Raw genomic sequence first — 55,790 nt, 5'->3', positions numbered from 1 at the left:
CTTGCTTTGAGCATTCATAAGAGCCTTTAGTTCTGATTCACTCTCTTTAATGTGTAAGTCTATTTGTTTTGCCATAAGGCAATTTACAAATAATTGAGTAAATTAACAAGAGAAATGGTATTAGTTCGTGCTAAACTAAAACTAATATTTTGCTTTTTGGGTACGAAAAACCGCAATATTTCATCAATAAAACCGCAATATTTTACGGTCTTTACCGTAATTGGGTTGCGGTTTAGACCGTAAGTAAGATTATATGGTTCTCGATACACCACGCAAAAAAAGCGTGGCACTCGAACTGACAGAGTCCTTATTCCAAATCAGGCTTCTGCCTGTTGGCTTTCTTTTCGGCTCGTTTCTTTTTAGTTTTTAACCGTCTTCTAATCGCCGCTTTTGAAGGTTTTGTAGCTTTTCTGGGTTTTGGTTTTTTAAGCCCGTTTTTTATGATTTCTAAAAAACGATTAATGGCAATTTCTTTATTTTTATGTTGACTACGACTTTCATCACAAAAGAGTATCAACACATTTTCTTTGGTCAGTTTAGTTTCTAACTTACTTTTTAACACTTGTTTTTGCTCATCGGAAAGTTCGTCAGAATTTGCTAAGTCAAAAGTTAATTCGATTTTGGAGGAAACTTTATTTACGTGCTGCCCGCCTGCTCCGCCGCTTCTAACTGCTTTGAATGAGAGTTCTTTTATCAGGTTTTCGGTATTCATCTTTTTTTAAGTATCCTCCAAGGTCTTTTTTTTACATTGTATGTATTATTTCGACTTGACTTAATTATAGACCTACATGGTTTTTGAAACCTTGCAGGTTGTATGTCAATTCAATAGCCACTATTGCTATCGTAATTTTGAGTTTCTGTATTCTGATGTAAAAAGTGCATATCTAAATCCTCTAAATTTTTTGAAAAACTGTCTAAATTGGTACGTTCGGCTAAAATTGCTTCAATTGCTTTTGTAGCGGTTTTAAGTCTTGTTCGTTTATCGCCTTTTAGCAAAATATAAGGTCTGTTATACTTTTTCAACGCATTTTCAAAAGCATTAAACATTTCTAATCGTAAATCGGGTTTATCACGCAAATCATCAGCTTCCCAAGGTGTATCAATATAGGTTAATAAATATAAATCGTAGCTGTTTTCAATAGCCGCTTCATCTAAAAGTGGATTTACAAACCCTCCATAATATTCTTCGGAATATACTTTAGTTTCGAGCAGATCGGTATCGCAAATCAATACTTTATCCGCTTTTTTAGCCAATTTATTTTCAAGTTTCATTTGACCTTCAGCAATAGGTAATAAATCGGAATTTTCACAAGTTTTACGGTAATTGTTCCATTTATCTTGTAAATATTCACGTGCATATTCAGGCACCCAAACTGTGTTATAATAGCGAGCCAATTGTTCAGAAAGCGTTGTTTTGCCTGTTGATTCAGGACCGAACAAAACTACTTTTACAATGTTTGCATCTTTGTTTTGTCTAAGCTTTTTTTCCATAAGGCATATCCTTGAAAGGCTAAAATTAAGAAAAATGTGTATTGTATGCCTGTAAATCCATAGCCTTTTACAAAATAAAGTGGAATAGAAACAATATCACCAACTATCCAAAATATCCAACTCTCTACTTTTTTATTAGCCATCAACCACATAGCCGCAAAGAAAATACCTGTTGTAAATGTGTCTAAAAACGGTGTGATTTTTCTAAAATCTTCCAAACTTCCGGAAGTCATATTGGTTATAGCATAATTGATACTATCGGCAAACCCCAACGAATTGGGCATAACATCATAGTAACGGTAAACTACAACAACAAAAATAGATGTAAATAAAAATATGCCGATTGTTTTCAGCTTATCTTTTTTCTTGGTTCTGGTAATGGGAAGTGTATCTTCGGTACTCGTAATTCTCGACCACATTAGCCAACCATAAACACTCATTAACGTATAATAAACATTGATTATCAGATCTCCATAAAGATTCCATTGCGATAATAAATACACGTAAATTCCTGTACTTATAATTCCAGTAGGAAAAACCAGTATATTTTCCCGCTTGGCATAGATAACACTAATTACACCTAAAAGAGCAGCAACAAACTCCAAGATTATATTTAAGATCGTAGCTTCTTGATATGGTTCTAGAAAAAAATGATAAAGTGTATCCATAGCTTAAATAGTATTGAACCATAAATTGTCCTCCTCAAAAGCATTACCTACAACCACTAAATCAGCACCTGCATTATAAGCATTATTCAATTGCAGTTTGGTTCTTATTCCACCACCCACAATAAGTGGAATGTTCAATGCTGTCTTTACCGATTTTATAATTTCCTCAGACACGCTCTCTTTCGCTCCTGAACCTGCTTCCAGATAAATCAATTTTTTACCAGCATATTGTCCTGCGAGAGCTGTATTCACAACTAATTCAACATTCTTTTGCGAAATTGGTTTAGTGTTGCTCACTTTTTGAACTGAAGTTTCTACACCGCCATCAATTAAAATATAACCTGTAGGTATTATTTCCAACGATGAATTTTTTAGTTTGGGAATTGATTTAACCTGTTGATGAATTAAATATTCGGGATTATCGCCCGAAAGTAATGATAAAAACAACAGAGCATCTGCTTTATAGGTAATCTGAGTATAATCGCCTGGAAAAAGAATAATTGGTAATTGCGTTTCTTTTTTTAATGCTTCAACCAATTTTTCGGTCAATCCGTTTTGGACGGTACTTCCCCCTACAAAAATTAAATCAGCTCTTTTATTGAATTTTTTTGAAAGTGTAGATATGTTTTGCAGTTGCACTTTATCGGGATCCAATAAAATAGCTAACAGTTTTTTGCCTTTCTGGATATCATCGTTTATGTATTGGTAAATGTTCAAGTGATATTTTATAAAAAGCCAAATATACGGATTGAAATTTAGCTGTTAGTTGATAACCTCATCTAAAGCATAAGTACACATAAATCCTTCAAACTCTAGAAAATAAATACGATAGGTGCTTTTCTTCTTTTTATAAGTAATGGTGGCGGTTGTTTCAGTATCTTCAAGAGTAAAGTCATCTACATAAATATGCTGTAAAAAACTCAATCCTTCTTGCTCATAAATTTTGTAAAGCGACTCCTTAGCTCCCCAAACTATGGTCAATTTTCTTACCAGCTCATGTTCGTTTTCAATATTTTTATAATCATCAACAGTAGTAAATTTATGAGCAATTCTTACAATTTTATCACGCTGTTTTTCAATATCAATACCTACTAGTTTGGACTTACTAATAATTATTCCAGTAAAAGTAAAAGAGTGTGTAATTGAAATATAATTGCCATCTTTTAAGTGAGGTTTTCCCAATTCATCATAATAAAGGTCAGAATCCACATAACCTGCTTCAGCCAACAAATGTCTAATACTCATAAATCCTCGTTTGTGCAACTCAGATTTCATCCCATCTACTCGATTCTGACAGTTTTCAGTAAGTTCAATTCCTTCGTTTAGTATTTCAATAGATTCTTCAATTTTCCAAATCAATACCTTCGTGGTTTCATTGACTTTTAGAGTTTTATAAAGCGGCATAGATTTATAAAGTTATTTTGTAACTTTGCAGTCGAATTTTAATTGTAAAAAATAAACTGAATATATGAGTACCAAAACAGCAACATACACACCATACAAAGTTAAGGATATTTCTTTAGCGGATTGGGGCAGAAAAGAAATTGAATTGGCAGAGGCAGAAATGCCTGGATTAATGAGCTTGCGTGAAGAATATAAAGACGAACAACCCTTAAAAGGTGCTCGAATTGCGGGCTGTTTGCATATGACAATTCAAACCGCTGTGCTTATTGAAACATTAACTGCCTTAGGTGCAGAAGTTACTTGGAGCTCGTGTAACATTTTTTCTACACAAGATCAAGCTGCGGCTGCAATTGCGGCAACTGGAGTACAGGTTTATGCTTGGAAAGGTATGACAGAAGAAGAGTTTAACTGGTGTATTGAGCAAACCTTATTTTTTGGTGAAGATAAAAAACCATTGAACATGATTTTGGATGATGGTGGAGATCTTACAAATATGGTTTTGGACGAGCATCCTGAATTGGTTGGAGAAATCAAAGGACTATCAGAAGAAACCACAACTGGCGTGCACAGATTATATGATAGAATGAAAGAAGGTACGTTAACAATGCCTGCTATAAATGTAAACGATTCCGTTACCAAATCTAAATTTGACAACAAATACGGTTGTAGAGAAAGTGCTGTAGATGCAATTAGAAGAGCAACAGATGTTATGCTTGCAGGAAAAAGAGTTGTAGTTTGTGGTTATGGCGACGTTGGTAAAGGTTCGGCTGCATCTTTTAAAGGAGCTGGTTCTATTGTTACCATTACAGAAATTGATCCTATTTGTGCTTTACAAGCTGCAATGGACGGTTTTGAAGTTAAAAAACTGGAAAACGTTGTAGAAAAAGCAGATATTGTTATTACCACTACGGGCAACAAGGATATCGTAACTGGAAAGCATTTCAAAAAAATGAAAGATAAAACGATAGTTTGTAATATCGGTCATTTTGATAATGAAATTGCTGTAGAATGGTTAAACACTAATTATGGCGATACTAAAGTGGAAATCAAACCTCAAGTTGATAAATATACAATTGACGGCAAAGATATTATCTTATTGGCCGAAGGACGCTTGGTAAACCTAGGTTGTGCTACAGGACACCCAAGTTTTGTGATGAGCAATTCTTTTACCAACCAAACTTTGGCTCAAATAGAATTGTGGAAAAACCACGACAAATATGAAAACAAAGTATATATGCTACCTAAGTATTTAGACGAAAAAGTAGCACGTTTACACCTAGAAAAAATTGGTGTTGAACTGGAAACTTTAAATGAAGACCAAGCAAAATACATAGGTGTCGAGGTAGAAGGCCCATATAAACCAGATTATTACAGGTATTAAATATTGTAAACAATAATTTTGAGTGCTTATTTTAAGGGAAGTTCTTTTAATTATCTTTGCAAAAAATAAACTATTATGAATACAATTTTAGTTCCCGTTGGCTCTCCTAGAAAGGCTTTGAATACATTACAGTATGCCATTGATCTAGTTCAAGGAACGAATGTAAAAATATATTTGGTTAAAGCTTATGGTGTAACCAAAGTTGCGGGTAGTTTAAAGAACATGGATGACTTTTTAGAAGCCGAAGCCAATCGCGATTTAGAGAATGTTGTTGCCCATGTTGATAAAAAAGGTGTTGAAATTATTTCTAAATCTATTAGTGGAGACGCAAAAGAAATTATTAAGCGTATAGCTAAGCAGTTAGAAATTGATTTAATTATAGCAGGATCTAAAAGTGATAAAAAAATATTTATTGGGAAAACACCTGGATATTTGATTAAAAATACGGACTTACCAGTTTTGTTTGTTCCTAGAAATTATCAATTTAAAAAGATTAATACTATTTTAATGGCCATAAAATCTGGTGTTATTTCCCGTAGGGATTTAATGTCACCATTAAAAGATATTTTGAACTTATATAAAAGTAAGTTAGAATTATTGAGAGTAATAACGGCTGACAGTACAGAGGAAGATGCAATTTTGGATAGCGAGTTAAGTAAGTTAAAATCAAATTACTTCACGTCTGAAAACGAAACCATTTACGAAGGTCTTAAAGAAAATATTGATAAAGTTTCGCCCGATTTAATTTGTGTAATCAGACGTAAACGCGGTTTTTTCAAACGTCTTTGGGAAAATGATAAAATTTATAAAAAAGACTTTGAGAGTAAATTACCTTTGTTGGTTTTAAAAGGGTCAGAGTAAAAAATTTGGGGCATTAGCTCAGTTGGCTAGAGCACTACGCTGGCAGCGTAGGGGTCATCGGTTCGAATCCGATATGCTCCACAAATAAAACCTTAAAAAAGTAAACTTTATGAAGTGAGAAAATAACAAGCTCGCTTGATTATTTTTGAACGAACAAAGTTTTTTAAGGTTTTTCAGAATGGGATTTTGAGGAAAACTTCAGTAGTCCGATATGCTCCACCTTCGCCCTCCGAAGCTGTTTCGTCAGAAACCATGAAGGAGGGCTTTTTACTTTTAACTATACATTAAATTTATTCATCCATTTGAAGGGCTTCGGTGGATAAGATCCACAAATTAATTCATTATCTAAATTAAGATTTTGGAAGGAATAAAAAAAGGCGACACCACAGGGTGTTGTGTTTTATATTTGCAGAATGGGATTTTATTCGGATTAACGAAGTTAATTCATTTTGTCCAAAAATTTATTTCAAAATAGCAATTATAAATTATAAACAATAGCTATTTTTTGCTTTTCCCCTCAATCTTCCCTATATTTAATATTGACATATATAAAAAAGACAAATGAACAATCTAAAAAACAAAGTAGTTTATATAACAGGAGGTACAAAAGGGATTGGGTTAGGTGTTGCTAAATGCTTAATTAATGTAGGAATGCGTGTTGCCATTAGTGGTAGAAATATTGAGACTGTAAAAAGAACAGCTGCAGAACTAGGTAATGAAAATCAAGTTTTAGCAATAGCATCTGATGTTTCTAAATTAGAAAATGATGCCATAGCAGAAATATTGACAAAATGGGGGCAATTGGATGTGGTATTAGCCAATGCTGGTGTTGGAAAATTTGCACCAATCGATGAGCTTTCAGAATCCGATTGGGACGCTATGATAAATACCAACCTAACAGGGGTATTTCACACCTTGAAAGCATCCGTAGAGGAATTAAAAAAATCAAAAGGATATTTTATAACGCTGGCCAGTTTAGCAGGTACAAATTTCTTTGCTCAAGGTGCCGGATATAATGCCTCAAAATTTGGGTTAGTAGGCTTTACACAAGCGGCAATGCTAGATTTACGTCCTTACGACATTAAAGTTTCAACCATTATGCCAGGTTCTGTAGCCACTTATTTCAACGATAATATACCTGACGAGGGTGATGCTTGGAAAATTCAACCCGAAGATATTGGTAAACTGGTACTGGATTTATTGACCATGCACCCACGTACATTGCCAAGTAAAATTGAAGTCAGGCCTTCAAGACCAGATTTGAAGTAGAATAAAAAAGAGGACTCATTACAAGTCCTCTTTTTCTTGTGGGTAATTTTCTAATGATTGATTTGGAGTTTTAACGCGGTAATTTTATTCAGAAACAAGGCGTCGAAAACGGAGTTTAGCATGGCTAAATGAGTATTTTGACAACGCAGTAGCTGGAAAAAAGAACAAGCTAAAGAACAAATCGAATTGTTAGAAAGTACCCCTAATTAAAATAACGGAAAATATTAAACGTGTTCACCCAATTTATGATGTTCATCAATTAACGGTCCGCCTTCAATAATTTGCTCTGAGGCTTCATTCGCAAATTTTTCAAAATTCAGATGGAACGAGTGTGCTAATTGTATAGCTTTACTGATATATACCCCTTTTTGTAACCAAGTGTTCATTGGGTCTAACAATTCAGTTGGTACATTTGGGCAATATTTAGGCATATATAGACCAAAAATTGGATGTTGCTCTAGTTCCACATTATCCAATTCCCCTTTTAATATTGCGGTAATCATAGCTCTTGTATATTTTAATTTTATACGTGAACCAACACCGTAAGGACCACCTGACCATCCTGTATTAATCAGCCAAACATTTACGCCGGCATCTTGCATTTTTTTACTTAACATTTCTGCATACACTGTTGGATGCAATGGCATAAACGGAGCTCCAAAACAAGCAGAAAATGAAGGCACTGGTTCTGTAATTCCTGCTTCTGTACCTGCTACTTTAGCGGTATAACCAGAAATAAAGTGATATGCCGCTTGACCGGGCGTTAACTTGGAAACAGGAGGCAATACACCAAAAGCATCCGCTGTTAAAAAGAAAATATTTTTGGGATTATCTGCATAACTTGGTTCTTGAATATTATCAATATGGTAAATAGGATAACTTACACGTGTGTTTTGTGTAATTGAGCTATTCATAAAATCAACTTGTTTTGTACCTTCTTTAAAAACTACATTTTCTAAAATGGCACCAGGCTTAATAGCTCTAAAAATATCAGGTTCCTTTTCTTCGGTTAAATCAATAGCCTTTGCATAACACCCACCTTCAAAATTAAAAATGGTGTCTTCAGCAGTCCAACCATGTTCATCATCGCCAATTAATTTTCTGTCTGGATCTGCAGAAAGTGTTGTTTTACCAGTACCAGACAAGCCAAAGAAAATTGCAGTATCGCCATCTTCTCCTACGTTAGCCGAACAGTGCATTGGCAAAACATTTTTATCAGTAGGTAAAATCATATTCAACGCAGAGAAAATACCTTTCTTAATTTCGCCCGTATAAGCCGATCCGCCTACCAAAGCAACTTTTTTCATAAAGTTTAAGATTGAAAAATTACCTTGACGGATACCGTATTCAGCTGGATTTGGACATACATAACCAGGTGCACAAAGTACCAACCATTCTTCTTCAAAGTTTTCTAATTCTTCTGCATCTAAACGTAAGAACATATTATAAACAAACATATTTGACCATGGATATTCTGTTACTGTCCTTACATTCATTTTATATTTTGGATCTGCACAAACTGCGGCATCTCTAATATATAACTCTTTACCGGACATATAACTTGAAACTTCTTCGTATAAACGGTCAAAATTTTCAGGCGAAATGGGTTTGTTTATTTTGCCCCACCAAACACGGTGTTTTGTGTAATCATCCTTCACCAAAAAACGATCTTGAGGCGATCTCCCAGTAAATTTACCAGTATTAACCGCTAACGTTCCGTTCTCTGTCTCAACTCCCATTCCTTTTTCTACGGTAATTTTCTGTAATTCTTCCGGACTGAGATTGTAATGCGGTTTAACATCCTTTAAACCATACTTTTCTAAGTTTAAATCTTTTTTGATTGTTGTTGAATTTTCCATATTATTTTAATTTAAAGTTCTGTATTTAATGTTATTTTAAAAGGGCCATATTATTGGCACCATAATTAATGTTATTATAAAAAATAGTAATAGTAATGGTGTCCCCACTTTTAGGTAGTCCATAAATTTATATCCACCTGCTGTCATAACCATTGCATTGGTAGTTGTACCTACGGGCGTTAAAAATGCGGTAGAGGCACTTATTGCCACGGCTATCATAAAAGGTTCTGGAGATATTTGTAAGGAAGTGGCCGCCAAAATAGCGATGGGTGCCATTAAAACGGCAGTGGCACTATTGTTAATTACTTGGCTAAATGTGGTTGTTAATAAAAAGATTCCTCCCAGTAAAAGTATTGGATGAACTGAACCCAAATATGTCACTAAATTATTGGCTATGAGTTGTGCAGTACCCGTTTTTTGCAAAGCAACCCCCATAGGTATCATGGCAGCAATCATTACTACACTTGTCCAACTTATACCCTTGTAAGCCTTGGAAACTGGCACACAACCCGTTAGCATTACCACGCCCGCACTTATCAACGCAGCAATTGAACCTGGTAAAATATCAAAAACCAATAATATTACCATTAAAACAAGAGCCGCCAAAGCTACATATGATTTGAAAGTTAAATTAACTATGTTCTTCGCCATTCCTTCTGGGCTACCGCAGATAACAATGTTTTCGTGCTGTTCCTTCAATGCTTCAATGTCTTTCCATGCACCTCTAATTAAGAAGGCATCACCCGCTTTTACAACAATTTCTTTTTCCAAAAGCGGTTTGCTATTACGGGAACCCGCTAGCAATTGGATTCCAAATCGTTGAAAATATTCACCTAACTTGTATTTTCTTCCTACTAAGAACGATTGCGGTGTAACGATAATTTCGGTCATTCCAACCTCCTGATTCAACAGATTATTTTTTAATTCATCATTAATTGGTTCTAATGGTAATAATCCTAATCTGAATTTAATCATTAACCTATTGATAGCTTGGGTATCTCCTTTTACAGTAAGGATATCGTGATATTTCATTTCCGTGCCAGAAGTAGGAAACTCTATAAAAGGCTCTACTCTTTTCAAAACGCTAGGATGGCGTCTTTTTAAACGAATAATTGAAACATTAAAATCTTTTTCAAAATTCCATTCCTCTATTTTTGTATTGATTAATGGTGATACGGAACGTACACGTAGTCGGTAGTACCCCTCCTCGATTTTGTACGATTCTATCCACTTATGTAAGGTTGATTCAATATTAACAGGTTTATTGTTCGTCTTATTTTTTGGTAATAATTTGAAACCTACATATCTAAAATAAACAATGGCAATTATCAGTAAAGGCAAACCAATTAAGCCAAACTCAAAAAAGGAAAATCCATTGTATCCCGCTTCAAGCAAAGCGTTACTGGCAATAATGTTTGGAGGTGTACCTGTTAGAGTTAATAAACCTCCTGTATTAGAACCAAAAGCAACGGGCATTAATATTTTTGAAGGCATGGTACCAATACTCCAAGCCGAGGAGATTGTCATTGGCATTAAAGTTGCCACTGTACCCGTGTTGCTTACAAAGCCCGACAACACGCCAGACCCTAATGTAATTATTACAAGTAGCTTTGGTATGCTTTTACCTGCCCAATTCACAAATTTTTGACCCGCCAGTGCCGTCCACCCTGTTTGAGAAAGTCCTTCACCTATTATAAAAAGAGCTGCAATCATTATAACGGTAGGATTGCTAAATCCGCTCAAGGTTTCGGTAGCATCTAAAATTCCCGTTAGAAAAAGGCTAATCATTGAAATTAATGCTACTATATCTGGTGGAAATTTGCCCCAAATAAATAAAGCAATGGTAACCGCTAAGATGGAAAGCATTAAATAAATCATAACTCTAGTTGTAGTTGAGAAACTCTTATTAATGGTTTTTAATTAAACCTTTAATATCTACAACAAATTTATGATGATAGCTCTTAAAAAAGTATGATATATATCATGGGGCAGGAACTATTTTTATGCTAACTTTTTACGAAAACGTTTGATCTTTCAACTATTTCAAAAAGATGGTGCGGTAGTTTATTTTCTTCCCAAGGGTGTTTGCCCCCAAAAGTATGATTGGCATTTTCTACAACATGTAGTTGGCTGGTTTTACACCATGAATGTAAGTTTTTGGCTTCATTTAATAATACGGTTTCATCATCCGTACCATGAATTATTAAATAGGGAATTTTTAAGTTTTTTACTGCGGTTTTAATATACAATCTGTCCTTATTTGCTACAAAATTTTCATAGAACTGATAATAATGTGGCATTTGCTGCTTGGTTCTCGAATTTTCAATATAAGAAACACCATGCTTTTTCCAAAGATCTAAAATTTCACCTTTAGGAAATCTAGCTCCATAATCAGAGACCCCTGCCCAAGTAATTACTTTGCTGATCCGCGTATCTTCACTAGCTTTGATGGTAACTATGCCTCCACCTCTAGAATGGCCAATTAAGGTAATATTTGAAATATCAACTTCATTTTTATAGTAGTTATCCGCCAAAACCCAATCTATTACCGACGCTAAATCATCCAGCTCTTTTATAAAATTATTTTGTCCAAAAGCTTCCAAATCGGGAAAATCAATAGGTTGATTTACCGTACCTCCGTTATGCGAAAAGTTGAATTTGATAAAGAAAATTCCATTGTTGGCAAAGTGCTCTGCAACCAAATCCCAACAGCCCCAATCTTTAAACCCTTTATAGCCATGTGCAAAAATAACAATGGGCTTAGGTTGGTTATTTTCAATATAAAATAGATCTGTTAAAATGGGTTTTTGATGCTTGCCACTCAGTTGTATATTTCGTTTAATTATCATGCTGTAAATGGTGATTCTTTTTCCAAAATAGGAATGTTAATGTCAAATATTTCTAAAAACAGTTGCTTCAATTCAACTTTAAAAAGCTCAATACTTTCTTGTGTAACTAAGCCTTTATTTATTTTTAAAAAACCTGCTTTTAAATTTTTGAAAGAAATAATTCCACTTTCTAAAGGTTTCTTCTCTAAATTTTGACCTATCGATTCAGAAAATAGTAAGGCATAAAAAAGTACTTGAAATGCTTTGTTGTGTTTTTTATAATCTTTAGTTAATAATGACCAGTCTTTAATATTCAAATCGGTCTGGGTTACTTTTCCTGTTTTATAATCTATAATTCTCGTTATTCCGTTGAGTTCATCAATTCTATCTGCTTCACCAACGAGTTGAATAGGGAAATCTATCCCCTCAATTTCTATTTTTAAATTTAACTTTTGCTCTAGAGCTAAAATTTTTATCTTATTGCCCTGTTTAATCTGTTCTAATTCCTGATTTAAAAAATTCCTCACGAACTGTTGAGCCACATTATAGACCAATAAATTCTTACCCGTTGAAATATTACCGTTACGATACACTTCCTTAAACCATTTCTGGACTTCTGAGGCAACGTTTGCTTTCATTTCAGTAATTGCCTCAACAGATAAATTTTTGCCGACGTAAGGCTCGTAAAACGCCTCTAACGTTTTATGGATAATCGTCCCTAAAGTATTCATCGCAATTGTTTCTTCAACCTCATCTATTTCTTTTATCTTAAGTATTTTCTGATTGTAAAATTCCAAGGGATTTAAAATATAATTGGTTAAGGTAGAAGCTGAAAATCCTTTTTCCGCCAAATCTTTTAATTCTTTATGGACAAACTCATTTTTTGGAATAACCTTAAACTCATTAGTTGTTTTTACCGTTTCTGGGCTAACCACAAATTTTTCCACCTCGTTCTTTTTGAAAATTTCCAATTGGGTTAAGAAACGGCTTAGCTCACCAGAGCCATAACTGTCTGCTTCGGTATTATAAAGGGCATAAACGTTTTCTGCACGTTGCAACAACCTAAAAAAGTGATAGGCGAAAATGGCGTCTTTTTCTTTATAAGTAGGCAAACCTACTTCCCTTTTTACATCAAAAGGAATAAATGAATTGTCCGATTTGCCCGCGGGTAAAATGCCTTCGTTCACTGAGGTAATAATGATATTTTTAAAATCGAGCACACGGGTTTCCAATACTCCCATAATTTGCAAACCCGATAAAGGTTCACCTTGAAAGGATAGCTTTTCAGTTTTGAGCATCTGGTTATAAAACATGTTCAACGTTTTAATATCAGTTATATGCCCAAATTTTTGATTAAGATTTGACAATTTCTGAAAAATAGTATAAAAACGGAACAAATACTCCTTTTCCAGTTTCTCTAAGTTGGCGTTTTCCTTTGAAAGTTCAATAAAACGAATACAATTTTTTATGGCTGTATCGGCCTTATTTTCCCAATTATCGAATAAAAAAGAAAGTTGAACAAACTCTGAGTCGTTGCCTGATAATTTTAATAAGCTCGATTTGCCAAGGTAAGTAAAGTTGTTTTTGGCAATGCTGTTCAGCAAACTGTCAATGACAACCGGGTCATTAAAAAATGATTTTATTTGAGGATGGTTTAACAACGCCAACAATTCCTTGTAATAAAAAGCTCCGTTTTTATGATGGGCTTGTAGTTTAAACAAATAATCAAAAACGTTACCTAACGGGATATTTTTGAGTTCATAGCCCATAGTAATATTTACATTTTCAACTTCTTTGGGCAATGAATTCAGTGACGCCGACAATAATGATTCTTCTGCCAACACCAAGGCTGTATCTGTTAAGTTATCTGCTTCAGCCGCTAAGTCTTTTAAAAGTTCACCCGCATATTTTATTTGTGAAATATCTTTGGGCGTACCTATTATCTTAATGTTCTTTTTATCTGAAAAATTATCTGAAGTCCAATTAAAAGGGTTTGTATTAAAATAGTTCCATTCGGTTTTATACTTATGTATAAAAGTTGCTACCTGTGGGTTGTGTTGCTCAAAATACGTGTCAATATCCCAATAAATAGTCGCTAAATCGTTGTCCAATAAATTTTTGAAGATGTTCTCTTCTGCTGTATTAAGGGCATTAAAACCAACTAAAACAATTTTATCGGATGTGTTGTTGACATACCATTGAATATTTGCCTCGGCTTCCCTATACTGCATCCCTTGATAACCTATTTTGTTATCTAACAGATGAGCGTAAAGTTCATTATAATAATTTTCAAAGTTTGCATAAAACTGGACTTGTTTGGATATTAAATCGGTTATTTCTTCCCCTTTGAGTAAAGTTTCTAATCTCTTAATATCCGTAAGGTAAGAGAACAGATGTTTTGTATCAATTAAATTTCTGTCTATCTCGTTAAAGTCTTGCAGTAAAAGTGGAGCCCATTTGGTGAAATTTTCGAAGCTTTCTAAAGTATTCTCTGGGGTTAAGCGTTTGTAAATGGTGTAGAATTCAAATAGTATTGAAGTATTATCAATGGCACTGATGTTGGATAGCTTTTCAATAAATTCTTCAATACTAATTATTTTAGGAAGAATTAAAGTTCCTGACAGTTGTTCTTTTATACTGTTTTTTAAAAATGTTCCAGCTCGTTTACTGGGCAATACAAAGGTAAGCTCGCTTATATTTTCATTTTTAGTGAATATGTCTTTTACAACATCATTTAAAAAGCTCTGCATATACCATTGTTTACAGCAAAGTTACAAAGAACTGCCTTAAACCTTTTGTATTTAGGTAAAAATAATATCATAAAAAAAGCCACCCCTAAATGGGATGGCTTTTCTATCTATTAATTTAAGTTAACTTAGTTAGATAAGTTAATTTCAACTCTTCTGTTTTCGGCTCTACCTCTTCTTGTATTGTTATTAGAAATTGGTTTTGTTTCACCGTAACCTTTAGAAGTTAATCTATCAGAAGCAATACCTTTTTCAAGTAAGTAATCTAAAACAGATTTTGCTCTTGACTCAGATAATTTTTGGTTCAATGAATCAGAACCAGAACTATCAGTATGACCTTCAATATGGAAATTAGAATCTTTAAATTCTTTCATAATATCAGCAATTAGGTCTAATTTCTCAGCAACACCTGGTTGGAAAGAAGATTTACCTGTGTTAAAGTAGATAGCTTTTGCAAACTCATCTAATTTAGCTTTAGCCTCTACAGTAATTACTTTTTCAGGACAACCTTGGTTAGAAGCAGGACCTGCTTCGTTAGGACAGTTATCATCTTTATCGAATACACCGTCGTTATCAGCATCTGGCCAAGGACAACCGTTGTTCTCTTTAGGACCAGCTACATCTTTACACTCATCGTCTTTGTCATATACTCCGTCACCGTCAGCATCAGGACAACCATTATTTGCAGCTGTACCAGCTTCATTTGGACATTGATCGTCTTTATCAGCAACACCGTCACCGTCAGCATCAGGACAACCGTTTAAAGCAGCTAAACCAGCAACTTCTGGACAAGCATCGTCAGAATCTTTTATACCATCACCGTCTGTATCAGGACAACCGTTGAAAGCTTCAAGACCAAAAACTTCTGGACACTCATCATCTTTGTCATAAACTCCATCACTATCAGTATCTTTTCCACCAAATCTGATTGTTAAACCAGCAGCATGTTGGAAATGAGGCATTACATTATCTTCATCAAACGAATGTTTGTAAGCAGTTTGAACATTAAGACCGATAAAGTCGTTAAACCAAAAGTTAACACCGAGGCCACCATTTGCAGTACCTGCACTGTTATCATCAATAAATTGGTAACCACCACCGATGTGAACATAAGGCTCAAACCATTTACCACTAGTAAATGCATACCTAATGTCTAAATCTGCACCAATGTAAGATAAATCGTTAGCGGACATATCTCCTATTTTTTCAATTTTATTTAGAGAACCAGCTAAACCTAAAGAAAAACCGCTTCCTAAATATCTACCCACTCTAAGTCTAGAGATAGAAGGAATAATATTGTAATGGTCGTCAATGTTTACAAACTCGTCAAACCATCCTCCCATTCCGGCTTGATTTGTAGGATAAAAATCTACTGCGTTAGCACCAAAGTCTATAGACCAAGGGTTGTTTTCGTCTTGTGCATTCATGCTAAAACCAACAAAAAGTGCAACTACGAATAAAACTTTTCTTAAGTGTTTCATTTTAATTAATTTAAATTATAGTTTCTGTTTTTAAATTTGTTGCAAATATACGAAATATAGTATATATGCAACTTTTAATTGTTATTTTTTTAATAATAGAGATAACTAACGTTAAATGTTTAATAATATTACAATATCTAATAAAACGTTGCCCTATTGTCTTCTATATCAGCAAATTTCTTTAAAGCACTATACACTTTAGCCCCCTTAGCCTTGTTAGCATTTTTTACCGCAGTAATTGAGCTAGCATAGTTTTCTAATGGCTGTGGACTATCTTTTTTAGTGATTTTAGCCGCAAAAACACCATTTTTAGTGTCAATATCGGTATAAAGTACATTTTCTTTTAGAACCACTAACGTAGAAACAATCTCTTCTGCCCTTCCGATTCCAGGTAAAGTAGGACTTCCCAAAGAAACCGCCTTAGAGGATTGTACATTGGTGTTGAACGATTTTGCAATATCTTGCAAATTATCGCCTTTCATTTGCTCTTTTATTTTATCCGCCTTCTTTTCATTCAGTAATTTAGTTCTAAGAGTGGCTTTGGCAGCACCAATATTTAATCCTTTTTTGTGCTTTGCCGTTAGTTTTGCAACTACATAACCACCATCAACATCAAAACGTTTAATATTATTAACTTCAGTCTCTGGATCAAAAGCCCAAGTAATAATTTGTCTTTGGTTGTTTAAATTAGACACTCTTTCGTCCATGGCTTTTAAACCAACGGCAGGTTGTACCGTTAAACCTTGCTCTTTAGCCAATTCCTCAATATCTTTTTCATCGGTTATTTCTGAAGCAAAGGTTTCCGCCTTTTGATAGGCAGCACTTTCGGTTTCATCAGATGCTACGATTTCTCTAGCAAACGTTGCCAATTTTACATTTTTTTGAAGATTTTTTTGTTCTTGGATATCAATAATATGGAATCCAAATTGTGATTTTACCACACCCATATCACCTGTTTTGTTTTCAAAAGTAAAATCTCTAAACTCGGGCACCATGGTTTGATATACAAACCAATCTAAATCGCCTCCTTTTGCTCCACTTACTTTGTCAGAAGATAATTTCTTGGCCAAATCAGCAAATTGAGACTTGTCTTTTTTTACAACAGTTAAAAGGCTATCAGCCGTTGCTTTGGCCTGAGCTTCTGTTTGTGTTATCGAAGGATCGTTTGTCGCACCCAAAAAAGGAATTAAAATATGACGGGCCTTAACCGAATCTGGCATTTGCTTTACCGCCACTAATTTTGTTACCTTAAAATAATTACCTTCTTTATAAGGCCCGTAAACATCGCCAACGTTTAATTTAAAAACTGTGTCTTTAATAATTGGGCTTAATTTATCTTTTGTGTAAAAATTATTATCTAAAGGTAAGTCGGATGGATTGTTTCTAAAAAAGTCTTCAATGTTCTCGGCACTTGATAAGCCTTTAACATTTACATTTCCTTTAGCCGCTGAGCTGTATTCTTCTCTATCATTTATTATTTTTTCAACTTCCGCTTTAATCGCAGCTTCGTCTTCTGGTGATGCTTTAATATCGAATTTTACAAAACTAATATCGCGAGAAGCTTCTGCTTTATAATCGTTAGGATGGTCTTTTACGTACTGCTCAATTTCACCGTCCGTTAAGGTGACCAAACTATCCGCTATATAGGTATATGGTACGTACACATATTCTAAATCTAGTTTTGTGTTGTCAGCCATATAATGACGTTCGCCTTCTTTAAAAGTAGCACCTAAACCCGATGAAACAAGGTTGTTGTAAGTTCTTAGCTCTAAATTGTTTTTAATGTTTCTTTCATAATCCAACCAGCTTAACCAAGCCTGTCTATCTTGTTCGGAATCGTCTTTTGCATCTTGTAACGTGGCAATGTATTCTTTAAATTTATCCTCATCAAAAAGTCCAGCCTCATTTTTAAATTGTGGACCGTTTTGCACAAATGGTTGCTTTAAAATTTCGTCCCAAACATCTTTTTCACCAACGGTAACACCAGATTTTTCCAATTGGTGTTTATAAACTTTCTCTCGCACCAAATTTTCCCAGGCCATATTTACATATTGCATATTGCTGCCCCTACCGCCTGACATTGCTTTTTGCTGCTCTACCATTTGTGCAAATTCTTCGCGACTTATGTTCTCGCCATTAATTTCTCCAATTGAGTTTGATTGACCTCCAAAACCACCTCTGGTAAAAACATCACCAATTACAAAAGAAAATAATGCCAATGCAATTATGATGATTAAAAATAATGAACGTTCTCTAATTTTAGATAAAATTGCCATTTTAATTATGTATATATCCTGTTTATGATTTTTATTATTTAAAGTCCTGAATTTAAAAGAACAAGCCTTAGTTTAAATTCAGTCCGCGAAAATACAAAAAAAATGAAAGATTGGGGAAGTAAAAAGTGAATTTATTTGATAACAATAAGATGCCTAATCTTCTTTAAACAGTACTTTAAGGTAAACCTGCTCTATTTTAGACGAAGAAACTTCAAGAATTGTAAATTGAAAACTATCAATTTCTATAATTTCCTCCTTTTGCGGAATGTTTTCGGTAACATCAACAATTAAACCGCCAAGTGTTTCATAGGCATCGCTTTCCGGCAGGGTTAAGTTATACGTTTCATTAATATAATCCACCTCCAAACGGGCAGAAAACTCAAACTCCCTATCGTTGATCTTTTTTTCTAACAGTTCTATGGTATCATGTTCATCTTCAATATCACCAAACAATTCTTCAATAATATCTTCTATGGTTATTAAGCCCGAGGTACCGCCATATTCATCAATTACCACAGCTACGCTTTTCTGTTTTTTAGTAAGATCGTTCAAAATATTGTTTATCATCATCGTTTCAGGTACGGTTTCTATGGGCAACAACAAGGAACGTATCGTTTTAGGATTTTTAAACAGTTCAAACGCATGTATGTAACCAATAACATCGTCTAAAGAGTCTTTGTAAACAATTATTTTTGACAATCCCGTTTCAACAAATAAATTTTTTAAGTTTTTTACGGAATCTGTTACATCAATGGCAACAATGTCCGTTCTGGGTATCATAGCGTCTCTTGCACGTACATTGTGAAAGTCTAGGGCATTTTGAAAAATCTGGATTTCTGAATCCACTTCATCATCAGAAATTTCTAACTGTTCATTGATATAATCTCCTAATTCTGCTTTTGTAAATGCCAGTTGCACATCGTCTTCTCTAGTATTGAAAAATACACGCAGCACAAAGTCGGAAATAACCATGATAAAACTTGAAATAAAATAAAACAGTAAAAAGAAAATATAGGCTGGTATGGCAAATATTTTAAGCGTCTCATTGGCGTACACCCTAAAAATTGCTTTGGGCAAAAACTCTGCGGTTACTAAAATTATTAATGTGGAAATTAGGGTCTGAACCAATAAAATAACAAAATCGTTATATAAGTAAGGGGCTAAGTAAGGCATTAATAGTTCGCCCATAAAGTAACCATAAACTACCAGGGCAATATTATTACCAACCAGCATAGTTGTGATAAATTTTGATGGATTGTTAGTTAATTTTGTCAATATTCTTGCGAGGAAAGTGTCTTTTTTCTTTTCTAGCTCAATGTGCATTTTATTGGCGGAAACAAAGGCAATTTCCATCCCCGAAAAGAAAGCGGATAATAAAATTGAAATAATAATTATGATAATTTGTGATTCCAAATTTTAATTAATTAGCATTGATAACGTGAATATTTTCTTGTCTGTTGTCTATATACCTAAATCCGCCTTTACCAAAAAATCCAGGTTCTTCTAGCATAATTCTTATGTCTCTATCCCACTCCTTAATATGCACCGTAGTATTTAATTCTATGGCATAAGCGGTATTTTTGTATAACGGATAATCACCTCTTACGGGTACACCTTCTTGAGCGTCCCACATACCGATAGTTGGCCCTGCCGAATGCCCATAAGTTCCCAACGGATGCGTGTAAATTGAAGGTTTCAACCCCATTTCTTTTGCCTCTTTTAAGGATTTTAATAAAATTTCGTTGCCCGTTTTACCAGCTACAAAATTATTGGTAAAAATATCTTGCAATTGATTTCCTTCTTTAAAAGCTTCAACTAAAAATATAGGCACTTCAGTTTCTCTGTCATTTAAAACATAGGCGTGTTGCTGGCAATCGGTATTGAGCCTTAAGTAAGTAATGCCAAAATCACAATGCAATAAATCGCTTTTTTGGATGATATTTTCTGGTGGACGCTTAGAAAAAGAAGTAATATGACTGCCCAATTTTTCGTTATTGCGTTGAATATCTACGGTGGGATGAAACCATGTCTTTAACCCTAAATCATTTACTTTTTGACGTAAAAACCATACCACATCATCAGTTGTGGTCTTGCCAGGAGTTATTACTTTTGTGGAAAACGCTTCGGCAATAACATCATGCGTTAATTTAGATAGAAACTCAAAAACTTCCATTTCTTTTTCGGTACGTGTTTCTATCCAAGCAATGGCCAATTTTTCTGCCGATACAATTTTTTTATTGTAAGTCTCGGGCAACGCGGTCGTAAACCAATCGTAATCCGATTTTACCAAGCCATCGGCAATTGCAAAATGGGATGACATGTTCAACCCAATTTTAGTTGGGTTTCTCTCTTCAATTAGTTGAAAAAGTGCTTTCCATTGGTCGGGTTGTTCCTCCTTGTTCCAAGCCGATTTAATGTTTTCGCCAACATTATAACGGGCAACCGCCAACTTTTCAATAGTGCTTTTTTCTTTGTTGCGATAAAAAACCAAAACCGTTCTTCTTCTGGCATTTAGCCAAGTGGATGGCAACATTGTTCGCATTACAGGATCTTCGTTGTATTCTCTGGAAATGAGAATCCACATATCAATTCCAGTTCTATCCATTAAATTGGGAAGTAGATTGTCAAACCTATCTTTAAGTATGTTATCAATCACATCTGCCCTTTCCCTTAAAGGCAATATTTGTGCATCTGAAGTATAATGGAAACTTAAGTTTAAAGATATAATAAGTAAAACAATTTTAATGTTACTCATCTTTTTTCTTTTGATAATGACCAGATTCAATCTTTTTTCTAAAATGTCGTTTAAAAAAGTACATAAACACCGCTAACACGGCAAACGCCAATAAAAAATAGGAATTGTTGCGTTCACCAGGCTGATTGAACCTATAAATGCCATCAACCAATAAAATGATACCGATTACCAAATATCCGTATTCAAAAAAGCGTCTTAAATTTTTCATTGTATTTTTATTTTTACCCCTCCGTCCTTTATGTTCTGAATAAAATAACATAAATTTCGTTGGACACCTCCCCTTGAAAAAAGGGGAGGAGCTTTGTTTTCGCTTTCAAAACAAACTATTGTTCAACTGAATCTGTTGCTACGTCATTATTTTCTTTTACATAGACCACACCACTGATATTATTCGTAATTACTTTGGTTAAATCTTCGTTAGATTCGAACCCAACACCTTTTATGGTATCTAATTTAGTATAAAGTCTAAAAGGTTTTTCAGTATAAATATAGTGTGTATTTTGATCCCAAAAAAGTTGATCTGTATATAATTTGCTTTTATCTTTATGATTGATGACCACTACGTCGCCTTTTACTTCAGAAATTAAAGTTTTACTATATGTTTTAGCATAATTGCCAATTAAGGTGACAGAGTCACCTAACTTGTCGTAATTGGTTACCTCAATCCCCTCGGGAAATTCTTGATAAGGATGTTCTGTTCTATTGCCAAAATCGTTCATTAAGGGCGTAATCAGTTTTGTTTTTACCCGACCGGAATCCGTGTGTATTAAATAAACATCTTGGGCCACACCAATAGGCAAATTCTTTTCCGCCAGAAAATCTTGCACTTCTTTAATATCGTTACCGCACGAAAAAAATAGTGCTGCTAAAAAAATAGCAGCACTAAAAATTTTAATTTTATGAAAACCCGATTTTAACATCAGTCAAATTTACGGAATTCTTACCGTCATACCAATCCAACAACCAACTCTATGAGTGTCTCCTGATTTTTTCCCTTCGTTAAAAATCAATTTTTTTGAAGGTGCATTTTTTAAATAGGCATTTATAGACCTATTGGCTTTAGTTGCAATACCTGGATCGACAGATTTTGCCTTAGATGCCATGTTTGCCGCAGCTACATACACCATTCTTTTCTCGAATTCTGTTTGCCCACAACTATTAGCACTGTTACTGTACATATTTGCAATTAATAAATATGCATCACCATAGCTTGGTCTTTCCTTCAATGCTTTATAAGCATAACTTACAGCTGTAGATCTATTCTTATTTCTATATTGATATGCAATGCTTAACAATAATTTTGCTTTTTTAAACGGATCGGTTTCTAAATCAATAGCTTTATTTTTATATTCTAATGCTTTTGTAGATTCACCTCGTTTTTCTAATATTCCCGAAAAGAAAATATATGCATTAGCTGAAGGTTCAGCATTAACCCATGCCTCTACTAGTTTAGGGTATAAATCGTCTTCGGTACATTCTTTAGAGAACATTCTTTGAACTGCTCTTTTTAACCACTTTGGATCATTTTTATTCTCTTCAAAACTCTTGGTGTATAAAGGTATTAATCTATCACATGTAGCAACATCGCTTACAATTTGATCTAATATTACTTCTACTTGACCTAAACCTTTTAGGTTAATGGCATTATTTTTTTGTTTTAATTTTTCTTTAGAGGTTAATGTTTTACCTAAAGAATCTTTCATATTTAATTTATCCAACTCTTCAGTTAGTATGTCCATTTTATCATTAACACCGTCCAATACATCATCATAGGTATCAAATACTTTTTGGGCATCGGTATCTTTATTTCTATCGGTTACCTGCTGAAAATAAAGTGCTAGGTTTTTAATGCTCATTTCTGTTGGGTCGTCTTTAAATGCAGCATCCAATTTTTTAAATATCTCATCTTCAGAAGCACCTCTTTCTTGCAAGGAAATAGCCCAGTCACTATAAACCTTAGCTGAATTTTTAGGAAAAACCTCTAACCGTTTTGCATAAATTTCATCAATTAATTTACTTGCCGCAGCTTTATCAGAACCTTTTTCGTACATATTCTCGGCAATTTTTAAGCCGTCAACATAAATATACATCGAGGCTTTTGGGCAGTTGTCGTAACACCACTTCCAATTATCATAGGCTCCATCGTAATTACCTGCCTTTACACTTTCGTGAAAAAGAGATAAATTTTGTTTACATTTATCAGGTTGAGCACCATACTTGTCTTGTGCATAAACATTGCTTACCCCTGTTACCAGTAATAAGCCTAAAACCAAATTTGTAATTATTCTTTTCATTTTAAAAGGTATTAATTAATCTTACTTTCCGCTTTTAAGGCTTTAACTATTGTATTTTTTGTTTAACAAACCACTTATCATTCAGTGTTAAACCGAGGCGAAAGTTAAAATAATTTTCTTTAATAAGCGAATTTTTTGTTTCTCCTCTTTTACCAAACTCAAAACCAAGGTTTAAATTTGACAATTGTTTGCCTATTGGTAATCCTACTCCAAAAGACATGCCAAGATCGTTAACTTTATCATTATTTACCATTAAACCTGTTTGTTTATAGCTAAAACCAGCTCTGTAAGTTATTCTTTGCCAATAACTTGACAGTGAGTTTATTTTAGGAATATAAAAGCCGCCCACCGAAATTCTATTCATTTTATCATAGCTTACTCTAGTGTTATTTGCAAGTACACCACCTTCAAAATCCAATGCGTTCTGAAAATTATATTCTAAGCCTGCATACCATTTATTTTCTTCACCCAAACCGACACTTAAAATTGTGCTTAATGGTTTTTTCACCTCGCTATTGAAAGATCTGTTAATTAGCGTGTCTCTGGGACTGATTGATCCATTATTTGTATTTAACAGAGAAAAAAGTAATTCATCACCATCATTGGATAAATTGTTTTTCAGATGGAAAACAGCACCACTTTTCAATGTCAGCTTGTCTGAAACTTTAGTATTGTACTGTAATCCGGCCTTAGCTGCAAAACCACTTAACGTAGAGTTTGTTTTGTGCATAGTTGCCAATTGTACACCGTCTCTTCTATTCAACAATGTGTTTTCAATATTTCCGAAAACATAAGCCGCTTCTAGACCAATGCTGAAATTTTTATGCAATCGATACCCAAAACCTAGAAAAACCCTGTTAGTACCACCTTTGCCGTTAAAAGCATTAATTTCCGTTAATTCTCCTTCAGAGTTATTAAACTCTTCCGTTAACGAATAACCAACAGTGGTATTTGGCTGTAAACCAAAAGACAAACCCGCTTTTGTGCCCATAGGTATTCCCAATCCAAAATAAGACAAAGATGCAGTTGAGGATGAACCTTTGTTAGTGCCATCGTTTATTTGGATCGATTTATTTTCCCCTGCAATAGTATAATTGGTTAATTGTAAATATGCTAATGCCGCAGGGTTAGTAAAAGTTAATTGATATGAACTATTAAACGCCCCGCCAATTTGCCCCATACTCATTTCTTCAACTGTTTTTTGCGAAGTTTCTTCGCCAATACCAAAAAAAGAATAGGGTGAAGTATTGTTTTTTTGTGCGAAGCTTTGAATAGATAAAAGGATAAATGATAATCCTATAAGTTTCTTGATCATTCGTTTAGATTGTATATCAATATGCTGTTAAGTCCCTCCAATAAAAAATTTGGAGTGGCAAATATGCTACTTTTTAGCTTTTTAGCCAAGAATTTTGTGTCTCCACCTGTTAAAACTACTGTTAAATTTGAGTATTTACGCTGATATTGCCCAATGACTCCATCTATTTCTTGTATAAATCCGTTTAAAACCCCCGAATGGATCGAGCTTTTTGTATCAGTGCCAATTAATTTATAATCCGCTTGTTCCAATAATGGCAGATTAGCAGTAAACTGGTTTAAGGATTTATACCTGATATCTATTCCCGGCGAAATTGCTCCACCTAGATATTCGTTTTTGGTGTTGATAAAATCATAGGTTATACATGTTCCGGAATCAATTATCAATACATTTTTATTAGGATATTTATTAGCTGCACCACTTGCCAAGGCGATTCTATCCACCCCTAAAGTTGTTGGTGTTTTATACTTATTTTGAAATGGAACTTTTGTTTTATGATTTAGCTTAACAAATGTGTTGAACCTATCAACTTCTAAATCGGCCTCAACATTAGCAACTGATGATAAGATACAGTTTTCTATGTTATATGTTTTTTTTAGCTTTTCAATATTTTTATTGGTATTATTATGCTCGGAAATCAAACTCACCAGCATATTATCTTTATTAAAGACAGCTATTTTAGCCCTGGTATTACCAATATCAATTATTAAATTCATATGCTAAATTATAGGCCTGTAAAGGTACAAATAATAGTCAGGCTAATGAAGTGACACCTGTCATTTTTAAACAAAAAAACCCAAACTAAGTCCGGGTTTTTTTGTGATGCCTCCAGTCCCGATGCTTCGGGAGAACCAAGGACAAAGGGATTACTAGCCCTTAAGAATATCTTTTAGGATTTCGGGCTTATTAATCACTTTTTCGATAAATTTTTTGCTTTTCATTCTTTTAATGAATTTTTCTAAAAAAACAGCATCTTGTTTTGATTGGCATTCCATTGTTAAGCAGTACTCCCAGTCAGAAGCTATTTTAGAAAAAGAGTTTTTGTAAGTATGGGCATTATGCCTAGATAAACGCACATTTAAATCGTACGTTTCGCCGATGTAATACTTATCCACCGAACTACTGAATATAATATACAAATAATGAACCATTGTTAATAAATAAAAAAAACCCAAACTAAGTCCGGGTTTTTTTGTGGTGCCTCCAGGGATCGAACCAGGGACACATGGATTTTCAGTCCATTGCTCTACCAACTGAGCTAAGGCACCATTGCTTTTAAAGCGGTTGCAAATATAAATTTTAATTTTAGACTAATCAAAACAAATCTGTAAAAAAGTTATTTAAAATTTTCAGGTCTCCAACCTTTTCTATTTGGCAACCATCTTGGCACGTTTTCCTTATATTCCTTGTACTCTTCACCAAATCGTTTCAATAAATCCGGCTCTTCTTTTAAGATAAAATAAAAATGATTTATTGTAATAAAGAGCAATGCCCAAATGAGAATAAACAAAGAATTATAAAAACACGATTCTGCAAGTAATATTATGAAAACACCAACAATCATAGGGTTTCTCATATATCTATACAAACCTTTAACAACTAATTTTTTTGTTGGATTCCATGGAGCTAACGTTCCTTTACCGATGTTAATAAAAAGAATAATAGATTTTGTAAATAAAATGATGCCTGAAGCAAGTAAAAGCAATCCGAAAATGTACAAAATCATCTGATTTGAACTTGTTATTTTACTGTAATCCAGCTGCGATGTAAAATAATTAATTACAATTGGAACGATAACCAATACCATAAAAGGCAGGGCAATTATTGATTTTAATTGTTGAAATGTTGATGTTGATTTCATATAGCTCCAAGGTAATAATTTTATAAATAAAAAATACCCCTAAAAAATGTAACTTGCACAGCATTAAATTTTATCATAAAAATGAATTGGGAACAACTACTTTCTTTAAAAAAACATGGAGACATAAAACCAAGAGAACGGAACGCTCAAAATGAAACCAGAGTTGGTTTTGAGGTAGATTACGACCGTATTATTTTCTCTGATTCTTTCCGAAGTTTACAAGATAAAACTCAGGTAATACCGCTTTCTAAAACTGATTTTGTGCATACCAGATTAACACATAGTTTGGAAGTATCGGTTGTAGGCCGTTCTTTGGGAAGAATAGTTGGCAAAGCTTTATTGGAAAAATACCCAAACTTAAAGCAATTAGGCTATCAAATCAATGATTTTGGAGCCATAGTGGCCAGTGCTTGTTTGGCACACGATATTGGTAACCCCCCTTTTGGGCATAGTGGCGAAAAAGCCATTGGAGAATATTTTAAATCGGGCAACGGATTAAAATACAAGAAAGATTTGTCCGACAAACAATGGCAAGACCTCATCGATTTTGAGGGCAACGCCAACGGTTTTAAGATTTTAACGGAGTCTCGGAAAGGTGTTGACGGCGGGTTGCGGTTATCTTACGCAACTTTAGGTGCTTTTATGAAATATCCAAAAGAGTCTTTGCCCAAAAAACCTACAGCTAATATTGTAGATAAAAAATATGGCTTTTTTCAATCTGACACACAAACTTTTTTAGATGTAGCAAAAAGTCTAGGATTAGAGAAAAGAAGGGAAAATGATATTTCATTTTTAAGGCATCCACTGGCTTTTTTGGTTGAAGCGGCCGATGATATATGCTACACTATTATCGATTTTGAAGATGGTATTAATTTAGGATGGATTGAAGAAGAGTTTGCATTGGAATATTTAATAAAACTGGTAAAAAACACTATAAATACTGAAAAGTACCATCAATTAACTACAAAACAAGATAGAATAAGTTATTTACGTGCTTTGGCCATTGGAAATTTAATTAACGAAGCTGCTGCTGTTTTTTTAGAAAACGAAGAAAAAATATTAGCGGGAAAATATGAAATTTCTTTATTGGAAAAATGCAAATATGAAGCTCAAATCAATGATATTATTAAAATAAGCATCAATAAAATTTATAGAAGTAAAGAGGTTATTGAAAAAGAGATTTCTGGCTATAAAGTGTTGGCCGATTTGTTAGATGTTTTTATTTCCGCTGTAAATAATCAACACGAAGGAAAATCTTCCAGTTACGATGGGCTGGTACTGGAATTATTGCCAGAAAAATATCAAAACCTCGATACTGATCTATACACAAGGATTTTAACCGTGTGCAGTTTTATAGCAAGCATGTCAGATGGTGCCGCTATTTTGTTGTATAAAAAAATTAAAGGGGTGGAAATCTAAAAGCCCATCCTAGTTGGAGCTACGCTCTATAACTTCGATTAAAGCAGTGCTTTAATCTCGTTAATCCAAAGGGAAGAAAATTGGATCGCGTATAAATTACGTAGTAAGCAAATATTACTCTTTCAGCATGAGTTCACTTCCCTTCGGGGAGGGTTAGGGAGGGGCTTCTCTGCTTTAAAACCTATACATAACACCTATACCCAAAAATTGTTTTAGTTGAACCCTTGCTCCCAAGGTTTCTAATGTGCCATCGTTGTTTATATCTTCTTTGTACTTTACATCATCATCATAAATCATATGCCCGCCAATACTTGCTCTCATAAACTTGTTTATTCTAAACGTAAAGTTAAGTTCCCAATCTACATCTACATTTCCAAAATTATTTAAATAATCGGAATACAGGCTAAGTTTATTGGTCATTAATACATTTTTTACAATCTCCTTGTTCCAAAGACTTTCTACCAAAAAGCCAAATTCGTTTCTTGATCTTTGCCCCGGTGTTACACCAAAAGCACCGCTGTTTGATAAATCATCGTCAAAAACAAAAGTGGATTTTAATGTTATTGGAGACAGGTACAACGAAAATTTTTGTTGTTTGATCTCGTAATGCGATCCCGCACCTAAAAACAAATATGCCGGCGAAAACAACCTGGAAATCGGGTTGTCTGTATTGGGATATTTATACCCATTGGTAAATTGGGTCTTAAAGTTAAATTTCATAGAGTAGAACCAATTGGAAACGGTATCCCTTCTATAACCAAAAATAGATTTAAATTCGAACCTATCCTCTGTTTTTCGCAATTCCCTATCTTGTTGCGAGTTTAACCCATACCGCATATACAGTTCATTATTCCATAATAGGTGCAATTTTTTATAAAGCCTTACCAAGTCTACTTTAAATAGTCCGGAAACGGAATTGTTACCCCCGGCATTCCAATTGACAAAAGCCGCTTCGTTAAAATCTAGACCAATACTATTTCTTTTTTCCCACCAAACGGGATCATCAGCGTATTTAGTGGTATCAATTTTTGCGATTTTAATCGGATTGACCACCTTTAAGGTATCAATCACAAGGTTTTTTATTGGAGCTATATAGCTTTTTTCCTTAGGCAAAGGAATGTAAGTAGTGTCTTTGGTTAGGTTGTTTACCGTCATTCTGTAACGTTCGGTAAAAGTATATTCGTTTGTTAAAGAATCATATTCTATGGTGTAAAATGGCTTTAGCAAAGATTCCATTTTAATCTTTAACGAATCCAATTGAGTCATTCTTCTAACAGAATCAATTTTCATGTAATTGCCCACGGAATCTAAATGGATAACAACATCTAAAGTATCGTTTAGCTGAAATCTTTTAATAGAATCTCTGGGTTTGACAGGAGGAACAGTATCGGACATAAACATATCCAGCACCTTTTTTACGGTACCAGAATTACGCAAAGAATCAGTATTGCTAATGGTTTTTATTACGTTTACTTTTGTGCTGTCTATGGTTTGTGCAAATGTACTTACAGAGAAAAGAAGGACTATTGATAAAAAGAAAAACTTATTTTTCACTATTCTAATTTTAAAATGATAAAATTATTCGGTTTAGTTGAATAAAACTCAATGAAAATTAAGTCCGCAAAGATAACACTTTTTTAATATCTTTAACTGTTAAATCTATACTGTTAAATAATTCGTCCGTTTTACCATGTTCAATAAACCGATCGGGAATGCCTAGAATTTTAATGTCTCTATTTTTATATTGATGCTGTTGAGCGAATTCCAGCACGGCAGAGCCAAATCCACCTACCACAGTACCATCTTCTATTGTTATAATGCGATTGAATTTTTTAAATATTTTATGTAATAAATCTTCATCCAAAGGCTTAACAAAACGCATATTGTAGTGGGCAATTTCATCTATATTAGGGATATCAGCATAAGCTTCAATGACCTTATTGCCAATAGTTCCAATACTTAAAACGGCAATTGTGGCTCCTTCTTTTATTATCTGTCCTCTACCAATTTCAATTTTGGAAAAAGGCTTTTGCCAATCAAGTGTTGTACCGTTACCTCGGGGATAGCGGATAGCAATTGGAGCATCTAACCCCAATTGAGCTGTGAACATTATATTTCTTAGTTCCGTTTCGTTCAACGGTGCAAAAACAATTAAATTAGGGATACAACGTAAATATGCTAAATCAAAAACACCATGGTGTGTAGCACCGTCCTCGCCAACTAATCCTGCTCTATCCAAACAAAATATAACAGGCAATTCTTGCAAGGCAACATCGTGAATTACCTGATCGTAAGCACGTTGTAAAAAAGTGGAGTAAATATTGCAAAACGGAATTAATCCTTGGGTTGCCATTCCCGCTGCCAAGGTTACGGCATGTTGCTCGGCAATACCAACGTCATAAGCCCTTTCGGGGATTTCTTCCAACATAAACTTTAGTGAACTTCCGGTGGGCATGGCGGGAGTTATTCCTACAATATTTTTATTTTTTTTAGCCAATTCAACCAGAGTCAGTCCGAAGACATCCTGATATTTTGGTGGCTGCTGGCTCAAGCCAGATTTGGCAATTAGCTCTCCAGTTTTTGCATTGAATTTTCCTGGTGCATGGTATTTTACTTGATCTTCTTCGGCTTTTTGCAAACCTTTGCCCTTGGTGGTTATAATATGTAAAAATTTAGGCCCTTTTACCGTTTTTAAACGATTTAGTTCAGATAACAAATTTGGCAAATCATGTCCATCAATTGGACCTGAATAGTCAATGTGAAACGCTTCAATAATATTGTGCTTTCTAACTCTTTTGTTCGTTTTAATATTGGTTAAATAGTTCTTTAATGCTCCAACACTCGGGTCTATGCCCATAGCGTTATCGTTCAAAATGATTAATATATTAGCATCTGTAACTCCAACATGGTTCAACGCCTCAAATGCCATTCCACTTGCTATACTGGCATCTCCAATAACCGCAATATGTTGTTTTTCAGTTTCCCCTTTTAATTTAGACGCAATTGCCATTCCCAATGTCGCCGAAATAGACGTAGAAGAATGCCCAACACCAAAAGCATCAAATTCGCTTTCGCTACGTTTCGGAAAACCTGAAATTCCTCCAAATTGCCGATTGGTTTCAAAAATTTCTTTCCGACCAGTTAAAATTTTATGTCCGTAAGCTTGATGACCCACATCCCAAACCAATAAATCGTGTGGTGTATCAAAAACATAATGTAAGGCAATGGTCAATTCTACCACACCTAAACTGGCTCCTAAATGACCTTCCTTTACGGCAACAATATTGATGATAAATTCACGCAGTTCTTTTGCCAATTGGGGTAATTGAGCCGACGGCAGTTTGCGTAAGTCAATAGGGTTGTCAATATGTTTTAATAAATCGCTTGACATAATGCAAATGTACGAGTTGCGATTGATATGGTTAAAATTAGAAGAGGAAATCGTATTTTTACAAAAAAACAAACTATGCTCAACCCTTTTGACGATACTTATTTTATGAAACGTGCTTTGCAAGAAGCTGAAGCTGCCTTTGATAAAAATGAAGTGCCTATTGGGGCGGTTATTGTTATCAAAAATCAAATTATTGCCAGGGCACATAATTTGACAGAAACACTCAACGATGTTACCGCACATGCCGAAATGCAGGCTTTTACTGCTGCTGCTGATTATTTAGGTGGTAAATATTTAAAAAATTGTACACTTTACGTTACGCTAGAGCCATGCCAAATGTGTGCTGGAGCTAGTTATTGGACTCAAATTGGTAAAATAGTGTTTGGGGCTAAAGACGAGCTACGTGGTTATCAGCATTATAACACCCAATTACACCCAAAAACCAAAGTAATTGGTGGTGTTTTGGAAACCGAATGTAGCGATATTGTCAAAAGATTTTTTATTGAAAAACGTAATTTGAATTAGCCCCCCTTTGTCCTTGTGCTTCCGCCAAAGCTTTAGCGACACGCGGGCGGACATTTACCCTTAAGGGAGAAAAATATAGAAATTATTTTAACAACATATTTTCATTTCAAATAAGAACTCAAAATTCATTCTATTTTTGGGAATCAGACTCCCTCTCCTTGGGAGAGGCTTCTATCTTAAATGGATTTTTACTTTTAGGACCTAACACGTACTTTTTGTACTTACCATTTCTAAAACGATAATAGATAAACAAAGGCATTAAAATAAAGGATAAAAATAAAATAGAAAGACCTATAACAACTTCACCTTTTGGATGGTTCTGGTATTTTAAATAAGCTCCAACGGCCATCCCCAATAGAAAAATAACGAAGAAAATTTTTAAAAGCAATTTCATAAGCCAATCTTTATAGATACCAAATGTCTCAAGTCTAATCCTGATAGCTAACGGGACTCACTTCCAACATCTAAAATAACCCATGCAGTTGGGCATCAATTTTATCAACAATAACACCTAAATCCTCTGGTTTATCCACAATATTCAAATTATCAATATCAACAATTAATAATTTTCCTTTGGTGTAAGTACTTATCCAGGCTTCGTAGCGTTCGTTTAATCTGCTCAAATAATCAATACTAATCGAGTTTTCATATTCCCTACCACGACTATGAATTTGACCCACCAAAGTTTGGATACTTGCCCGCAAATAAATCAATAAATCGGGCGGAGAGACCAATTTTTCCATCAATTCAAAAAGTGTAGAATAATTGGTAAAATCTCTATTAGTCATTAACCCCATTGCGTGGAGGTTGGGTGCGAAAATGTGAGCGTCTTCATAAATAGTTCTGTCTTGAATGATATTTTTACCACTTTCGTGAATTTCCAATATTTGACGGAAACGGCTATTTAAAAAGTAAATTTGAAGATTAAAAGACCATCGTTCCATTTCAGAGTAAAAATCGTCTAAATATGGATTTTCTTCAACAGATTCAAAATGGGGTGTCCATTTATAATGTTTTGCTAATAATTGTGTTAAGGTAGTTTTTCCCGCCCCAATATTTCCGGCAATGGCAACGTGCATGTTGTTGGTTTTAGTTTAAAAAGTGCATAAAGATACTTAATTTTTAACTGTTTTATATTCAAGTAACTTTTCGCCATCAAATATAAAGATTTCATCATTTAAAACATAAAATGATTCAATAGTTATTGAATTTTTAAATATTACCTTATACACACTGCTTTCTAAATCACTAAAGTATAATATTCCATCTTTAACCCAATAATACCTATTATTGAATAGGTTTAATAAATACATGTCTTTTAGTTTTAGACGCTGTTTAAAATTGCCATATTCATCATATTGCAAAACAGTGTTTTCGTTTATCAACCAGCAATTTTTGTAAGTGGCAAACATTCTATTAGGTTCAAAATCACTTTCATAAAAATTAATTGGGGCAGAGACTGAAACTATCTGACTAGTTTTATAATTATATAAATGTAATTTATTATCATCAGAACTATACAGCCATAAATTGTTATTTGAAGAGCCAGCAACTAAAGAAACGTTTTTAGAGAATAAAGCCTCATTAAAGTCAACTCGGTTTGATAACTCATTTAGTTTATTGTCCAGTAAAATAACCGTATTAAAATCCTTATAAAAAAGTAAAATCTTTAATGGGTTTTTAATATCGACTGATGATATTTTACCCAAGTGGGTATTGGTGTAAGATAGGATTGCTTTATCAGATTTTTTATAAAGTGTATTATTTTTTAAGTAATATAAATTCTCAAATTCATCTATGCCAATAAACTCGTCAGCTTCTAAAACAACACTATTAATAAATTTTGTGTTGATTATAGAATCTGTTTCTTGAGCAATTGAAAAACCGCTCACAAAAATTATAAACAAGATTTGAAGGTATCGCATATTGACAAAAATACGGATTATAATATGTTTAAATGACCGATTAAGTGTCTAAAAATGCCTATTTTTCCGAAATAATTGTGACGAATGTTTACTCATTTTTTTATTTTTACACGATTTATAAAATCAAAAAACTAACCAATGATTGAATTAGCAGGTATTATTATTCTCGGTATTTTAGCACAATGGGTAGCATGGAAATTTAAAATACCCGCTATTCTACCTTTAATTTTAATCGGTTTACTTGTTGGCCCAATTGCCGCGGAGTACATAACAGCAGATGGTTCAAAGTGGATAGAACCCGTTTGGAACGGCAAAAAAGGATTGTTTCCTGGCGAAGGTCTTTATTATTTTGTTTCCTTGGCCATTAGTGTAATTTTATTTGAAGGTGGGCTGACACTTAAAAAGAACGAAATTAAATCTGTTGGGCCATCCATTACCAAATTAATAACACTAGGTTCGGCCATAACATTTTTTGGTGCGGCAATCGTTGCCCATTATTTGTTCAATCTTAGTTGGGAGCTGTGTTTTTTGTTTTCAGGTTTAATTATTGTAACCGGACCAACGGTAATAACACCAATTTTAAGAAATATTCCATTAAAAAAAGATGTTTCCACAGTGTTAAAATGGGAAGGAATTCTAATTGACCCCATTGGTGCACTAGTTGCCGTATTGGTTTTTGAATTTATTAGTGTTGGTGGTGGTAGTGGTTTTACTAAAACAGCCTTACTGGAATTTGGTAAAATTTTGCTTTTTGGTACAACTTTCGGATTTACCTTTGCACATGCTCTAGCATTTGCCATCAATAAAAATTTAATTCCGCATTACTTGTTGAATGTGGTTTCACTTTCCACAGTGCTTCTTGTATATGTAGAGTCTGACCTTTTTGCTCATGAATCAGGATTGTTGGCGGTTGTGGTGATGGGAATGGTTTTAGGTAACAACAAGTTGGACAATATTAAAGAGTTGTTGTATTTCAAAGAATCTTTAAGTGTACTTTTGATTTCCATACTTTTTATACTGCTGGCGGCCAATATGAACATGGATGATTTAATGCTACTTTACAATTGGAATACCCTTATTTTATTTCTTATTATAGTTTTTGTAGTACGGCCAATAGGTGTATTTTTAAGTACCGCCGGATCTAAGTTAAAGCTCAACGAAAAATTATTTATAAGTTGGGTAGGTCCTCGTGGTATTGTTGCCGCAGGTATTGCTTCTTTATTTGGCAGCAAATTGTTAAGAAACGGTGTAGAAGGTGCGGAGTATATTACGCCTTTAGTATTTATGATTGTGCTAGGTACGGTGTTATTAAATGCAACAACTGCTAGAATGTTTGCTAAAGTGGTGGGTGTGTTCTTGACAAAGTCAGAGGGAATTTTAATCGTAGGGGCTTCAAAAATATCGCGTTTAATCGGACAGTATTTATTGAACAACGGAAGACATGTTGTACTCATCGACAGCAATCAATCTAACCTTGACAGTGCCAAAGAATTAGGTTTGGAAACCATGAACGCTGACGTTTACTCTGATACTTTAACCGATAATATAGAGTTAAATGATGTGGGTTATTTAATGGCATTAACCGCTAATTCAGACATTAATAAATACGTAATTGATAAATTTAAGGATACTTTTGGTGAAAATGGTACCTTTAGATTGGTAACGACAACTGAAATACACGATAGCCAAAGTAATCCTAAAGAAGGACTGTTCTCGCACACAGACGATTTCTATTCATTAAATGAAGTAGCCCGACATCATCCAAACATACACGAAATTGATTTAGACTCGAAAGAACATTATAATAAATTGATCGAAATTACCAAGAAAGACAAGGATATTGTACCCATTTTTATAAAAAACAAAGCGGGTGCTTTGGAGATTATTCCATCTTACAGCAAAAATGTTAAAATAGGCGAAGGTTCCAAACTTGTGTATTTAGGTAAAGAAATTGTAGAATAATTATTGTTATTCACTTACGTCGGACTCTGGTGCCAACTCTACTTTTAACCCGTCCAGTTCTTCTTTTAAATAAATTTGACAACCCAAACGGCTATTGTCTTTAACATAAAAAGCTTGATCTAACATATCTTCTTCCTCATCACTCATTTCAGGAAGTTCTAGTTCAGGTGTTTGTACATAACATTGGCAAGAAGCACACATTGCCATACCGCCGCAAATACCAATAGTTCCTTCAGGGGCGAGTTCATAAGCTCTTACCAGTTCCATTACGTTCATGTTCATATCAGTAGGTGCTTCCAGTTCATGGGTTTTGCCCTCACGGTCTATAATGGTGACTTTTATTGTGTTTTCTTCCATTGTTTTTTGAAATGACCTCCCCTAACCCCTCCGAAGGAGGGGAATTCGAGGTGATAAATTATTTTAAGTAATACTCGATAACAATTCGTGGGTTTGTGGCACTCGAACCAATAACGATTTTTTATATCTTGGTAGTAACCGCTTTTTCTTGTTCTTTCTTTACACCATCAAATCCTGTTATGCCCGAAACCGTGGTATATTTCATTACCAATTTTTTGGCATCGGGGTTCACAATTTTATAGGCCGATTGTACCATAATCGTCGCTTCATGAAATCCACAAAGGATTAATTTTAACTTACCAGGATAGGTATTTACATCTCCAATGGCAAAAATACCGGGAATGTTCGTACTGTAATCCGTAGCATTATCAACCACAATGGCATTTTTTTCTATGTTCAATCCCCAGTTTGCTATTGGCCCCAACTTTGGCGACAATCCGAAAAGTGGAATAAAATGGTCAACTTCAATATTTTTATTTCCTTCGGATAAATGTCTGACCGTAACTGCTTCTAGCTTGTTCTTTCCATGAATTTCAATAACTTCCGACTCGGTCAATAGATTGATTTTTCCTTTTTTAACCAATTCTTTAACTTTTTCAACGGAATCTAAAGCTCCTCTAAATTCGGTTCTTCGATGTACTAATGTTACTTCTTTGGCAAGGTCGGTCAAAAAGATAGACCAGTCTAAAGCAGAATCTCCACCACCAGCTATGATTATCTTTTTATCCTTATAAAAATTGGGTTCTCTAATAATATATTCAACCCCTTTATCTTCATAATCTACAATTTCTTTGATAGGTGGTTTTCTCGGCTCAAAAGAACCTAAACCTCCGGCAATGGCAACAACGTGTGCGTTGTGTTTTGTGCCTTTATTTGTGGTAACGACAAAGCTTCCATCCTCTAGTTTTTCAATGGTTTCTGCACGTTCGCCTAACGTGTAGGTTGGTTGAAAAGGGGCAATTTGTTCTTCTAAATTTGTGATTAACTCGCCAGCTAAAACAGAAGGGTAGCCTGGAATATCATAAATAGGTTTTTTAGGGTAAATTTCTGCCAATTGTCCTCCAGGAATTGGAAGTGCATCAATTAAATGGCAACGCATTTTTAACAAACCTGCTTCAAAAACGGTAAAAAGACCAACTGGACCCGCTCCTATGATTAGAATATCTGTTTTAATCATTTTAGTTCAAATTTTTTGCAAAAATAAAGACTAAATATTAAATGGAATGTGATAAATATCACATTGCCATGGTTTGTCTATCCTATTATATGCAACTCGTTAAAGTCTTTGTCAATAATTAGAGTATTGTCTCCGTTCACTTTTGCCTTTTTAAAATCAATTTCCACATTATCGACTTGAATTTTAGAAATTTTAAAAGGTAATCCGTGTAATTTTATTTTAAACGTCTTATAACCAGCTTGATACCTGCCTGTTTTATGTTGTTGAATAATAAGTTCCTCTTCTTTTCCATTAAGTTTAAAAGATCTATAACTGTATTTCCCTTTGGTATAATCATAACCGTCGTGGGCATCATCAAATAGGAACGATTTTTCCTTACCTAGTTTGTAATAAACATCTAGGGTAACTTCTTCAATAACCTTTTCTTCCACAAACTGTTGTACTGGGTATTTCGGAATTATAGCACCCGCTTTTATAAAAATAGGCATAGAATCGAGGTCGCTATTTATCCATAATTCTTTACCTCCAGAAACCAATTCGTCATCCCACATATTAAACCAATCTCCATTGGGAATGTACATTCTTCTTCCTTTAGAATTAGGCTCAATAATAGGACAAACCAATATTTTATCACCAAAGATGAATTCGTCGGTTCTAAAATGTGTTTGAATATCAGCTTGATCGTACATTACGAGCGATTTTAAAATAGGCGTTCCATCCGTAAAATATTGCCAAAAAGCGGTATATAAATAAGGTAATAATTGATAACGAATTTCAATAAATTTCCGAACAATATCGGTTACTTCATCACCAAAAGCCCAAGGTTCTTGCTCGCCATGGTCTCCAGAAGAATGTACCCTACAAAAAGGATGAAAAATACCTAATTGGATCCATCTGGCAAATAATTCTCCATCTGGCTGTTCTGCAAATCCACCAATATCGCTTCCAGCAAAGGAAAAGCCCGACATTGCCATACGTTGAGCTTGAACATTGGCAATCCATAAATGCTCCCAAGAGGCAACATTATCGCCTGTCCATGTGCTACAGTAACGTTGCGTGCCCGAATAGGCCGCTCTTGTAATTACAAAAGGTCTTTTTGGGAATGCAGTCCGTTTTAAGCCATGATACGTAGCTCTTGCCATTTGCATTCCGTAAATATTATGTGCCTTTCTGTGGCTACAAGGGTTTCCATCATAATCATGTCTCACATCATCGGGGAAAGTTTTGTTTGGCACTTCCATTACCGCAGGTTCGTTCATGTCGTTCCAAACGCCCCTTACACCGATTTCTGATATTAATTCTTTAAATAGACCTGCCCACCATTCTCTAACTTCTGGGTTGGTAAAATCTGGAAAATAACATTGTCCGGGCCATACTTTACCTTTCATATAAGGTCCATCTGCACGTTTACAGAAATAATCTTTTTCTAAACCTTCCTTAAAAACGTCATATTCCATATCAATTTTAATTCCCGGATCAATGATGGCAACGGTTTTAAATCCGTCATCAGCCAGTTCTTTAACCATCTTTTTAGGGTCTGGAAAATATTCTTTGTTCCAAGTAAAACACCTAAAACCGTCCATATAATCAATATCAAGATAAATGGCATCACAAGGTATTTGTAGTTCTCTAAATTTATCGGTTACCTCTTTTACTTTGCTTTCGGGATAATAACTCCATTTACATTGATGAAAACCTAAAGACCATAATGGGGGCATTTGATGCGGTTTGCCGGTTAAATCGGTATAATTGGCAATAACATCGTTCATTTCCGGACCATAAATAAAGTAATAGTTCATTTCGCCACCTTGTGCCCAAAAACTCATTACGTCTTTACGCTCATGTGCAAAATCAAAATACGATCTAAATGTATTGTCAAAGAAAATACCATAACATTTTTCTTCGTGCAGCCCGGTAAAAAAAGGAATTGCTTTGTAGATAGGATCAGTATCCTTACCATAGGCATAAGAATCGGTTACCCAATTTTGGAAACGCTTACCTTTTAAATTTAAATGTGTAGGTTTATCGCCAAGTCCGTAATAGCTTTCGCCTTTACGGGATTCCTTACTCATTTTTACAATATTACCACCGTATTCATAACTCTCTTCCCAATGAAAACCAATTTCATCTTGATGAATCAGTTTTTTGTCTTTTGCATCAAATAAAGAGATTTTAGCGTCTTTTTTATTGATAATACAAATCAATTTTTCAGTCGTAATTTGATATTCATCATCGGCCTCGTCAACTTCTAAGATATCATAACCGCTGTTGGCATATTTAGTAATGGCATAAGAAAAATCTTTATCAAAATTGCCTGTGGTGCTGTATCTGAACCTGATTACACTATCCCTTAAAATAGTAACCCTTAAAGTTACACCGTTAGAGGTGTAAAAATTAATGGTATCAATATTCTTTTCGTAGGCAATTATATCGGAAGGAAACTGATTTCCTTTTAATTCTAACTCTGTATTTGTAATCATATATTGGGTATTGTAAAATAGTTGGCAAAAATAATAAAATTTAATCCCTAAACAGGTGTGAAATAGTTAAAAATGGGGGTATTACATTAGGAATAATGTATTGATCTGTAAAAATTATATGATTTTCTTTGAGCAGGACGTTGCAATGGTTGTTAGGGACGGTGGAATGCACCATCCCCAAACACAGCCATATCATTTAAGCATTTTAAAAACGGCAACCCCCAAAGGCGGAATACCAATGGTTGCGGTATAAGGTTTATTATGGGTTGTTACCTTTTTTAAGGTGATTTGTTTGGTGTTTGAAAATCCGCTACCACCATATTTTTTGGCATCACTACTAAATATTTCTTTTATTTTTCCTTTTCGTGGTAAGCCTATATTATATTTATCAATAGTTTTAGGTGTAAAATTACACACCACAACCGTATCATTATCCGCGTCATGTCCTTTACGCATATAAGCTAGTACGGAATTTTGACTATCATCAAGGCTTATCCACTCAAAACCTTCGTGACTAAAGGCTTTTTCGTATAATGAAGGGGTGTCTTTATAGAATTGGTTTAAGTCTTTAAAGAATTCTTGCATTTTTTTATGCGGTTCAAATTCTAATAAATTCCACTGTAAACTTGTTTGAAAATTCCATTCATCATACTGTCCAAATTCACCTCCCATAAATACTAAATTTGTACCAGGATGTGTAAACATATAACCATACAGCAATCTTAGATTAGCAAAACGTTGCCACTCATCACCTGGCATTCTTCCAATGATGGAATTTTTACCATAAACCACCTCATCGTGAGATAATGGTAACATAAAATTTTCTGAAAATGCGTAAGCCAAACTAAATGTAATATCGTTTTGATGGAATTTTCTATAAATTGGGTCTTTTCCAAAATAATCCAACGTATCGTGCATCCAGCCCATCATCCATTTCATGCCAAAGCCCAATCCCCCATATTCGACCGCCCTGGTAACACCGGGAAAAGCGGTTGATTCTTCGGCAATAGTGGTAACGCCATCAAAATTATCTTGTACTGCTTGGTTAAATTCTTTTAATAATGATACGGCGGCCAAATTCTCTCTTTCACCATAAATATTTGGTTCCCACTCGCCATCTTCGCGAGAATAATCCAAATATAACATAGACGCCACGGCATCCACACGCAAACAATCTGCATGGTATTTTTCAAACCAAAATAGGGCATTACTAATTAAAAACGAACGGACTTCGTTACGCTCATAATTAAAAATCAAGCTTTTCCAGTCTTGATGGTATCCTTTTCTTCTATCGGGATGTTCGTACAAATGCGATCCGTCAAAAAAGCCCAAACCATGGTCATCTGAAGGGAAATGCGAGGGCACCCAATCTAAAATTACACCGATGTCGTTTTGATGAAATTCATCTACCAGAGCCATAAACTCTTGTGGTGTTCCGAAACGAGAGGTAGGAGCGAAATAGCCTGTTAATTGATAGCCCCAAGAAGGGTCATAAGGATATTCCATTATGGGCATAAACTCAATATGCGTAAAATTCATTTCTTTCACATAAGAAACTAATTTTTTAGCGAGTTCTTTATAAGTCAATCGCTCATTATCCTTAGATTTCATCCAAGAATCCAAATGTACTTCGTAAACGGAATAGGGTTTGTCCAATCCATTTTTATCTTTTCGGTAACCCATCCATTTTTTGTCTTTCCATTTATAATCTTCAATATCCCAGACAATGGAAGCCGTATTTGGCGGATGTTCGCAACGTTTTGCATACGGATCTGCCTTTTCGGTCTTAACATCATTATGGTTACTTTGAATCTTATATTTATATAGGTTGCCCTTACCAACATTGGGTATAAAACCTTCCCAAATACCCGAAGCATCCCAACGTACATTTAGTTTATGTTCGCCTTCCATCCAGTAGTTAAAATCACCTATTACAGAAACCGCTTTTGCCGATGGTGCCCAAACCGCGAAATAGGTGCCTTTTTCACCATTAACAGTTGTGATATGCGAACCGAATTTTTCGTAAAGTTTAAAGTGTTTGCCCGCTTTAAATAAGTTGATATCAAATTCTGTAAACAGACTAAATGTTTTTACTTTTGTCATCTTTTTTTTAATGATTAATTATATTTAAAATCCCTTTTAATGGGATAATTGCCCATCGTGGACGAGAATTAAGTTCATAGCCCAATTCATAAACAGCTTTTTCCAATAAACAGTATTCTAACATAAAAATACGTTCTTGATGATAGCCAATATTCAAATTTTCTTTTTGTGTTTCTGTAATATAGGTTTCTAAAAAAACGGCTATCAGGTAATGGTAAAGCAATTCCCCGGTTTCAAAAAGAGTTTCTTTAGAGAATTTGTACTGTTCGCCATTATTAAAAATAGTAGCATAAATAGCATAGTGAAACGATCTGAAAAGTCCGGCAACATCCTTTAAAGGCGGTTGTTTTACTTTTCTGTCCCTAATTGTGCTTTCGGGTTCGCCCTCAAAATCTAAAATGCAAAAATCATTATCTTGCACTAAAACTTGCCCCAAATGGTAATCGCCGTGCACACGTATGCGTTCGCCTTTTAATTTGGTCCAGTCAAATTTAACAAATCGTTTTCTGATTTCATTTTTTTTATCTAAAAACTCTTTTGCCAAATCCAATGCCATGCCTTCCAATTTAAGCATGTTATTTTCTACCAAACTTATCCTGTTTTGAAACTGGTAAAGCAACCTATTTTTTAACCAGACCGTATAATCATTGTTAAAATGTGTAGGCGTAAACGCGGTGTCTTCAAATTCAGAACCCAATGCGGCGTGCATTTCCGCAGTTCTTTTAGCCATGGTTTGAATTTTTAGAAACAAACTTAACCCGGCCCAATCGATAATTTGTGCCGGTACATCTTGAATTTTAAGTCTTTCAAATAAAGCTAAATTCGGCAAAGTATTGACTTCAATTTTTTTATACTCTAAATTAGAGAATACTTTATGTAGTTCAGTTAACATATATTTCCAAGCATCGCCTTGATTGGGAACCAATTCCTGCATTAAAGCAATGGTAATGTACTCATTTTCATGATCTACAATATTAATTCCGCCCAAATATGTTGGGGTATTTTTAAATTCTTTTTTTTCCGATAAAAACCGACTCATTTCATAATCGGGATTTTTATCCGCGTATATCCTTCTAAAGAATTTTAGTACAAATTTGTCATTGTAAATGATTGAAGTATTGCTCTGTTCAAGCCCCATAAATTTTGAAGATTCATAGGTCACATTATTAAACAGATCACTTTTATGGTATTGTACCCTGGTTCTATCTACGGGTACTGCAGTTAAAATACGCTCAAAAACCAGTTTCCTGAACGATTCAAGGTTTATGGCATCTATAATAAATCCTTCTTTACCACCTATGGTAATTGGCAATATTCTGGCTTTTTCGGCAAAACTTTTATCGGTAACAAATGCTATGGGCAAAAAATAATGCTGGTAAAAAGCTTCTTCAAAATCTATTTCCAAAATAAGACCGTAATAGACTTCTGCATGTTGCTGAATCTTAAAATATTCAGAAAGCTCTATATATTTTAATTTGCTGGCTTTGCCACCGTACCAGCGTTGTTTTATGATATAATCCTCTAAAACCTCAGAAAGAAAAATATTTACAAACTCTTTATTATCCAACAATTCTTCCCAAGTTTCGTTGAAAATATAAGGAGGTTCTAAGGTGTTATTAGCGGATTTTGCCATCATTTATTTAATTACTTTAAATATATGAAATGGCAACGCAGTATGCAATTCAACAAAGTTCCACTCGGCATTCCAATTATAGCTATTGCCCGTAAACAAATCGTAAACTTGAATACCATTTGGTGCTTGTAAATCTTGTAAAGGCAATTGTATTGAACCTTGTTGAGAATAGTAATGATCTAGGCTTATGATGATTAAAAGTTCATCGGTCTTATCATCGTTCCATTTATAAAAAGCGAGAAGATGGTCATTGGTAATGTTACAGAATTTAATATTATTAGTTTGCTGTAAAGCGGGATGTTTGTGTCTTAATTGGTTTATTCTTGTAATAACCGCGGTCAATTTATTCTCGAAGGACCAATTGTAATGCGTTATCTGAAATTTTTCCGAATTCAAATATTCTTCCTTACCGGGAATAGCATCACTAATCATATATTCGAAAACCGGACCATAAATACCAATATTTGAACTCAACATAGCTGCCAAAACATAACGTTGAATGAATTTAGATTCATTAACACCTTGCAGGTGATAGGGATTAATATCGGGAGTATTAGGCCAAAAGTTGGGCCGCATATATTCTTTCTGCTCAGTTTGGGTAAGTTCTTCTAAATATTCTATAATTTCGTGCTTGTTGTCCCGCCAAGTAAAATAGGTGTACGATTGGGTATATCCTTGTTTTCCCAATTGCTGCATTACTTTTGGAGCGGTAAATGCCTCTGCCAAAAAGATAACATCAGGGTGTTTTGCCTTAACCTCGGTAATTATCCAATTCCAAAAATAGAACGGTTTTGTATGTGGATTATCAACCCTAAAAATGTTAATACCACAATCTATCCAATAAAGTAAAATGTCCAAACAAGCTTTCCACAAGTTTTCATAATCGTCGTTTTCCCAATAGATAGGCAATATATCTTGGTACTTTTTTGGTGGATTTTCAGCATACTGAACCGTTCCGTCGGGTCGCCATTTGAACCATTGCGGATGTTTTTTTACCCAGGGGTGATCAGGAGCAGCCTGTAAGGCATAGTCCATGGCAATTTCAATATTATGGACTTTCGCTTTTTGTATTAGTGCCTTAAAATCTTTTAAAGTTCCCAAGTCAGGATGAATATCTTTATGCCCCCCCAATTTAGAACCTACGCCCCAAGTTGAACCCACATCACCTTCAAGGGCGGTGGTTGTATTGTTTTTCCCTTTTCTGTTCACCTCTCCGATAGGATGGATAGGTGGTAAATAGAGGGTGTCAAAGCCCATATTTGCTATTCTGGGCAACAAACGTTCACAGTCTCTAAAAGTACCGTGTTTTCCCTGGTGTTCAGATGCCGAACGTGGGAAAAATTCGTACCAAGTACTAAATCTAGCTTTTGGTCTATCCACATAAACTTGATAATCTTTAGAGGTATTCGCTAATATTTTTTGCGGATTTTTTTCAAAAATGGCATGAAGTTTATTGCTACTTGCTTCCTTTATGGCTTCATCATAACTAGATTCGTTTTTAAATATTTTTTGTAAATGTTTAAGGTATTCTTTTTCTTTAGAACCTGCTTTCTTGCCAATTTCCTTCGCAAATTCAATTCCCTCCAACAATTCCGATTTTACGTGCTGGCCATCTTGTATCTTTCTGATGATTCCGTGTTGCCAATTGAGAGCATAATCTACCCATGCTTCTACTTTATAGGTATAGTAACCTTGTTTTTTTACCGTAAACGATGTGTGCCACTCGTCATTTCCCGAAAGGTTCATTCGGGTTTCGCTCCAACTTTTGTCATCTTCATGTTTATATAAAACTGATGCGGCAATTATATCGTGTCCATCCGCAAATACATGTGCGTTTACGTTAACAATCTCATTTACAACACGTTTAATGTAATATTTTCCACAATTTACACTCGGCGAAACATAGTCTATTAGTACTCTTTTTTGGTTTAGCATATTAGATTGGTTATTTATGTAGGAAAGCAAAAATAATTAATTCGGTTAAATTACATATCCTTTGGGAATTACGGCATGTTTTTTAATAACCACAATGCCCTCTTTAATAACGTATTGATCTGTTTCCTTATCTTCAAGATGTTTGCCTCCATTAATTCTTACGTCGTCACCTATACGGCAATTTTTATCGATAATGGCATTTTTTATAAAGCATCTTTCGCCAATACCCATTAAAATAGGGGTCTTTTTTTTGTTGATTTCTTCTAAAGATTCGTAATAGTCGCATCCCATCATGTAGGTGTTGATAACGGTTGATTCCTTGCCTATTCTAGATCTGATACCAATTACCGAGCTTTCAATTTTAGCGGCATGTATAATACACCCTTCTGCTACCACCGCTTTATCTAGCACGGTGCCGGACACTTTTGAAGTTGGTAATATTCTAGCTCTTGTATATACTCTTTGATCCGTATCATAAAGGTTGAATTTAGGAATATCATCCGTTAACCCTAAGTTGGCTTCAAAAAAGGAATCAATATTACCTATGTCGGTCCAGTAGCCTTCAAATTGATAACTTAATGTTTTATGATCGTGAATAGCTCCTGGGATAATCTCTTTACCAAAATCGTTGGTGTCCGGATTGCTCATTAAATCTATTAATAATTGTCTATTAAAGATATAAATACCCATGGAAGCCAGGTAATTTCTGCCTTCGTTTTTCATCTCATTACTCACTTCCGAAGTCCAATCAGGCAAAAGTTCGGCATCGGGTTTTTCAATAAAAGAGGTTATTATATTTTTATCATCTGACTTTAAAATTCCGAACGAAGTTGCATCGTTTGCATTTACGGGAATAGTGGCAATTGATATTTCAGCTTCGCTTTTAATATGTTCTTCAAGCATTAAATTATAATCCATTTGGTAGAGTTGGTCACCGGACAATATCAGGGCATATTCAAAATCATGTCGTAAAAAGTGGTGCATGCTCTGTCTCACGGCATCTGCAGTACCTTGAAACCATGATTTGCTTTGTATGGTTTGTTCTGCAGCCAGTACATCAACAAAAGCGGAACTAAAAAAGCTAAAATGGTAGGTATTTTTTATATGTCTATTTAATGATGCCGAATTAAACTGTGTTAATACATACATTCTCTTGATATCACTATTTATACAATTGGAGATGGGAATATCTACCAATCTGTATTTTCCCGCTATGGGTACTGCTGGTTTTGACCTTGATTCCGTTAATGGGTAAAGCCTTGTTCCTTGACCACCACCTAAAATAATACCTAATACATTGTTGCTCATAATACTTCTTTTATGGGTTCTATAAATTTTTTATTGCCGTAATCCTATACCAAGGACTTATACAACTGTTCTACTTGTTTGGCAATGGCTATCCAATCAAAAGTCTGTTCTACCCTTGCCCTTCCTTTTTTTGCCATTTTTTTTGTTAACTCCTTGTCGTTTATTAATTTATTTACTCCATCTGCCAAATCCCTAGAAAATTTGTCGGGGTTTACAGGTTCAAAAGGAGCTTCTTTTTGCTGTTCTAACGGAATTAATAAGCCCGTTTCACCATGAACTACAACCTCCTTAATGCCTCCAACCGCACTTGCCACTACGGCTGTTTCACAAGCCATGGCTTCAATATTGATAATACCAAATGGTTCATAAATTGACGGACAGCAAAACACATCTGCATGTGAATAAAGTTGAATCACTTCTTTTTTGGTTACCATTTTATCGATCCAAATGATATTATCACGTGTTTTTTTAACTTCATTCACGCTATCTTCCATTTCTTTGGCAATTTCGGGCGTGTCCGGTGCACCGGCACATAAAACAATTTGGGTATTCTTATCTATATACTTTATGGCATTTACCAAATGTATTATTCCTTTTTGCCGGGTAATCCTACCTACAAAAAGAACATAAGGTTTTGATTTGTCTATACCGTATTCGTCCAATGTAGAGGTGTCTTGTGTAACCACATATTCTTGTAAGTTTATACCATTATATATAACCTTTACTTTATCCTCATCAACATCAAAATACTTTAAAACATCTTCTTTGGTTTCTTTGGATACCGCGATAAGAGCATCTGCCATTTCAATTGCTGTTTTTTCTATCCATGACGAAGCATCGTAGCCACGCCCCAACTGTTCCCTTTTCCAAGGTCGTAGAGGCTCCAAAGAATGTGTAGTTATCACTAAAGGAATACCATAGCACAATTTTGCAACAATTCCCGCAAAATGAGCGTACCAAGTATGACAATGTACCACATCGGCATCAATATCATCGGCATTCATATGGATACCTGTGCTTAATGTTTTTAAAACTGCTTGAAGTTTATCATTTGTTTTGTCAAAAACAGGATTATCATAGGGAAAGCCTTTTACAGTTAAATTTTCTGACTCACTGTTCTGATCGCCAAAACACCTCACATCTATTTCCATCAATTTGGACAATTCGGTTGCCAAATATTCAACATGCACACCTGCTCCACCATAAACATAAGGAGGAAATTCTCTTGTATAAAAAAGTGCTTTCATTAATAATTTCTTTAAAGTTATGGTAAAATAATGGAATACCTATGAATCACTTTTTTAGTAACGGGTATAATATTAGCATGTAAAATATCCATAGGTAAGGTTTGAGAAACATTAAAGTTACAAAAAAGTTTTTATTACAGCCATTAAAAGCCAATCTTTTTTCTCATCAAACCCATTGACATAGAATTGACTATTTTTACCTACCAAAAATTGCTTGGTTAATGATTGTAAAGAAATACTACTATATAATCTTATTTTTATTTACCTATTTAAGTTGGTCGCAAAACAACGTGCCACCAACTATAAATGCGGTAGGTAACCAAGCCTATTGTCCATTGTCAGAGGTTAATATTGTTACCAGTTTTGATATTATTGATCCGGACGATAGTACCATAAAAGCATTGTACATTCAAATCTCAGAAGGTTATGTTAATGGAGAAGATGAATTAAAGTTGAACAATAGCACATCGCATCCAAATATTGTTTCTTCTTGGAGTATGTTGGAAGGAAAGTTGACATTGAATGGTGCCAATGGTTTGGATGTAAACTATACCGATTTAATCGCTGCGGTTAAAGATGTTGTTTTTACAAATAATTCTGTAAATGTTTCCGGAAACAGGTCTTTTTCATTTACCATAGGTTCTGCAAATTATTTACCATCTACCGATCATTATTATGAATATGTTTCGGATATTGGCATTACTTGGACAGATGCAAAGGTAGCGGCAGAAAACAGAACTTACCTTGGACTGCAAGGCTATTTAGTTACAATAACCTCTGCAGATGAGGCAAAATTAGCTGGGGAACAAGCGAAGGGAACGGGATGGATCGGTGGTAGCGATGCCGAAACCGAAGGTAATTGGAAATGGGAAACGGGTCCTGAAAAAGGCACCTTTTTTTGGTTTGGATTAGCCGTAGGAAACTCCCCAACGTTCGCCTTTTGGAATACGAACGAACCTAATGATTTGAACGGTGAAGATTATGCACATATTACAGATCCGAATATAGGAATCCCTGGTTCTTGGAACGATTTAAGCAATACCGGTGCTGCCGAAGGCGACTTTCAGCCCAAGGGGTATATTGTGGAATATGGTGGTATGCCCGGAGATCCTGTTGTAAACATTTCGGCAAGTACGGAGATGTATATTCCAACCATTAATGCTACTTTTCCCGCAACACGATGTGGTCCTGGGCAGATTTCATTAAAGGCAACCTCAGCCATTGGAGATGTAGTTTGGCACAACAGCCCCACAGGTGGGTCCATTTTGTTTACAGGAGAAATTTTTAACCCGAACATTACCAATACTACTACTTTTTATGCTTCCGTTGTTGGAGCTGGGTGTGAAGAAAGCCCAAGAATTCCCGTAATTGCCACCGCAAAAGAACTACCCGACATTTTACCCATGTTAAATTTCAAAAATTGTGATGTTGATGAGGTTGCTGATGGGTATACCATTTTTAATTTAAACGAGGCCACTGAAATAATTACAAAAGGTAATGATGAACTACGGGTCTCCTATCATTTATCAGTAGCGGATGCGGAGAGTAACATAAATTCCATCAATCCATTTCCATTCGAGAATCAAACTAGCACCACGGTTTATGCCCGTGTTGAAAAACCGAATGCTTGTTTTTTGATTTCTACCGTAAATTTAGAAGTCTCAACAACCTCTTTTACTAACGGTTATTCATATAATTTGGTAGGTTGTGATAATTTAGACGCTAATGACGGCATTGCGGTTTTTGATCTTACCGAGGCATCTAATCAATTGATTAATCAATTTCCAACGGGTCAAAACCTAAAAGTTGCTTATTTCAAAAACCTAGTCGATGCCCAATTAGAAGAAAATGAAATTATTGATCAAGCTAATTATATTAATGAAAATCCTTATACCGAAACACTTTTTGTCCGCGTGGAAAGTGCCAACAACGGAGCTTGTTATGGAATTAGCCCAAGTTTAGTGTTGAAAGTAAATCCGAGTCCAGAATTTGAAATTGAAACCAATGCTGCCTTTTGTTTGAACATTGGAATACTTACTTTAGAAACTTTTAATCCGAAAGATGACTATAGTTACGAATGGAAAAACGAAAACGATGAAACAATTAGTACCGATCCTACCGCGACCGTAACCTCTAAAGGTATTTATACCGTTACTGCAACTTCTACCTTAGGATGTACTTCAACACCAAAAACAATTACAGTTAAGGAGTCTGACTTAGCCAATATTACTCTGAACGACATCCTAATAAAGGATGATTCGGAAAATAATTCAATAACTATTAATACCGAAAACTTAGGCATTGGCGATTACGAATTTGCTTTGGATGATGCCGATGGGGCGTATCAAACAGAACCTTTATTTGAAAATGTCTCGGCTGGAATCCATACCATATATATTAGAGAACAAAATAATTGCGGAACAACAAGTATAGACGTTTCCGTTATTGGGTTTCCAAAATTCTTTACACCAAACAACGACGGGTTCAACGATACTTGGCAAATAAAGGGTATTAATGAAGACTCCTTTCAAATGTCAACTATTTATATTTATGATAGATTTGGAAAAATGTTGGCTAAAACCAATGTAAACGATAAAGGTTGGGATGGTACTTATAAGGGCAACCCAATGCCCGCTAGCGACTATTGGTTTAAAGTGCAGCTCACCGATAAAAACGGTAATGTCAGAAATAGAAAAGGACATTTTAGTTTGGTTAGACGATAGTAGTCTCTGGTCGTTCGTCTTTAGTCGTTAGAAGAAACGCTCTGTGAATCTCTTTTTTCTCTGTGTGGCTCTAATGAATAACCTTTTTTGCTCCATGCTCTTTTCTCTATTTTCTATGATCTAAAATAATTTTCACTTTTTCCTTCAAAACAGGCAACACACTTTCTTCGAACCAAGGATTTTTTGTCAACCAAAACCTATTTCTAGGTGATGGATGCGGCAATACGAAATAATTTGGCAAATAGTCCTTATAATTTTTTACGGTTTCGGTCAATGTTCTTTTAGCTTTATCCTTTAAATAATACTTTTGAGCGTACATTCCAATGAGAACAATCAATTCAACATTGGGCATTTTTTCTAAAATTTGTTGATGCCACAATGGTGCACATTCGGGTCTGGGAGGCAAATCTCCCGATTTTCCTTTTCCAGGATAACAAAATCCCATGGGCATAATTGCTATTTTTTCTGTATTGTAAAATGTTTTATCGGTAACACCTAGCCATTTTCGCAATTGTATTCCGCTAGGGTCATTCCAAGCAATACCAGTTTTATGCACTTTAGTTCCTGGAGCTTGACCAATAATTACAATTTTAGAATTGATGCTAGCAGTAACAATGGGTCTTGGCCCCAACGGTAAATGTGCCTTACAAACGTCGCATTTTCTAATATTTATTAAAAGATTCTTCATTTTATACAACAAACCATTTGAATAAATAGATAGTTAACATTCCCCAAAAAGTACCCGTTGCCATACTCAAAATGGCTAAAATTATGGCATGAGGCATCCATTTCTTTTCATAAGCTGCCGTAACTGCCGGGGCTGTGGCAATACCACCAACATTGGCCATACTGGCAATAGGCACCCAAGCCGTATTGATATTTAAAGCTTTAGCAATAATCAGCATAATAACAAAATGGCTAATTAACCAAATAATTAAAAAGCCTAAAAAACTCCATTCAAATTGAACCAAACTGAACTTTAGTTTTAATCCCAACACCGCCATTACAATCAAAATTAAAATTCCGCCTAGTTTTAATACAAATTTAAAGTTCCATTTCGGAATAAAATTGCTAAAAACCAATCCTAATATAGACAAAACAATAATTTTTACCACAAAACTATCTACAAAGTGGTTTGTAGCCAACACACTAAAAATTAAAAGTAAAAAACACAAAAAAGGTTTTATAAATTCAGTATCAAGGCTCTTTATCTCATCTGGCATTGCCAAGTTGGTAATCTTTAATTTCTTGTTTAAAAACCTGCTTTTTTTAATGGTTTGAAACATTAAGATTGTCCAAATATTTACAAGAATATTATCCAATACTAACACCGTTAAAAAAATATTTTCTGGACACTCTACTAATTCTTTTAAAACCAATTGACTTGTGCTTCCACCTATCCAGCTTCCCACAATAGGGGGAATTCCTTTCCAATATTCTTGATTTATAAAAGTTTGGGCAATCAATTCTGTATCTAAAAAGATAAGGGCTAAGGTTACCGGAAAAATAGCTATCCACATAGAACCCAAAGCAAATAATAAGATAGGTTTCCAACCAATGGCTTTTAATTGACCAATGGACAAACTACTCATTACGGCCACAATGGCGAGTGGAATGAAATAAGTTTTGCTATAATCGTGAATGGTATCGGCAGAAAAATCCTGACCCAACAATGCTGAAATACCAGCGGGAATTAAATATGCCAATAAAATGGCAGGCACCCAATCGAATAAAGATTTGATGTGTTTATTTTCCCATTTATCGAGATAATAAACGGCAACAACGGTAAAAATTGTGATTAGCCAAGGGGTCATGGGTTGGATGTTGAGAATTATGCCGTTGAAAGTTACATTAAATTTTAAAATTTAAGCGATAATAATTGATTTTTACAGTTAATTATTTGATTTTAAGGGTGTAAACTTTTTATTTTTAAATTGTCCTATTACAAGATTCATTTTGGATATACATTTGAAAAACGTTAAGCGTCATAAACAGGGTTTTGTTAAGTTTTAATTTTACAAAAAATCTACATTACTATAAATCGGGTATGTTTTATATTTTAATAATTAATATTGGAATAAAATTAAAAGTATGAATACAAATATAATTGCCGTATCGCTCTTTCTTTCAATAATTATAAGGACTTTAATTGTTGAAATTGGAAAATCAAGACGCATAAATCAACTTAAAAATGTTGATAAATCTAAGATCGAATCAATTGGGAAATATGAAAAAAATTAATTACAGATTATCAAATCCAACAATCAACTAAAATGAATTTAATAAATATTGATATAGGGAAGTTTGGAAAATGGTTTTATAAATCAGTAAAATGGATTTCAATCTGGGTTTTATTGCCCATTATAATTCTTGTTGTAATACTAATTATATTCTTTAGTGATAAAATAATTCAAATTTTAGAAGTTATTTGAATTTTTTTGTGGTTCAGGTAGTTTCTATGTAAGACTTATTTTCTACCCTCTAAAACAATTACAAACTCCCCTTTAGGCGGTTTATTCTCAAAATGTTCCAAAATTTCTTTTAAAGTTCCCCTGACTGTTTCTTCATACAATTTGGTCAACTCACGTGAAACAGATATTTTTCTTTCTTCACCAAAGTACTCCGCAAACTGGGTTAATGTTTTTATCAATTTGTGCGGCGATTCATAAAAAATCATCGTCCTTGGTTCTTCTGCCAATAGTTCCAATCTTGTTTGCCTTCCCTTTTTAATGGGTAGAAATCCTTCAAAAATAAATTTATCATTGGGTAACCCACTATTTACCAACGCTGGTACAAAAGCGGTTGCACCAGGTAGACACTCCACTTCAATATCATTTTCTATACAAGCTCGGGTCAATAAAAATCCAGGATCGGAAATTGCTGGAGTACCCGCATCGGAAATCAAAGCAATGGATTCACCTGATTTTAGTCTTTCAACAATTCGCGTTACCATTTTATGCTCATTGTGCATATGATGGCTTTGCATAGGTGTGCCAATATTAAAATGTTTTAATAGTTTACCAGAAGTACGAGTATCTTCGGCCAAAATAGTATCCACTTCTTTTAAAACCTTTACAGCTCTAAAAGTCATATCATCTAAATTACCTATTGGAGTGGGAACGATGTATAGTTTTGGAATCAATTTTTAAATTTAGAAACGCAATTTAACAAAGTTTGTTAAATATCAGACCATGTTTTGTTTTCATTATATTTGCTTTAGCATACTTGGAATTTGTATTTTTTATTTTTATGGAAGATTTTATCCTATACTTAAAATTAGGTTTATATCATGTGCTTGATTGGCAGGCTTATGATCACATATTATTTTTAATTGCATTAGTTGTAATTTACAATTTTAGCAATTGGAAAAAAGTCATTTGGTTGGTAACACTTTTTACCATTGCTCATACGCTGACATTAGCATTGGCCGCTTATAAAGTTATAAATGTAAATATTTCCATTGTTGAGTTTTTAATCCCGTTGACTATTTTTATCACCGCAGCCGTCAATATTTTTACCGTAAAGAAGAGCAAACAAAAAAACTCAAATGTTAATTTATTTTTTGCCCTTTTCTTTGGATTGATACACGGTTTGGGCTTTTCCAATTATTTTAGAATGCTTATGGACGATAGTGAAGCCAAACTTTTACCGTTATTAGAATTTGCAATTGGTATAGAAATTGCTCAAGTAATTATTGTAATAACACTATTGGTTTTAGGTTACATTGCCCAAACTTTTTTTAGGATTTCAAAAAGGGATTGGGTACTGGTATTATCATCCATTGTAATTGGGGTAGTAATACCGATGCTTTTTGATCGCATATTTTGGTAAAAATTTAACAAAAAAACCCATTAATTTATCGGTACTTTGCCGACTAATATTTCGTTATACCTAAAATGACACCAGAAAAACAACGTAAATATGATGTTGCCTATTTAAAAATGGCAAAGGAATGGGCCAAGCTATCTTATTGTAAACGTCGTCAGGTAGGAGCCTTAATCGTAAAAGGAAAAATGATTATTTCCGATGGATATAATGGCACCCCAACTGGTTTTGAGAATGTTTGTGAAGACGATGATAATTATACAAAATGGTATGTTTTACATGCTGAAGCTAATGCTATTTTAAAGGTAGCTTCATCTACACAAAGTTGTAATGGTGCCACACTTTATATAACCATGTCGCCGTGTAAAGAGTGTAGCAAGCTCATTCATCAATCGGGCATTAAAAGATTAGTTTACGCCGATGCCTATAAAGACGATTCTGGTTTAAAATTTTTAGAAAAAGCAGGTGTGGAACTTGTCTATATCAATCAAACATAATGAGTAAGAACAAAATATATTATCCTCTATTTTTATCGTTGGCCGTTGCCTTGGGTATTTTTATTGGCAGTATGTTAGATTATCCTCAGAAAAGTGCCGCGTTACTTTTTAATACCAATCCTCAAGAAGCAAAAATTAAACGATTGATAAACTATATTCAGTACGATTATGTTGATAAGGTAGATACCGATAGTTTATTAGATGGTACAATTAGAAACATCTTAGGTAAACTGGATCCACATTCGGTTTATATTCCTGCAAGTGAGCATGATGCTATAGCCGAGACTATGAACGGCGAATTTGTAGGTGTAGGCATTCGCTTTTTTATGTATAATGATTCTTTAACGGTTACCAATGTGGTAAAAGACGGCCCGAGCGATAAAGCGGGCGTTGAGCCTGGTGATAGAATTTTAATTGCCAATAACGATACATTATATGGGAAAAACCTGATGAGCAATTATATTATCAAAACCTTCAAGGGCGAACCCAATACAAAAGTTAAAATTAAGGTGTATAGAAAATATAAAGATACGCTGTTGAATTTCACCTTAAAAAGAGGTACTATTCCATTAGAAAGCGTACCAAGTTACTATATGTTAACGGATACCTTGGGCTATATAAAAATAGACAAGTTTGCTAACAAAACTTATGATGAGTTTAAAACCGCGTTAAACACATTAAAGCAAAAAAATATGAAACGCTTGGTGTTGGATTTAAGGGGAAATCCCGGAGGTTATTTGGGGATAGCTACCCAAATTGTTGACGAGTTTTTAGAAGATGACAAGCTGATAGT

The 55,790-nt window shown here is 34.5% G+C and carries 46 protein-coding genes and 2 tRNA genes (1 of these 48 cut by a window edge); 11 read left to right on the top strand and 37 right to left on the bottom strand.

The annotated features are described in order from the left end of the window. Positions 1 to 307: 307 nt before the first annotated feature. The 5 genes from arfB to UMM65_RS06015 all read right to left on the bottom strand — a co-directional run bounded on the left by arfB (position 308) and on the right by UMM65_RS06015 (position 3,563). The gene (gene arfB, locus UMM65_RS06035) at positions 308 to 712 is read right to left on the bottom strand and encodes an alternative ribosome rescue aminoacyl-tRNA hydrolase ArfB (RefSeq protein ID WP_321975585.1); all 405 of its coding nucleotides are present in this window, start codon (positions 710 to 712) and stop codon (positions 308 to 310) included. 110 nt (positions 713 to 822) lie between these two features. Continuing rightward, complete coding sequence (locus tag UMM65_RS06030) at positions 823 to 1,491, bottom strand: ATP-binding protein (RefSeq protein WP_321975584.1); 669 nt, start codon at positions 1,489 to 1,491, stop codon at positions 823 to 825. After that, the gene (gene pnuC, locus UMM65_RS06025; RefSeq protein WP_321975583.1) at positions 1,449 to 2,159 is read right to left on the bottom strand and encodes a nicotinamide riboside transporter PnuC; all 711 of its coding nucleotides are present in this window, start codon (positions 2,157 to 2,159) and stop codon (positions 1,449 to 1,451) included. The genes UMM65_RS06030 and pnuC overlap by 43 nt, the downstream gene beginning before the upstream one ends. A 3-nt stretch (positions 2,160 to 2,162) precedes the next feature. Continuing rightward, positions 2,163 to 2,876 (bottom strand): phosphoglycerol geranylgeranyltransferase, encoded by a 714-nt coding sequence (locus UMM65_RS06020; RefSeq protein WP_321975582.1) that lies wholly within the window; start codon positions 2,874 to 2,876, stop codon positions 2,163 to 2,165. 45 nt (positions 2,877 to 2,921) lie between these two features. Further along, positions 2,922 to 3,563: a 4'-phosphopantetheinyl transferase family protein gene (locus UMM65_RS06015; RefSeq protein ID WP_321975581.1), complete on the bottom strand. Its 642-nt coding sequence runs from the start codon at positions 3,561 to 3,563 to the stop codon at positions 2,922 to 2,924. 64 nt (positions 3,564 to 3,627) lie between these two features. On the opposite strand from UMM65_RS06015, the gene ahcY reads away from it, so the two are divergent. The 4 genes from ahcY (at position 3,628) to UMM65_RS05995 (ending at position 7,074) form a co-directional block, all read left to right on the top strand. Then, positions 3,628 to 4,944 (top strand): adenosylhomocysteinase, encoded by a 1,317-nt coding sequence (gene ahcY / locus UMM65_RS06010; protein WP_321975580.1) that lies wholly within the window; start codon positions 3,628 to 3,630, stop codon positions 4,942 to 4,944. A gap of 75 nt (positions 4,945 to 5,019) precedes the next feature. Next, positions 5,020 to 5,805 (top strand): universal stress protein, encoded by a 786-nt coding sequence (locus tag UMM65_RS06005; RefSeq protein ID WP_321975579.1) that lies wholly within the window; start codon positions 5,020 to 5,022, stop codon positions 5,803 to 5,805. A 7-nt stretch (positions 5,806 to 5,812) separates the two neighbouring features. Next, positions 5,813 to 5,886: transfer RNA gene (locus UMM65_RS06000), tRNA-Ala, on the top strand. A 480-nt stretch (positions 5,887 to 6,366) separates the two neighbouring features. Beyond that, positions 6,367 to 7,074: an SDR family oxidoreductase gene (locus UMM65_RS05995; protein ID WP_321975578.1), complete on the top strand. Its 708-nt coding sequence runs from the start codon at positions 6,367 to 6,369 to the stop codon at positions 7,072 to 7,074. A gap of 224 nt (positions 7,075 to 7,298) precedes the next feature. Here UMM65_RS05995 and pckA read toward each other — a convergent pair whose 3' ends face one another. From pckA to UMM65_RS05915, 16 genes are all read right to left on the bottom strand, one after another. Beyond that, positions 7,299 to 8,933, bottom strand: a complete 1,635-nt coding sequence (gene pckA / locus UMM65_RS05990; RefSeq protein ID WP_321975577.1) for a phosphoenolpyruvate carboxykinase (ATP) — start codon at positions 8,931 to 8,933, stop codon at positions 7,299 to 7,301. Positions 8,934 to 8,969: 36 nt separating this feature from the next. Then, positions 8,970 to 10,799, bottom strand: a complete 1,830-nt coding sequence (locus tag UMM65_RS05985) for an SLC13 family permease (RefSeq protein ID WP_321975576.1) — start codon at positions 10,797 to 10,799, stop codon at positions 8,970 to 8,972. A gap of 140 nt (positions 10,800 to 10,939) precedes the next feature. Then, the gene (locus tag UMM65_RS05980; protein ID WP_321975575.1) at positions 10,940 to 11,782 is read right to left on the bottom strand and encodes an alpha/beta hydrolase family protein; all 843 of its coding nucleotides are present in this window, start codon (positions 11,780 to 11,782) and stop codon (positions 10,940 to 10,942) included. Then, a complete protein-coding gene (locus UMM65_RS05975; RefSeq protein WP_321975574.1) occupies positions 11,779 to 14,511 on the bottom strand; it encodes a PD-(D/E)XK nuclease family protein in 2,733 nt (910 codons plus the stop codon). Before UMM65_RS05975 ends, UMM65_RS05980 begins: the two co-directional genes overlap by 4 nt. A gap of 125 nt (positions 14,512 to 14,636) precedes the next feature. Further along, the gene (locus UMM65_RS05970) at positions 14,637 to 15,989 is read right to left on the bottom strand and encodes an OmpA family protein (RefSeq protein WP_321975573.1); all 1,353 of its coding nucleotides are present in this window, start codon (positions 15,987 to 15,989) and stop codon (positions 14,637 to 14,639) included. A gap of 137 nt (positions 15,990 to 16,126) precedes the next feature. Further along, entirely contained in the window at positions 16,127 to 18,265 is a 2,139-nt protein-coding gene (locus UMM65_RS05965; protein WP_321975572.1) for a peptidylprolyl isomerase, read from the bottom strand. A gap of 153 nt (positions 18,266 to 18,418) precedes the next feature. Then, positions 18,419 to 19,678, bottom strand: a complete 1,260-nt coding sequence (locus tag UMM65_RS05960; RefSeq protein WP_321975571.1) for a hemolysin family protein — start codon at positions 19,676 to 19,678, stop codon at positions 18,419 to 18,421. 7 nt (positions 19,679 to 19,685) lie between these two features. Next, positions 19,686 to 21,020, bottom strand: coding sequence for a M24 family metallopeptidase (locus UMM65_RS05955; protein WP_321975570.1), 1,335 nt, complete (start codon positions 21,018 to 21,020; stop codon positions 19,686 to 19,688). Next, positions 21,013 to 21,228, bottom strand: coding sequence for a hypothetical protein (locus UMM65_RS05950; protein WP_321975569.1), 216 nt, complete (start codon positions 21,226 to 21,228; stop codon positions 21,013 to 21,015). The genes UMM65_RS05955 and UMM65_RS05950 overlap by 8 nt, the downstream gene beginning before the upstream one ends. A gap of 115 nt (positions 21,229 to 21,343) precedes the next feature. Continuing rightward, positions 21,344 to 21,940, bottom strand: a complete 597-nt coding sequence (gene lptC, locus UMM65_RS05945) for an LPS export ABC transporter periplasmic protein LptC (protein WP_321975568.1) — start codon at positions 21,938 to 21,940, stop codon at positions 21,344 to 21,346. 9 nt (positions 21,941 to 21,949) lie between these two features. After that, positions 21,950 to 23,314 carry a hypothetical protein gene (locus UMM65_RS05940; RefSeq protein ID WP_321975567.1) on the bottom strand — a complete coding sequence of 455 codons (1,365 nt, stop codon included), beginning with the start codon at positions 23,312 to 23,314 and terminating at the stop codon, positions 21,950 to 21,952. Positions 23,315 to 23,360: 46 nt separating this feature from the next. Beyond that, positions 23,361 to 24,629, bottom strand: a complete 1,269-nt coding sequence (locus UMM65_RS05935) for a hypothetical protein (RefSeq protein WP_321975566.1) — start codon at positions 24,627 to 24,629, stop codon at positions 23,361 to 23,363. Further along, positions 24,626 to 25,345 carry a type III pantothenate kinase gene (locus UMM65_RS05930; RefSeq protein WP_321975565.1) on the bottom strand — a complete coding sequence of 240 codons (720 nt, stop codon included), beginning with the start codon at positions 25,343 to 25,345 and terminating at the stop codon, positions 24,626 to 24,628. Before UMM65_RS05930 ends, UMM65_RS05935 begins: the two co-directional genes overlap by 4 nt. Before the next feature lie 153 nt (positions 25,346 to 25,498). After that, positions 25,499 to 25,780, bottom strand: coding sequence for a GIY-YIG nuclease family protein (locus UMM65_RS05925; RefSeq protein WP_321975564.1), 282 nt, complete (start codon positions 25,778 to 25,780; stop codon positions 25,499 to 25,501). A gap of 44 nt (positions 25,781 to 25,824) precedes the next feature. After that, positions 25,825 to 25,897: transfer RNA gene (locus tag UMM65_RS05920), tRNA-Phe, on the bottom strand. A gap of 68 nt (positions 25,898 to 25,965) precedes the next feature. Then, a complete protein-coding gene (locus UMM65_RS05915; RefSeq protein ID WP_321975563.1) occupies positions 25,966 to 26,490 on the bottom strand; it encodes a methyltransferase family protein in 525 nt (174 codons plus the stop codon). Between the two features lie 81 nt (positions 26,491 to 26,571). Between UMM65_RS05915 and UMM65_RS05910 the strand changes: the two genes are divergently transcribed. After that, entirely contained in the window at positions 26,572 to 27,909 is a 1,338-nt protein-coding gene (locus tag UMM65_RS05910; protein ID WP_321975562.1) for a deoxyguanosinetriphosphate triphosphohydrolase, read from the top strand. A gap of 174 nt (positions 27,910 to 28,083) precedes the next feature. Here UMM65_RS05910 and UMM65_RS05905 read toward each other — a convergent pair whose 3' ends face one another. Together UMM65_RS05905 and UMM65_RS05900 are read right to left on the bottom strand one after the other, a co-directional pair. Next, positions 28,084 to 29,463: a DUF3078 domain-containing protein gene (locus UMM65_RS05905; RefSeq protein ID WP_321975561.1), complete on the bottom strand. Its 1,380-nt coding sequence runs from the start codon at positions 29,461 to 29,463 to the stop codon at positions 28,084 to 28,086. Between the two features lie 58 nt (positions 29,464 to 29,521). Then, positions 29,522 to 31,300 (bottom strand): 1-deoxy-D-xylulose-5-phosphate synthase, encoded by a 1,779-nt coding sequence (locus tag UMM65_RS05900; RefSeq protein WP_321975560.1) that lies wholly within the window; start codon positions 31,298 to 31,300, stop codon positions 29,522 to 29,524. A gap of 75 nt (positions 31,301 to 31,375) precedes the next feature. Between UMM65_RS05900 and UMM65_RS05895 the strand changes: the two genes are divergently transcribed. Beyond that, on the top strand, positions 31,376 to 31,825 hold the full coding sequence (locus tag UMM65_RS05895; protein ID WP_321975559.1) for a nucleoside deaminase: 450 nt from the start codon (positions 31,376 to 31,378) through the stop codon (positions 31,823 to 31,825). Between the two features lie 130 nt (positions 31,826 to 31,955). Here the strand turns inward: UMM65_RS05895 and UMM65_RS05890 are convergent, their stop codons facing one another. The 3 genes from UMM65_RS05890 to UMM65_RS05880 form a co-directional block, all read right to left on the bottom strand. After that, the gene (locus tag UMM65_RS05890; protein ID WP_321975558.1) at positions 31,956 to 32,219 is read right to left on the bottom strand and encodes a hypothetical protein; all 264 of its coding nucleotides are present in this window, start codon (positions 32,217 to 32,219) and stop codon (positions 31,956 to 31,958) included. Between the two features lie 70 nt (positions 32,220 to 32,289). Next, complete coding sequence (locus UMM65_RS05885) at positions 32,290 to 32,904, bottom strand: deoxynucleoside kinase (protein ID WP_321975557.1); 615 nt, start codon at positions 32,902 to 32,904, stop codon at positions 32,290 to 32,292. A 36-nt stretch (positions 32,905 to 32,940) separates the two neighbouring features. Next, positions 32,941 to 33,732 carry a hypothetical protein gene (locus tag UMM65_RS05880; RefSeq protein ID WP_321975556.1) on the bottom strand — a complete coding sequence of 264 codons (792 nt, stop codon included), beginning with the start codon at positions 33,730 to 33,732 and terminating at the stop codon, positions 32,941 to 32,943. 156 nt (positions 33,733 to 33,888) lie between these two features. On the opposite strand from UMM65_RS05880, the gene UMM65_RS05875 reads away from it, so the two are divergent. After that, positions 33,889 to 35,712: a cation:proton antiporter gene (locus UMM65_RS05875; protein ID WP_321975555.1), complete on the top strand. Its 1,824-nt coding sequence runs from the start codon at positions 33,889 to 33,891 to the stop codon at positions 35,710 to 35,712. A gap of 6 nt (positions 35,713 to 35,718) precedes the next feature. Here the strand turns inward: UMM65_RS05875 and UMM65_RS05870 are convergent, their stop codons facing one another. From UMM65_RS05870 to glgA, 8 genes are all read right to left on the bottom strand, one after another. After that, entirely contained in the window at positions 35,719 to 36,069 is a 351-nt protein-coding gene (locus UMM65_RS05870; RefSeq protein ID WP_321975554.1) for a 2Fe-2S iron-sulfur cluster-binding protein, read from the bottom strand. A gap of 121 nt (positions 36,070 to 36,190) precedes the next feature. Beyond that, positions 36,191 to 37,246, bottom strand: coding sequence for an NAD(P)/FAD-dependent oxidoreductase (locus UMM65_RS05865; protein ID WP_321975553.1), 1,056 nt, complete (start codon positions 37,244 to 37,246; stop codon positions 36,191 to 36,193). A gap of 77 nt (positions 37,247 to 37,323) precedes the next feature. Continuing rightward, positions 37,324 to 39,726, bottom strand: coding sequence for a glycoside hydrolase family 31 protein (locus UMM65_RS05860; protein WP_321975552.1), 2,403 nt, complete (start codon positions 39,724 to 39,726; stop codon positions 37,324 to 37,326). A gap of 192 nt (positions 39,727 to 39,918) precedes the next feature. Then, positions 39,919 to 41,829, bottom strand: coding sequence for a 1,4-alpha-glucan branching protein GlgB (glgB, locus tag UMM65_RS05855; RefSeq protein WP_321975551.1), 1,911 nt, complete (start codon positions 41,827 to 41,829; stop codon positions 39,919 to 39,921). Between the two features lie 7 nt (positions 41,830 to 41,836). Continuing rightward, the gene (locus UMM65_RS05850) at positions 41,837 to 43,462 is read right to left on the bottom strand and encodes a trehalose synthase (RefSeq protein ID WP_415859558.1); all 1,626 of its coding nucleotides are present in this window, start codon (positions 43,460 to 43,462) and stop codon (positions 41,837 to 41,839) included. 3 nt (positions 43,463 to 43,465) lie between these two features. Then, on the bottom strand, positions 43,466 to 45,397 hold the full coding sequence (locus UMM65_RS05845) for an alpha-1,4-glucan--maltose-1-phosphate maltosyltransferase (protein ID WP_321975549.1): 1,932 nt from the start codon (positions 45,395 to 45,397) through the stop codon (positions 43,466 to 43,468). A 45-nt stretch (positions 45,398 to 45,442) separates the two neighbouring features. Then, positions 45,443 to 46,705 carry a glucose-1-phosphate adenylyltransferase gene (locus tag UMM65_RS05840; RefSeq protein ID WP_415859557.1) on the bottom strand — a complete coding sequence of 421 codons (1,263 nt, stop codon included), beginning with the start codon at positions 46,703 to 46,705 and terminating at the stop codon, positions 45,443 to 45,445. A 44-nt stretch (positions 46,706 to 46,749) separates the two neighbouring features. Continuing rightward, a complete protein-coding gene (gene glgA, locus UMM65_RS05835) occupies positions 46,750 to 47,952 on the bottom strand; it encodes a glycogen synthase (RefSeq protein WP_321975548.1) in 1,203 nt (400 codons plus the stop codon). 221 nt (positions 47,953 to 48,173) lie between these two features. Between glgA and UMM65_RS05830 the strand changes: the two genes are divergently transcribed. Next, complete coding sequence (locus UMM65_RS05830; RefSeq protein WP_321975547.1) at positions 48,174 to 50,675, top strand: T9SS type B sorting domain-containing protein; 2,502 nt, start codon at positions 48,174 to 48,176, stop codon at positions 50,673 to 50,675. A 106-nt stretch (positions 50,676 to 50,781) separates the two neighbouring features. Here UMM65_RS05830 and UMM65_RS05825 read toward each other — a convergent pair whose 3' ends face one another. The 3 genes from UMM65_RS05825 to rsmI all read right to left on the bottom strand — a co-directional run bounded on the left by UMM65_RS05825 (position 50,782) and on the right by rsmI (position 53,814). Continuing rightward, entirely contained in the window at positions 50,782 to 51,363 is a 582-nt protein-coding gene (locus UMM65_RS05825) for a uracil-DNA glycosylase family protein (RefSeq protein ID WP_321975546.1), read from the bottom strand. A 1-nt stretch (position 51,364) separates the two neighbouring features. Continuing rightward, a complete protein-coding gene (locus UMM65_RS05820) occupies positions 51,365 to 52,489 on the bottom strand; it encodes a DUF819 family protein (RefSeq protein WP_321975545.1) in 1,125 nt (374 codons plus the stop codon). Between the two features lie 653 nt (positions 52,490 to 53,142). After that, entirely contained in the window at positions 53,143 to 53,814 is a 672-nt protein-coding gene (rsmI, locus tag UMM65_RS05815; protein ID WP_321975590.1) for a 16S rRNA (cytidine(1402)-2'-O)-methyltransferase, read from the bottom strand. Positions 53,815 to 53,924: 110 nt separating this feature from the next. Between rsmI and UMM65_RS05810 the strand changes: the two genes are divergently transcribed. The 3 genes from UMM65_RS05810 to UMM65_RS05800 all read left to right on the top strand — a co-directional run. Continuing rightward, on the top strand, positions 53,925 to 54,506 hold the full coding sequence (locus tag UMM65_RS05810) for a HupE/UreJ family protein (RefSeq protein ID WP_321975544.1): 582 nt from the start codon (positions 53,925 to 53,927) through the stop codon (positions 54,504 to 54,506). A gap of 65 nt (positions 54,507 to 54,571) precedes the next feature. Further along, on the top strand, positions 54,572 to 54,997 hold the full coding sequence (locus UMM65_RS05805) for a deoxycytidylate deaminase (RefSeq protein WP_321975543.1): 426 nt from the start codon (positions 54,572 to 54,574) through the stop codon (positions 54,995 to 54,997). Then, positions 54,997 to 55,790, top strand: partial view of a S41 family peptidase gene (locus UMM65_RS05800; RefSeq protein WP_321975542.1) — the beginning only. Its footprint extends 805 nt past the window's final position; the window shows 794 of its 1,599 coding nt (coding positions 1-794); it begins with the start codon at positions 54,997 to 54,999; its stop codon lies beyond the right edge, outside the window. The genes UMM65_RS05805 and UMM65_RS05800 overlap by 1 nt, the downstream gene beginning before the upstream one ends.

Origin of the sequence: Aureibaculum koreense, from assembly GCF_034296135.1 — a bacterium.
Taxonomy (GTDB): domain Bacteria; phylum Bacteroidota; class Bacteroidia; order Flavobacteriales; family Flavobacteriaceae; genus Aureibaculum.
The sequence above is the reverse complement of the archived record's forward strand: the minus strand, read 5'-3'. Positions and strand labels throughout refer to the sequence as shown.

Excerpts from the sequence above, each read along its gene's own strand:
- UMM65_RS05885 (WP_321975557.1), bottom strand. The coding sequence starts at position 32,904 with ATGCACGTTGCCATTGCCGGAAATATTGGGGCGGGAAAAACTACCTTA.
- UMM65_RS05995 (WP_321975578.1), top strand. The coding sequence starts at position 6,367 with ATGAACAATCTAAAAAACAAAGTAGTTTATATAACAGGAGGTACAAAA.
- UMM65_RS05980 (WP_321975575.1), bottom strand. The coding sequence starts at position 11,782 with ATGATAATTAAACGAAATATACAACTGAGTGGCAAGCATCAAAAACCC.
- glgB (WP_321975551.1), bottom strand. The coding sequence starts at position 41,829 with ATGACAAAAGTAAAAACATTTAGTCTGTTTACAGAATTTGATATCAAC.
- UMM65_RS05825 (WP_321975546.1), bottom strand. The coding sequence starts at position 51,363 with ATGAAGAATCTTTTAATAAATATTAGAAAATGCGACGTTTGTAAGGCA.
- UMM65_RS05810 (WP_321975544.1), top strand. The coding sequence starts at position 53,925 with ATGGAAGATTTTATCCTATACTTAAAATTAGGTTTATATCATGTGCTT.
- UMM65_RS06005 (WP_321975579.1), top strand. The coding sequence starts at position 5,020 with ATGAATACAATTTTAGTTCCCGTTGGCTCTCCTAGAAAGGCTTTGAAT.
- UMM65_RS05865 (WP_321975553.1), bottom strand. The coding sequence starts at position 37,246 with ATGATTAAAACAGATATTCTAATCATAGGAGCGGGTCCAGTTGGTCTT.
- pckA (WP_321975577.1), bottom strand. The coding sequence starts at position 8,933 with ATGGAAAATTCAACAACAATCAAAAAAGATTTAAACTTAGAAAAGTAT.
- UMM65_RS05840 (WP_415859557.1), bottom strand. The coding sequence starts at position 46,705 with ATGAGCAACAATGTATTAGGTATTATTTTAGGTGGTGGTCAAGGAACA.
- UMM65_RS05970 (WP_321975573.1), bottom strand. The coding sequence starts at position 15,989 with ATGAAACACTTAAGAAAAGTTTTATTCGTAGTTGCACTTTTTGTTGGT.
- UMM65_RS05870 (WP_321975554.1), bottom strand. The coding sequence starts at position 36,069 with ATGGAAGAAAACACAATAAAAGTCACCATTATAGACCGTGAGGGCAAA.
- UMM65_RS05985 (WP_321975576.1), bottom strand. The coding sequence starts at position 10,799 with ATGCTTTCCATCTTAGCGGTTACCATTGCTTTATTTATTTGGGGCAAA.
- arfB (WP_321975585.1), bottom strand. The coding sequence starts at position 712 with ATGAATACCGAAAACCTGATAAAAGAACTCTCATTCAAAGCAGTTAGA.
- UMM65_RS05935 (WP_321975566.1), bottom strand. The coding sequence starts at position 24,629 with ATGATCAAGAAACTTATAGGATTATCATTTATCCTTTTATCTATTCAA.
- UMM65_RS05805 (WP_321975543.1), top strand. The coding sequence starts at position 54,572 with ATGACACCAGAAAAACAACGTAAATATGATGTTGCCTATTTAAAAATG.
- UMM65_RS06030 (WP_321975584.1), bottom strand. The coding sequence starts at position 1,491 with ATGGAAAAAAAGCTTAGACAAAACAAAGATGCAAACATTGTAAAAGTA.
- UMM65_RS05910 (WP_321975562.1), top strand. The coding sequence starts at position 26,572 with ATGAATTGGGAACAACTACTTTCTTTAAAAAAACATGGAGACATAAAA.
- UMM65_RS06015 (WP_321975581.1), bottom strand. The coding sequence starts at position 3,563 with ATGCCGCTTTATAAAACTCTAAAAGTCAATGAAACCACGAAGGTATTG.
- ahcY (WP_321975580.1), top strand. The coding sequence starts at position 3,628 with ATGAGTACCAAAACAGCAACATACACACCATACAAAGTTAAGGATATT.
- UMM65_RS05845 (WP_321975549.1), bottom strand. The coding sequence starts at position 45,397 with ATGCTAAACCAAAAAAGAGTACTAATAGACTATGTTTCGCCGAGTGTA.
- UMM65_RS05890 (WP_321975558.1), bottom strand. The coding sequence starts at position 32,219 with ATGAAATTGCTTTTAAAAATTTTCTTCGTTATTTTTCTATTGGGGATG.
- pnuC (WP_321975583.1), bottom strand. The coding sequence starts at position 2,159 with ATGGATACACTTTATCATTTTTTTCTAGAACCATATCAAGAAGCTACG.
- UMM65_RS05895 (WP_321975559.1), top strand. The coding sequence starts at position 31,376 with ATGCTCAACCCTTTTGACGATACTTATTTTATGAAACGTGCTTTGCAA.
- UMM65_RS05860 (WP_321975552.1), bottom strand. The coding sequence starts at position 39,726 with ATGATTACAAATACAGAGTTAGAATTAAAAGGAAATCAGTTTCCTTCC.
- glgA (WP_321975548.1), bottom strand. The coding sequence starts at position 47,952 with ATGAAAGCACTTTTTTATACAAGAGAATTTCCTCCTTATGTTTATGGT.
- UMM65_RS05975 (WP_321975574.1), bottom strand. The coding sequence starts at position 14,511 with ATGCAGAGCTTTTTAAATGATGTTGTAAAAGACATATTCACTAAAAAT.
- UMM65_RS05820 (WP_321975545.1), bottom strand. The coding sequence starts at position 52,489 with ATGACCCCTTGGCTAATCACAATTTTTACCGTTGTTGCCGTTTATTAT.
- UMM65_RS05900 (WP_321975560.1), bottom strand. The coding sequence starts at position 31,300 with ATGTCAAGCGATTTATTAAAACATATTGACAACCCTATTGACTTACGC.
- UMM65_RS05830 (WP_321975547.1), top strand. The coding sequence starts at position 48,174 with ATGATTGTAAAGAAATACTACTATATAATCTTATTTTTATTTACCTAT.
- UMM65_RS05850 (WP_415859558.1), bottom strand. The coding sequence starts at position 43,462 with ATGGCAAAATCCGCTAATAACACCTTAGAACCTCCTTATATTTTCAAC.
- UMM65_RS05925 (WP_321975564.1), bottom strand. The coding sequence starts at position 25,780 with ATGGTTCATTATTTGTATATTATATTCAGTAGTTCGGTGGATAAGTAT.
- UMM65_RS05875 (WP_321975555.1), top strand. The coding sequence starts at position 33,889 with ATGATTGAATTAGCAGGTATTATTATTCTCGGTATTTTAGCACAATGG.
- UMM65_RS05915 (WP_321975563.1), bottom strand. The coding sequence starts at position 26,490 with ATGAAATCAACATCAACATTTCAACAATTAAAATCAATAATTGCCCTG.
- lptC (WP_321975568.1), bottom strand. The coding sequence starts at position 21,940 with ATGTTAAAATCGGGTTTTCATAAAATTAAAATTTTTAGTGCTGCTATT.
- UMM65_RS05930 (WP_321975565.1), bottom strand. The coding sequence starts at position 25,345 with ATGAATTTAATAATTGATATTGGTAATACCAGGGCTAAAATAGCTGTC.
- UMM65_RS05940 (WP_321975567.1), bottom strand. The coding sequence starts at position 23,314 with ATGAAAAGAATAATTACAAATTTGGTTTTAGGCTTATTACTGGTAACA.
- UMM65_RS05950 (WP_321975569.1), bottom strand. The coding sequence starts at position 21,228 with ATGAAAAATTTAAGACGCTTTTTTGAATACGGATATTTGGTAATCGGT.
- UMM65_RS05955 (WP_321975570.1), bottom strand. The coding sequence starts at position 21,020 with ATGAGTAACATTAAAATTGTTTTACTTATTATATCTTTAAACTTAAGT.
- UMM65_RS05965 (WP_321975572.1), bottom strand. The coding sequence starts at position 18,265 with ATGGCAATTTTATCTAAAATTAGAGAACGTTCATTATTTTTAATCATC.